Source organism: Bacillus sp. FSL M8-0077 (genome assembly GCF_038050255.1).
Lineage (GTDB): Bacteria > Bacillota > Bacilli > Bacillales > Bacillaceae > Bacillus > Bacillus altitudinis.
Map to the genome: position 1 here is coordinate 2,613,041 of NZ_JBBPAF010000001.1, position 54,002 is coordinate 2,667,042.

Annotated in this window: 78 protein-coding genes, 1 tRNA gene and 1 pseudogene (2 of these 80 running past the window's edge); 8 read left to right on the forward strand and 72 right to left on the reverse strand. The window is 39.8% G+C overall.

The window, feature by feature from the left end; genetic code table 11:
• The 3 genes from dltA to NST57_RS13460 all read right to left on the reverse strand — a co-directional run.
• Positions 1–1,162 carry the 5' portion of a D-alanine--poly(phosphoribitol) ligase subunit DltA gene (gene dltA / locus NST57_RS13450; protein WP_341298676.1) on the reverse strand. Its footprint begins 344 nt before the window's first position, so only the first 1,162 of its 1,506 coding nucleotides appear in the window; it begins with the start codon at positions 1,160–1,162; its stop codon lies beyond the left edge, outside the window.
• Between the two features lie 14 nt (positions 1,163–1,176).
• The gene (locus NST57_RS13455; RefSeq protein ID WP_024427820.1) at positions 1,177–1,326 is read right to left on the reverse strand and encodes a teichoic acid D-Ala incorporation-associated protein DltX; all 150 of its coding nucleotides are present in this window, start codon (positions 1,324–1,326) and stop codon (positions 1,177–1,179) included.
• A 254-nt stretch (positions 1,327–1,580) separates the two neighbouring features.
• Positions 1,581–2,807 (reverse strand): Kelch repeat-containing protein, encoded by a 1,227-nt coding sequence (locus NST57_RS13460; protein WP_341298677.1) that lies wholly within the window; start codon positions 2,805–2,807, stop codon positions 1,581–1,583.
• 217 nt (positions 2,808–3,024) lie between these two features.
• Between NST57_RS13460 and NST57_RS13465 the strand changes: the two genes are divergently transcribed.
• Positions 3,025–3,537 carry a hypothetical protein gene (locus NST57_RS13465; protein WP_341298678.1) on the forward strand — a complete coding sequence of 171 codons (513 nt, stop codon included), beginning with the start codon at positions 3,025–3,027 and terminating at the stop codon, positions 3,535–3,537.
• Positions 3,538–3,668: 131 nt separating this feature from the next.
• Here the strand turns inward: NST57_RS13465 and NST57_RS13470 are convergent, their stop codons facing one another.
• The 11 genes and pseudogenes from NST57_RS13470 to NST57_RS13520 form a co-directional block, all read right to left on the reverse strand.
• Positions 3,669–5,021 (reverse strand): IS1182 family transposase, encoded by a 1,353-nt coding sequence (locus NST57_RS13470; RefSeq protein ID WP_341297885.1) that lies wholly within the window; start codon positions 5,019–5,021, stop codon positions 3,669–3,671.
• A gap of 245 nt (positions 5,022–5,266) precedes the next feature.
• Positions 5,267–5,731 (reverse strand): DUF4241 domain-containing protein, encoded by a 465-nt coding sequence (locus NST57_RS13475; RefSeq protein WP_341299228.1) that lies wholly within the window; start codon positions 5,729–5,731, stop codon positions 5,267–5,269.
• 446 nt (positions 5,732–6,177) lie between these two features.
• Positions 6,178–6,251, reverse strand: a tRNA-Arg gene (locus tag NST57_RS13480).
• Between the two features lie 120 nt (positions 6,252–6,371).
• On the reverse strand, positions 6,372–6,896 hold the full coding sequence (locus NST57_RS13485) for a YfcE family phosphodiesterase (protein ID WP_142155641.1): 525 nt from the start codon (positions 6,894–6,896) through the stop codon (positions 6,372–6,374).
• Between the two features lie 14 nt (positions 6,897–6,910).
• Entirely contained in the window at positions 6,911–7,513 is a 603-nt protein-coding gene (locus NST57_RS13490; protein WP_007501598.1) for an XTP/dITP diphosphatase, read from the reverse strand.
• Between the two features lie 10 nt (positions 7,514–7,523).
• Positions 7,524–8,252 (reverse strand): ribonuclease PH, encoded by a 729-nt coding sequence (gene rph / locus NST57_RS13495; RefSeq protein WP_007501599.1) that lies wholly within the window; start codon positions 8,250–8,252, stop codon positions 7,524–7,526.
• Positions 8,253–8,403: 151 nt separating this feature from the next.
• A complete protein-coding gene (locus tag NST57_RS13500) occupies positions 8,404–9,465 on the reverse strand; it encodes a GerMN domain-containing protein (protein ID WP_341298679.1) in 1,062 nt (353 codons plus the stop codon).
• Positions 9,466–9,566: 101 nt separating this feature from the next.
• Positions 9,567–10,385 (reverse strand): glutamate racemase, encoded by an 819-nt coding sequence (gene racE, locus NST57_RS13505; protein WP_412093607.1) that lies wholly within the window; start codon positions 10,383–10,385, stop codon positions 9,567–9,569.
• Between the two features lie 7 nt (positions 10,386–10,392).
• The gene (locus NST57_RS13510; protein ID WP_007501606.1) at positions 10,393–10,833 is read right to left on the reverse strand and encodes a MarR family winged helix-turn-helix transcriptional regulator; all 441 of its coding nucleotides are present in this window, start codon (positions 10,831–10,833) and stop codon (positions 10,393–10,395) included.
• 149 nt (positions 10,834–10,982) lie between these two features.
• A pseudogene (gene gerE, locus NST57_RS13515) lies at positions 10,983–11,069 on the reverse strand (spore germination transcription factor GerE); the annotation flags it as partial.
• A gap of 34 nt (positions 11,070–11,103) precedes the next feature.
• On the reverse strand, positions 11,104–12,630 hold the full coding sequence (locus NST57_RS13520) for a recombinase family protein (RefSeq protein ID WP_341298680.1): 1,527 nt from the start codon (positions 12,628–12,630) through the stop codon (positions 11,104–11,106).
• Between the two features lie 158 nt (positions 12,631–12,788).
• On the opposite strand from NST57_RS13520, the gene NST57_RS13525 reads away from it, so the two are divergent.
• The 4 genes from NST57_RS13525 to NST57_RS13540 all read left to right on the forward strand — a co-directional run bounded on the left by NST57_RS13525 (position 12,789) and on the right by NST57_RS13540 (position 14,888).
• On the forward strand, positions 12,789–13,763 hold the full coding sequence (locus NST57_RS13525; RefSeq protein ID WP_341298681.1) for a hypothetical protein: 975 nt from the start codon (positions 12,789–12,791) through the stop codon (positions 13,761–13,763).
• 70 nt (positions 13,764–13,833) lie between these two features.
• A complete protein-coding gene (locus NST57_RS13530) occupies positions 13,834–14,025 on the forward strand; it encodes a hypothetical protein (protein ID WP_341298682.1) in 192 nt (63 codons plus the stop codon).
• Between the two features lie 142 nt (positions 14,026–14,167).
• Positions 14,168–14,659 (forward strand): hypothetical protein, encoded by a 492-nt coding sequence (locus NST57_RS13535; RefSeq protein WP_306010982.1) that lies wholly within the window; start codon positions 14,168–14,170, stop codon positions 14,657–14,659.
• A gap of 22 nt (positions 14,660–14,681) precedes the next feature.
• Positions 14,682–14,888 (forward strand): hypothetical protein, encoded by a 207-nt coding sequence (locus NST57_RS13540; protein ID WP_137055679.1) that lies wholly within the window; start codon positions 14,682–14,684, stop codon positions 14,886–14,888.
• Positions 14,889–14,930: 42 nt separating this feature from the next.
• On the opposite strand, the gene NST57_RS13545 is transcribed toward NST57_RS13540, so the two are convergent.
• From NST57_RS13545 to NST57_RS13715, 35 genes are all read right to left on the reverse strand, one after another.
• Positions 14,931–15,752: a peptidoglycan recognition protein family protein gene (locus tag NST57_RS13545; protein ID WP_137055680.1), complete on the reverse strand. Its 822-nt coding sequence runs from the start codon at positions 15,750–15,752 to the stop codon at positions 14,931–14,933.
• Between the two features lie 54 nt (positions 15,753–15,806).
• Positions 15,807–16,070: a phage holin gene (locus tag NST57_RS13550; RefSeq protein WP_137055681.1), complete on the reverse strand. Its 264-nt coding sequence runs from the start codon at positions 16,068–16,070 to the stop codon at positions 15,807–15,809.
• A gap of 26 nt (positions 16,071–16,096) precedes the next feature.
• Positions 16,097–16,309, reverse strand: a complete 213-nt coding sequence (locus NST57_RS13555; RefSeq protein WP_099682843.1) for a BhlA/UviB family holin-like peptide — start codon at positions 16,307–16,309, stop codon at positions 16,097–16,099.
• 61 nt (positions 16,310–16,370) lie between these two features.
• Positions 16,371–16,550, reverse strand: coding sequence for an XkdX family protein (locus NST57_RS13560; protein WP_034325261.1), 180 nt, complete (start codon positions 16,548–16,550; stop codon positions 16,371–16,373).
• Entirely contained in the window at positions 16,547–16,846 is a 300-nt protein-coding gene (locus NST57_RS13565) for a hypothetical protein (protein ID WP_137055682.1), read from the reverse strand. Before NST57_RS13565 ends, NST57_RS13560 begins: the two co-directional genes overlap by 4 nt.
• A 17-nt stretch (positions 16,847–16,863) precedes the next feature.
• Positions 16,864–18,222, reverse strand: a complete 1,359-nt coding sequence (locus tag NST57_RS13570; RefSeq protein WP_341298683.1) for a BppU family phage baseplate upper protein — start codon at positions 18,220–18,222, stop codon at positions 16,864–16,866.
• Positions 18,223–18,235: 13 nt separating this feature from the next.
• A complete protein-coding gene (locus NST57_RS13575; RefSeq protein WP_341298684.1) occupies positions 18,236–20,110 on the reverse strand; it encodes a right-handed parallel beta-helix repeat-containing protein in 1,875 nt (624 codons plus the stop codon).
• Between the two features lie 38 nt (positions 20,111–20,148).
• Complete coding sequence (locus tag NST57_RS13580) at positions 20,149–21,885, reverse strand: phage tail protein (protein ID WP_341298685.1); 1,737 nt, start codon at positions 21,883–21,885, stop codon at positions 20,149–20,151.
• A 12-nt stretch (positions 21,886–21,897) separates the two neighbouring features.
• Positions 21,898–22,731 (reverse strand): phage tail domain-containing protein, encoded by an 834-nt coding sequence (locus NST57_RS13585; protein WP_341298686.1) that lies wholly within the window; start codon positions 22,729–22,731, stop codon positions 21,898–21,900.
• Positions 22,731–26,747 (reverse strand): phage tail tape measure protein, encoded by a 4,017-nt coding sequence (locus tag NST57_RS13590; protein ID WP_341298687.1) that lies wholly within the window; start codon positions 26,745–26,747, stop codon positions 22,731–22,733. Before NST57_RS13590 ends, NST57_RS13585 begins: the two co-directional genes overlap by 1 nt.
• Positions 26,748–26,762: 15 nt before the next feature.
• The gene (locus NST57_RS13595) at positions 26,763–26,957 is read right to left on the reverse strand and encodes a hypothetical protein (RefSeq protein ID WP_034665790.1); all 195 of its coding nucleotides are present in this window, start codon (positions 26,955–26,957) and stop codon (positions 26,763–26,765) included.
• A 2-nt stretch (positions 26,958–26,959) separates the two neighbouring features.
• Entirely contained in the window at positions 26,960–27,295 is a 336-nt protein-coding gene (gpG, locus tag NST57_RS13600; protein WP_341298688.1) for a phage tail assembly chaperone G, read from the reverse strand.
• A 41-nt stretch (positions 27,296–27,336) separates the two neighbouring features.
• Positions 27,337–27,963, reverse strand: coding sequence for a major tail protein (locus NST57_RS13605; protein ID WP_341298689.1), 627 nt, complete (start codon positions 27,961–27,963; stop codon positions 27,337–27,339).
• An 11-nt stretch (positions 27,964–27,974) separates the two neighbouring features.
• Positions 27,975–28,343 carry a tail completion protein gp17 gene (gene gp17 / locus NST57_RS13610; RefSeq protein ID WP_341298690.1) on the reverse strand — a complete coding sequence of 123 codons (369 nt, stop codon included), beginning with the start codon at positions 28,341–28,343 and terminating at the stop codon, positions 27,975–27,977.
• Positions 28,340–28,723: an HK97-gp10 family putative phage morphogenesis protein gene (locus NST57_RS13615; RefSeq protein WP_341298691.1), complete on the reverse strand. Its 384-nt coding sequence runs from the start codon at positions 28,721–28,723 to the stop codon at positions 28,340–28,342. The genes gp17 and NST57_RS13615 overlap by 4 nt, the downstream gene beginning before the upstream one ends.
• On the reverse strand, positions 28,716–29,081 hold the full coding sequence (locus tag NST57_RS13620) for a phage head closure protein (RefSeq protein ID WP_034325256.1): 366 nt from the start codon (positions 29,079–29,081) through the stop codon (positions 28,716–28,718). The genes NST57_RS13615 and NST57_RS13620 overlap by 8 nt, the downstream gene beginning before the upstream one ends.
• Entirely contained in the window at positions 29,029–29,358 is a 330-nt protein-coding gene (locus NST57_RS13625) for a head-tail connector protein (protein WP_341298692.1), read from the reverse strand. The genes NST57_RS13620 and NST57_RS13625 overlap by 53 nt, the downstream gene beginning before the upstream one ends.
• A 14-nt stretch (positions 29,359–29,372) precedes the next feature.
• A complete protein-coding gene (locus NST57_RS13630) occupies positions 29,373–29,756 on the reverse strand; it encodes a collagen-like triple helix repeat-containing protein (RefSeq protein ID WP_341298693.1) in 384 nt (127 codons plus the stop codon).
• 23 nt (positions 29,757–29,779) lie between these two features.
• Positions 29,780–30,076, reverse strand: coding sequence for a hypothetical protein (locus NST57_RS13635; protein WP_341298694.1), 297 nt, complete (start codon positions 30,074–30,076; stop codon positions 29,780–29,782).
• 20 nt (positions 30,077–30,096) lie between these two features.
• Entirely contained in the window at positions 30,097–31,284 is a 1,188-nt protein-coding gene (locus NST57_RS13640; protein ID WP_341298695.1) for a phage major capsid protein, read from the reverse strand.
• Positions 31,285–31,320: 36 nt separating this feature from the next.
• Positions 31,321–31,953, reverse strand: coding sequence for an HK97 family phage prohead protease (locus tag NST57_RS13645; RefSeq protein ID WP_341298696.1), 633 nt, complete (start codon positions 31,951–31,953; stop codon positions 31,321–31,323).
• Positions 31,946–33,187, reverse strand: coding sequence for a phage portal protein (locus NST57_RS13650; protein ID WP_341298697.1), 1,242 nt, complete (start codon positions 33,185–33,187; stop codon positions 31,946–31,948). The genes NST57_RS13645 and NST57_RS13650 overlap by 8 nt, the downstream gene beginning before the upstream one ends.
• Before the next feature lie 6 nt (positions 33,188–33,193).
• Positions 33,194–33,376 (reverse strand): hypothetical protein, encoded by a 183-nt coding sequence (locus tag NST57_RS13655; protein WP_144532676.1) that lies wholly within the window; start codon positions 33,374–33,376, stop codon positions 33,194–33,196.
• 11 nt (positions 33,377–33,387) lie between these two features.
• The gene (locus tag NST57_RS13660; protein ID WP_341298698.1) at positions 33,388–35,100 is read right to left on the reverse strand and encodes a terminase large subunit; all 1,713 of its coding nucleotides are present in this window, start codon (positions 35,098–35,100) and stop codon (positions 33,388–33,390) included.
• Positions 35,100–35,606 carry a phage terminase small subunit P27 family gene (locus NST57_RS13665; protein ID WP_341298699.1) on the reverse strand — a complete coding sequence of 169 codons (507 nt, stop codon included), beginning with the start codon at positions 35,604–35,606 and terminating at the stop codon, positions 35,100–35,102. The genes NST57_RS13660 and NST57_RS13665 overlap by 1 nt, the downstream gene beginning before the upstream one ends.
• 397 nt (positions 35,607–36,003) lie before the next feature.
• Positions 36,004–36,363 carry an HNH endonuclease gene (locus NST57_RS13670; RefSeq protein WP_341298700.1) on the reverse strand — a complete coding sequence of 120 codons (360 nt, stop codon included), beginning with the start codon at positions 36,361–36,363 and terminating at the stop codon, positions 36,004–36,006.
• Positions 36,338–36,547, reverse strand: coding sequence for a hypothetical protein (locus tag NST57_RS13675; RefSeq protein ID WP_099682803.1), 210 nt, complete (start codon positions 36,545–36,547; stop codon positions 36,338–36,340). Before NST57_RS13675 ends, NST57_RS13670 begins: the two co-directional genes overlap by 26 nt.
• Positions 36,544–36,861 carry a hypothetical protein gene (locus NST57_RS13680; protein ID WP_341298701.1) on the reverse strand — a complete coding sequence of 106 codons (318 nt, stop codon included), beginning with the start codon at positions 36,859–36,861 and terminating at the stop codon, positions 36,544–36,546. The genes NST57_RS13675 and NST57_RS13680 overlap by 4 nt, the downstream gene beginning before the upstream one ends.
• Before the next feature lie 35 nt (positions 36,862–36,896).
• The gene (locus NST57_RS13685; RefSeq protein ID WP_341298702.1) at positions 36,897–37,592 is read right to left on the reverse strand and encodes a hypothetical protein; all 696 of its coding nucleotides are present in this window, start codon (positions 37,590–37,592) and stop codon (positions 36,897–36,899) included.
• 59 nt (positions 37,593–37,651) lie between these two features.
• Positions 37,652–37,834 carry a hypothetical protein gene (locus NST57_RS13690; protein ID WP_341298703.1) on the reverse strand — a complete coding sequence of 61 codons (183 nt, stop codon included), beginning with the start codon at positions 37,832–37,834 and terminating at the stop codon, positions 37,652–37,654.
• Positions 37,835–37,952: 118 nt separating this feature from the next.
• Positions 37,953–38,495 carry a DUF6944 family repetitive protein gene (locus NST57_RS13695; protein ID WP_341298704.1) on the reverse strand — a complete coding sequence of 181 codons (543 nt, stop codon included), beginning with the start codon at positions 38,493–38,495 and terminating at the stop codon, positions 37,953–37,955.
• 161 nt (positions 38,496–38,656) lie between these two features.
• The gene (locus NST57_RS13700; RefSeq protein WP_341298705.1) at positions 38,657–39,076 is read right to left on the reverse strand and encodes a nucleotide excision repair endonuclease; all 420 of its coding nucleotides are present in this window, start codon (positions 39,074–39,076) and stop codon (positions 38,657–38,659) included.
• Positions 39,077–39,223: 147 nt separating this feature from the next.
• The gene (locus NST57_RS13705) at positions 39,224–39,766 is read right to left on the reverse strand and encodes a site-specific integrase (RefSeq protein WP_057079030.1); all 543 of its coding nucleotides are present in this window, start codon (positions 39,764–39,766) and stop codon (positions 39,224–39,226) included.
• On the reverse strand, positions 39,763–40,245 hold the full coding sequence (locus tag NST57_RS13710; RefSeq protein WP_051691130.1) for an ArpU family phage packaging/lysis transcriptional regulator: 483 nt from the start codon (positions 40,243–40,245) through the stop codon (positions 39,763–39,765). The genes NST57_RS13705 and NST57_RS13710 overlap by 4 nt, the downstream gene beginning before the upstream one ends.
• 14 nt (positions 40,246–40,259) lie before the next feature.
• Entirely contained in the window at positions 40,260–40,382 is a 123-nt protein-coding gene (locus tag NST57_RS13715; protein WP_341298706.1) for a hypothetical protein, read from the reverse strand.
• A gap of 227 nt (positions 40,383–40,609) precedes the next feature.
• Here NST57_RS13715 and NST57_RS13720 point away from each other — a divergent pair, with 227 nt between their 5' ends.
• Entirely contained in the window at positions 40,610–40,882 is a 273-nt protein-coding gene (locus tag NST57_RS13720) for a hypothetical protein (RefSeq protein WP_341298707.1), read from the forward strand.
• 70 nt (positions 40,883–40,952) lie between these two features.
• Here NST57_RS13720 and NST57_RS13725 read toward each other — a convergent pair whose 3' ends face one another.
• The 18 genes from NST57_RS13725 to NST57_RS13810 all read right to left on the reverse strand — a co-directional run bounded on the left by NST57_RS13725 (position 40,953) and on the right by NST57_RS13810 (position 47,971).
• Positions 40,953–41,378 (reverse strand): hypothetical protein, encoded by a 426-nt coding sequence (locus NST57_RS13725; RefSeq protein ID WP_341298708.1) that lies wholly within the window; start codon positions 41,376–41,378, stop codon positions 40,953–40,955.
• 16 nt (positions 41,379–41,394) lie between these two features.
• Entirely contained in the window at positions 41,395–41,736 is a 342-nt protein-coding gene (locus tag NST57_RS13730) for a hypothetical protein (protein WP_341298709.1), read from the reverse strand.
• A 3-nt stretch (positions 41,737–41,739) separates the two neighbouring features.
• Entirely contained in the window at positions 41,740–41,952 is a 213-nt protein-coding gene (locus NST57_RS13735) for a hypothetical protein (protein WP_341298710.1), read from the reverse strand.
• Positions 41,952–42,125 carry a hypothetical protein gene (locus NST57_RS13740; protein ID WP_341298711.1) on the reverse strand — a complete coding sequence of 58 codons (174 nt, stop codon included), beginning with the start codon at positions 42,123–42,125 and terminating at the stop codon, positions 41,952–41,954. Before NST57_RS13740 ends, NST57_RS13735 begins: the two co-directional genes overlap by 1 nt.
• A complete protein-coding gene (locus tag NST57_RS13745; RefSeq protein ID WP_341298712.1) occupies positions 42,122–42,541 on the reverse strand; it encodes a hypothetical protein in 420 nt (139 codons plus the stop codon). Before NST57_RS13745 ends, NST57_RS13740 begins: the two co-directional genes overlap by 4 nt.
• A 31-nt stretch (positions 42,542–42,572) precedes the next feature.
• Positions 42,573–43,412: a phosphoadenosine phosphosulfate reductase domain-containing protein gene (locus NST57_RS13750; protein WP_341298713.1), complete on the reverse strand. Its 840-nt coding sequence runs from the start codon at positions 43,410–43,412 to the stop codon at positions 42,573–42,575.
• The gene (locus NST57_RS13755; protein WP_341298714.1) at positions 43,409–43,657 is read right to left on the reverse strand and encodes a hypothetical protein; all 249 of its coding nucleotides are present in this window, start codon (positions 43,655–43,657) and stop codon (positions 43,409–43,411) included. The genes NST57_RS13750 and NST57_RS13755 overlap by 4 nt, the downstream gene beginning before the upstream one ends.
• Positions 43,654–44,040 carry a hypothetical protein gene (locus NST57_RS13760; RefSeq protein ID WP_341298715.1) on the reverse strand — a complete coding sequence of 129 codons (387 nt, stop codon included), beginning with the start codon at positions 44,038–44,040 and terminating at the stop codon, positions 43,654–43,656. Before NST57_RS13760 ends, NST57_RS13755 begins: the two co-directional genes overlap by 4 nt.
• The gene (locus tag NST57_RS13765) at positions 44,037–44,285 is read right to left on the reverse strand and encodes a hypothetical protein (protein WP_341298716.1); all 249 of its coding nucleotides are present in this window, start codon (positions 44,283–44,285) and stop codon (positions 44,037–44,039) included. The genes NST57_RS13760 and NST57_RS13765 overlap by 4 nt, the downstream gene beginning before the upstream one ends.
• A gap of 33 nt (positions 44,286–44,318) precedes the next feature.
• Positions 44,319–44,528 (reverse strand): XtrA/YqaO family protein, encoded by a 210-nt coding sequence (locus tag NST57_RS13770; protein WP_220554121.1) that lies wholly within the window; start codon positions 44,526–44,528, stop codon positions 44,319–44,321.
• Positions 44,529–44,597: 69 nt separating this feature from the next.
• Positions 44,598–44,771, reverse strand: a complete 174-nt coding sequence (locus NST57_RS13775) for a hypothetical protein (protein WP_186306829.1) — start codon at positions 44,769–44,771, stop codon at positions 44,598–44,600.
• 15 nt (positions 44,772–44,786) lie between these two features.
• On the reverse strand, positions 44,787–44,921 hold the full coding sequence (locus NST57_RS13780; RefSeq protein ID WP_341298717.1) for a BH0509 family protein: 135 nt from the start codon (positions 44,919–44,921) through the stop codon (positions 44,787–44,789).
• Entirely contained in the window at positions 44,921–45,061 is a 141-nt protein-coding gene (locus NST57_RS13785) for a hypothetical protein (protein WP_187441848.1), read from the reverse strand. The genes NST57_RS13780 and NST57_RS13785 overlap by 1 nt, the downstream gene beginning before the upstream one ends.
• A complete protein-coding gene (locus tag NST57_RS13790; protein ID WP_341298718.1) occupies positions 45,030–45,557 on the reverse strand; it encodes a hypothetical protein in 528 nt (175 codons plus the stop codon). The genes NST57_RS13785 and NST57_RS13790 overlap by 32 nt, the downstream gene beginning before the upstream one ends.
• A complete protein-coding gene (locus tag NST57_RS13795; RefSeq protein ID WP_341298719.1) occupies positions 45,554–45,709 on the reverse strand; it encodes a DUF6906 family protein in 156 nt (51 codons plus the stop codon). Before NST57_RS13795 ends, NST57_RS13790 begins: the two co-directional genes overlap by 4 nt.
• 108 nt (positions 45,710–45,817) lie before the next feature.
• The gene (locus tag NST57_RS13800; RefSeq protein ID WP_341298720.1) at positions 45,818–46,684 is read right to left on the reverse strand and encodes an AAA family ATPase; all 867 of its coding nucleotides are present in this window, start codon (positions 46,682–46,684) and stop codon (positions 45,818–45,820) included.
• Positions 46,623–47,474: a conserved phage C-terminal domain-containing protein gene (locus NST57_RS13805; RefSeq protein ID WP_341298721.1), complete on the reverse strand. Its 852-nt coding sequence runs from the start codon at positions 47,472–47,474 to the stop codon at positions 46,623–46,625. The genes NST57_RS13800 and NST57_RS13805 overlap by 62 nt, the downstream gene beginning before the upstream one ends.
• 293 nt (positions 47,475–47,767) lie before the next feature.
• Positions 47,768–47,971, reverse strand: a complete 204-nt coding sequence (locus tag NST57_RS13810; RefSeq protein ID WP_341298722.1) for a helix-turn-helix domain-containing protein — start codon at positions 47,969–47,971, stop codon at positions 47,768–47,770.
• Between the two features lie 188 nt (positions 47,972–48,159).
• Here NST57_RS13810 and NST57_RS13815 point away from each other — a divergent pair, with 188 nt between their 5' ends.
• On the forward strand, positions 48,160–48,588 hold the full coding sequence (locus NST57_RS13815; protein ID WP_341298723.1) for a helix-turn-helix domain-containing protein: 429 nt from the start codon (positions 48,160–48,162) through the stop codon (positions 48,586–48,588).
• 225 nt (positions 48,589–48,813) lie between these two features.
• Here NST57_RS13815 and NST57_RS13820 read toward each other — a convergent pair whose 3' ends face one another.
• From NST57_RS13820 to NST57_RS13840, 5 genes are all read right to left on the reverse strand, one after another.
• Positions 48,814–48,948 (reverse strand): hypothetical protein, encoded by a 135-nt coding sequence (locus NST57_RS13820; protein ID WP_017358233.1) that lies wholly within the window; start codon positions 48,946–48,948, stop codon positions 48,814–48,816.
• A 19-nt stretch (positions 48,949–48,967) separates the two neighbouring features.
• Positions 48,968–50,071, reverse strand: a complete 1,104-nt coding sequence (locus NST57_RS13825) for an AimR family lysis-lysogeny pheromone receptor (RefSeq protein WP_341298724.1) — start codon at positions 50,069–50,071, stop codon at positions 48,968–48,970.
• A gap of 161 nt (positions 50,072–50,232) precedes the next feature.
• Positions 50,233–50,421, reverse strand: a complete 189-nt coding sequence (locus NST57_RS13830) for a helix-turn-helix domain-containing protein (protein WP_341298725.1) — start codon at positions 50,419–50,421, stop codon at positions 50,233–50,235.
• A gap of 206 nt (positions 50,422–50,627) precedes the next feature.
• Positions 50,628–51,944 (reverse strand): CitMHS family transporter, encoded by a 1,317-nt coding sequence (locus NST57_RS13835; protein WP_025207747.1) that lies wholly within the window; start codon positions 51,942–51,944, stop codon positions 50,628–50,630.
• A 155-nt stretch (positions 51,945–52,099) separates the two neighbouring features.
• Positions 52,100–52,960: a LysR family transcriptional regulator gene (locus NST57_RS13840; protein ID WP_007501609.1), complete on the reverse strand. Its 861-nt coding sequence runs from the start codon at positions 52,958–52,960 to the stop codon at positions 52,100–52,102.
• Between the two features lie 136 nt (positions 52,961–53,096).
• On the opposite strand from NST57_RS13840, the gene NST57_RS13845 reads away from it, so the two are divergent.
• A protein-coding gene (locus NST57_RS13845; RefSeq protein ID WP_142155686.1) for a PrpF domain-containing protein crosses the window boundary here: on the forward strand, positions 53,097–54,002 show its 5' portion. 225 nt of this gene lie beyond the right edge of the window; the window shows 906 of its 1,131 coding nt (coding positions 1–906); its start codon is at positions 53,097–53,099; its stop codon lies beyond the right edge, outside the window.

The window sequence follows — 54,002 nt, forward strand, 5'->3', positions numbered from 1 at the left end:
AACCATCCCGCGCCACACCTGCGTCACCTGTGCGGTAAGCAGGGCGTCCTTCGTATTCAAAGAACACTTTATCCGTTAAGGCTTGTTCACCTAAGTAGCCTCTCGTGACGCTTGGCCCCACGATGACAATTTCCCCTTTTTCCCCATCAGGGAGTGTCTTGCCTTCTTCATCTAAAATGACGATATCTGTATCCGGTTTGGCATAACCCACTGGCAAAGAATCGTGCTGATCAAGAATCTCCTGCGTGACTTCAATCGATGTAATCGCAACAGTTGCTTCAGTTGGACCATACGTATTAAAGACCTGCGCCTTAGGAAAACGCTCAAGAAGCGCACTTGCTACAGCTACAGGAAGTGCCTCACCGCAGAAAAGGAAAACGTGCAGCTCTGGTAAAAGTTCCCCTGTAAACGAAGGGTCCATTAAACACATTTGTACAAAGGAAGGTGTTGATGTCCACACTTCAACGTCAGATTGACCAAGCGCTGCAAACATATCCTTTGGCTTATTCACAAGATCTTTCACTAAACAGTAAAGCGTGCCGCCTGATTGAAGCGCTGGATAGAGATCCATCACTGATAAGTCAAAAGAAAACGGCGCTTGATTTAAGAACGTGCGCCCCTCGCCGATTGAGAAGTCGCTGCACATCCACCCTGTAAAGCTTTCTAAATTATTAGCTGTTACCTGAACGCCTTTCGGTTTTCCGGTACTGCCAGACGTATAAATGATGTAAAACACATCATCCTGTTGAACCCACTGCGTGGATGGCGGTGCTTCTTTTTCAAGTGCTAAAAGCGATGCCGCACTCTTCACTTCAATGTGTTCTTCTACATCTGGTACAGCCTGCTCATTTGCACAAATCAATAGACTCGCTTTTGAGCTTTCAATAATTGAGACGATACGCTCGACAGGTATGGAGATATCGACCGGAATATAGGGTCTGCCTGATTTCACAGTGCCTAAGAAAGAAATCAGCATCTCTGGCTCCATATGACCGTATACAATGACAGGTGCACTGTCAGTTGCGACTGTATCAATCGCACCAGCCATTTGGTCTGATAGACGCCAAAGCTCATCATATGTGATCGAAGCATGTTGAGAAACAAATGCTGGCTGTGTCGGTTTCGTTTGTTGGTATTCATGAATCGTGTGTAATAGTTTCATAGTTTAATCTCCAATTAAAAATCGTTGTAAATGAATGATCCCGTATTTGCTGTATGGAATCCGTAAATAAAGAACAATAATAGCAAAATAAGTAAGTAAAAGCTTGTATATCCTATCCATTTTACAGACTTATTTTCTGATAGCTTTTTGAATAGCATATTGATAACCTCTTTTCTTTTGACACTTATAAAGACGCATGGATCATCAAAAGAGTTTCATATCAAAACATAAAAATTTTAAGAATTGATGAAAAAAAGATGTCCAAAGTATGAACGTGTCTTCGGGCAAAGCTGTCTTATTGTAACAAAGATTTAATATAATTGAAATGAAATGGAAGCTTAAATTTGCCTTAAAATTGCCGAAAACTGTCGAACAAACGTAAAAGCCACCTAGTTTGACTAGATGGCTTTGTTGTTATTTACTTTTTATATTTATTCACTTCGAACATGAGAATGTTGTTGAATACCACATAGTCCTTTTTACTTTCAAAAGGACCTTTGTTGTTGTCATGCTCGTCAATTTCATAAAACCCTGGACCTTCGCCGGCATCACGTTTTTTGTACCAGGATAGGAAGGCGTTGACTTCTTTCATTGAAAGGTCATACTCTTTTTGCAAACCATTGACCATTGTGATGATGAGTAGAGCATCGCCGTCTTCATCTGTTGTATCGTCTTTTGGTGGTGTGGTTGGTTCTGGGTCTTTGTCACCTGGGGTTTCGGTGTTGTTTGGAAATTCTAGGTCTTTTAAGGAGATAGAGATGACAGATTTGTAGTTTTTGTCTGCAATCTCTCTGTAGTTCACATTATATTCTCTACCACCTATAACGTATAATGTATCCCCTATAACAACTGATGAAGCTCCTATACGCATATTGTGGTAAAGGACATCTATCCCAACTAAACCTTCTTGTTCAGTATCATATACATATAATTTTCTTGGTGAACTTGCAGGGAATATCATATTGTTTTTATAAATTACACCACTCAGATAACCTGAGACAAATCCTTTCTTCTTGGTAGACCAAACCTCTTTAGTTGCATTATATTCAAAAACTTCACGCTTATCATTTTTTCCAAATATATAAAATTTATCGTCTAATACTAGGCCAATTGCTCCTTCATTTTTAGCATTTAGTGAAGTTTCTTCTTTCCATGTTTGTTTAGATAGATCATAACTAAAAAACTCTTTTCCACCTAATACATAAATTTTATTTCCTATCACACCTGCTTGGACGTTATAAGAGCCTTTTGATTTGCTAACAAAGGGAATATCAGGTAATGTTTCCCACTCGTCTTTTTTTGTATCGTATACTTCAAATTTATCATAGGTTGTGCCTTGATGTTTTCCAGCAAGAACATAAATTTTAGAGCCTACTGTTACTGATGTAGCTCCTCCTCTGCCAGTAGGTATGTCTTTCTTTTTTGTCCATTTATCTGTGGATGGATCATACTCTAATGTTTCGTTAAGAGCATTAAATCCTCCAATTACATATATTTTCCCATCAACTGCATTAGCTACAGCTCCAATTCTTGATGTTGGTAAATCAGCTAATTGATTCCATTCATCCTTAGCAGCATTTGCAACTTGAAATATCTGTGTGAATGAAAGGATTACCAGTAACATCATGACGATCCATTTTTTCAAAAATAACACTCCCTTTTCATTATCTTACTTCTTCATTATCGGAGTGTTTTTTAATTTTTACACATCTAAATTTCTTTTATTCTACTAACTTTCATTTTGTTTATTTTTAAGGATAAAGACTCAACTACACAAACAGAATTAAATAAGTTTTATTCCATTTAATGAGAAAAAAGTATACAATATAAATGTGTTACAAAAATTACTAGGAGGCTTTAATATGTTAAAGAAATTAGCAGCTACAACATTCCTGGCTACAGCAGTGTTAAGCTCCGGATCAATTGCAAGTGCAGCAGGTTCAAGTATTTCTGAAAACGTTTCTCCCATAACACATAATCTTTCAACTCTTTCAGCAAAGTCCAACGGTCAAATTTCAACAAAAGCATCCTCTGTTTACTACTTACAAGAAAGAACTTTACAAGGTAATGGTTCAAATTTAGATTATTATAAAGGGACAAAATTCACTATAAGAAATAGCACTGGAACTATCTATAAAGGGTGGCAGGAGTCTCAGAGAAATGATGCAAAAGCACATGTTGAATATAAATTAGTAGATGCACAAACAGGTAATAAAGTCTCCGCATTGTCTTATTATGGTGATGTCAAGAAAGCGGACGGTCGTTTATGGTTAGAAATCAATTTCAATAACGTTTCGACTACAAAAGACTATTATTTAGAAGTAACGAATCTGGGTAAATATCCAGTTACTCTTGCAGGAAATGTATATAATTAACTTTAAAAGTAGTCCCTTTGGGACTACTCAGATTGTAGAGAAACTCATGTTTTTCTACAATCTTTTTTATTTTCACCATCATTATGATAGATGAGATTGAAGGAAAAACATGAAAAAGGCCTCCCACACACCTAGCCTAGCTTTGCTAGGTGTGTGGCAATCTTCTTCATGTTCTGACAGGCAGCTGTTAGAAGCACTTGCTCACTTACATTTTGTTTTCCCCTTAACCGGCAGTAGCGAAGCCCATGCAGTTGTTTTGAATCTGCAAAGCTTCGCTCTATTTTTTCTTTTCTTTTTTTATATAGCTCTTTTCCAGCGGCAGACAGACGATTTTGCCTGATCTTTTCTTTATGTTCCTCCCACACATGTCTTGAGATGAGCTTTTGATGATTTTTAGATCTTGTGCAGTTTTCAAGGAAAGGACACGATGTACATTTTTTAGGATCTGATTTGTAGAACCTATAACCTTTTCGATCAGTGGTGGTATATAAAAGCTTTTCACCATTCGGGCATATGTATTGATCGTGTTCAGAATCATACTGGAATTTCCACTTCTCGAATAATCCTCTTGTTGGATGAAAACGTCTATGTGCGATGACACCAAAAATATGGCGATCAGATAAACCTTTACAGATTGGGGTGGTCAAATAACCAGAATCAAGGGCAACTGCGTCTACTTGGAAACCAAATCGTGCGATTTGGTGATCCAATCGTTCAAGATACGGAACGGAATCATGGACATTACCAGGCGTGACATGGGCATCTGTGATGATATTGTACTTCATATCCGTTGTACGGTGGTCTAGGTAGAAAAAGCCTTCCGGTTTGTTTTCACGATAAAGATATCCACTTTCAGGATCAGTCGTACTTTGACGAATGTCTTTTTCCGTTTTCACCTCCTCTTTTACCTTTAAGGGCTTTTTTCCGTGTGCCACCCGATCTTCTTGGATCGCTTCTTCTAATTCATTTATATAGTTCTGGGTATCTTGTTCAATCGTTTTTCTCGTATATTTATGTTTATTGGCATTGGCTTTAAGATGAGTGGAGTCAGTAAAAAGAACGCGCCCTCCAACCATATCGTGATTGATGGCTTGAAGAACAATTTCATCGAAAATATCTTGAAAAATGGTTGTATCTTTAAATCGAGTACGACGATTCCAGCTAATGGTCGAGTGATGGGGAACGGGGTCATTGATGTTTAATCCTAAGAACCATCTATACGCCATGTTATAGTAGATTTCTTTTTCAAGTTGCCTTTCAGAACGGATACCATACAGGTATCCAATAAACATCATTTTAAACAGAATAAGTGGATCAAGTGAGGGACGACCTTTATTCTCACTATAATATGGTTTTACTTTGTCTATGATAAATGAAAAATCAATGTATTGATCAATTTTACGAAGCAGGTGATCCTCTTCGACCAGTTGATCTAGCAATACAAATTCGGCTTCGTGCTGAGAAGAATTTCTAGTGTGGAACATGAGAAAAACACCTTCCTTTAGTATGCTTTTCTCTATTATAAAATGGGATGGTGGAAAATTTAAGGGAAAAATAAAGCTGTCGAGGTTTTCTCGACAGCCTGAGTAGTCCCTTTGGGACTACTTTTATTTCTTATACTCTCGATTTATGTTAAACAATTTATCTATCCACTTCACCATCTCTTTATATACGCTTCACCTATAGCCAAAGAACAATAAAAAAGAACCCATGGTTCATTGGTTTCTCATCAGTCCATTATAAGAAAATCCGTCACAAGGCAAGCGGGTTCCCCGTTTTCATCCATCCCCCAAAAGCTTGGGTACATTCCGTCACCGAAGCCTGTTGTAAACATGGCAATGTCCACCTTGTCATGAAAACGGGTGACAAGCCAGTCCCATGTGTGCTTGTAGTTTTGCTCAAGCGCTTCTGCAAATTCCTCATAAAGATAGAAATCATTGTCCTCTTTATAGCGCTTATCCTCATAAGCTTGTAAATATAATGCAGCCTCATCATCCATGAAACAGCCCATACCCGTATTTACACCGTAACCGTAAAATTCGTCTTCTTTCAAATGTTCGAGTTCCTGCCCCGCTCTTGTAGCAAGCTCCCACTCTATTGCTTGCTCGTTTGTATACTTGATCATTGCATAGGCTACGCGTTCGTCTCCGCTTTCTAACCGCTTCACTAGAAGTAGAATAGGATATTTCCCTATAGCAACCTTACTCGTCTGTCAGCCTCAGATACCTTGTGTATTCGCGGATTATCTCCGGAGTCAAACGGTCGATATCGTCTAATACATCTGCGTACTTTTCCCCTAAAAAATCCGAGAAGTATCGGACATGACTTCGATAGTCTGCGATAGTTCTCTCACGCATCCCATCCGCTTCTTTTGCTAGGACGAAAATGTCTAGCACTTCTTCTATCGAATACTTGCGTTCGGGCGACCGTGGCTCGTGGGCTAGCCGTGAGACTGATCGTTTAGCCGTCGGACTCCTTTCGCCTATAAATTTTCAAGCCATAACGTTAATTACCTCCGTTTTGACCAACGTACATCCTAGCGAATGTCTTACGTACACGAAAAAACCCGCTACCAATACGTCTATGTCATCGTTTGATTCAACGGACACTATACGTATCAATAACGGGTCTTCTAAATTACGTCCCAGGAGAGATTCGAACTCCCGACCGACGGCTTAGAAGGCCGTTGCTCTATCCTGCTGAGCTACTGGGACATGTTGTTATGTAGTGTGCTTTGGCGTATTTCCTCAGCGACAAGATTTATTATATTACTATTGTTCTTTAAAGTCAACGGTTTTTCGAAAGTTTTTTCATAAGGGGCAAATGCTGCACCCTTATGAAATACCTTCCAATGTGACAGTGTTTTCGAGGTCTTGTATGATGTGACCTTCGTCCGTGAAAAACTGTACGTTTGCTTCGCTTCCATCTAGTGTCAGTATAGCATAGCTACGCTCTTTGCGCACTCTTGGCAGGTGCACGCTGCCCGGGTTAATGAGCAGTTTTCCTCTTAGCAGTTCACTGCCTGGGATGTGCGAGTGGCCAAAGCAGATAATGTCTGCGCCTAGCTCTTCTGCACGGTAGTAGACTTGAAGCAAGGATTGTTTGATGCCATGCAGATGTCCGTGAGTGAGAAATAGTTTTCCGCCTCCATCCAGTGGGAGCAGAAGCTCCTCTTCAAAATCGCCCATAAAGTCACAATTTCCTTTGACGACTTTGTATCCTTCGAGTGCTGGGTGGTTCGTTTCGAGTTCTGAATCTCCGCAGTGAATCATCATGTCCACTTCAGCCGCATGCCGTTTGGCAATGGTTTGAAGTTCGTCTGTGAGTCCATGACTGTCACTAATGATGAGTATCTTCATGGCTTCATTCCCCCTTATTCATTTGCGTCTAGCAGTGATGAAAGCTTTTGAAGCGCGACCGCTCGATGGCTGATCTTGTTTTTTTCCTCTGGTGATAACTCGGCCATCGTCTGGTCTTTGTCTTTGACGATGAAAATTGGGTCGTATCCGAAGCCGTTTTCGCCGATCGGTTCTTCTGCGATGAAGCCTTCTACTGATCCTTCTACCGTTTTGGTCTCTTTCCCCGGTATACTGACAGCCAGGGCACATCTAAATCTAGCAGTGCGGTCTTCTTTTTCAATGCCTTGTAGCTCATTCAGTACCTTTTCCACGTTCTCAGCATCGTCTTTATGCTCGCCCGCATACCTCGCTGAATAGACGCCAGGTTTTCCGCCAAGGTAATCAATTGACAGACCCGAGTCGTCTGCAATCACCATTTCACCTGCTTTGGCTTGAATGGCCTCGGCTTTGATGATCGCATTTTCTTCAAAGGTATGTCCTGTTTCTTCGATCTCTTCCGTAAATCCGATGTCCGCTAGTGTTTTGACCGTGAATCCTTTTGGCTCAAGAATGGCTTTGAATTCTTTCGCTTTGCCCGCATTGTGCGTTGCGATGATGGCAGTTTTCATCCTGATCAAACCCTTCTCTTTATTCGATGACTTCTCCTGTCACTGCTTTTTGCTTTTCAATTAATTCTTTGATGCCCTTTTCGGCTAAATCAAGCAGTCCGTTTAGCTGTTCTCTTGAGAATGTTGCTTCTTCGCCAGTGCCTTGAAGTTCAACAAAGCGTCCAGCGCCTGTCATAATGACATTCATATCTACTTCAGCTGAAGAATCTTCTTCATAATTTAAATCTAACAGAAGTCCTTGTTTAGAATCAATTCCGACGGATATCGCGGCTAAATAATCAGTGATCGGATTTTCTTTCAAAACGCCTTCTGATTGAAGCTTTTGAATCGCTAGTGTCATGGCCACAAATGCACCTGTAATAGATGCTGTGCGTGTTCCGCCGTCTGCTTGAATGACATCACAATCAATCCAAATGGTGCGTTCACCAAGCTTTTCTAAATCAACGACAGCGCGCAGAGCTCGTCCAATTAAACGCTGGATCTCCATTGTACGTCCTGTGACTTTTCCTTTAGATGATTCTCTTATCGTTCTTTGAGCCGTTGCTCTTGGAAGCATGCTATATTCTGCTGTAATCCAGCCTTTTCCTTCTCCTCTTAAAAAAGGAGGTACGCGGTCCTCGATAGATGCGTTACAAATCACCTTCGTATTTCCCGCTGAGATTAAGACAGAGCCTTCTGGATGCGTGATGTAGCCTGCCTGTATTTCAATTTTTCTTAATTCGTCGTATTGTCTTTCATCTAATCTCATGTTTTACCTCCGTTACAATATACATTCCGCGCGGGTGTCAGCGTGGTTCTCCTATTAACTTTGACAACCTCGATCCGTTCTAATCGCTTGGAATAAAAAAGAGGCAGCGAATGTGCATGCCTCTTTTTCTCCATTATATCAATGTGTGACGTTAAAAACTACCTGTATTCACTTGTTCTGGTCTTGAAACTGGCTTTGTGAGTTCTGTTCCTTTTTCGTTCACAAGCTCTGCCTTTCCGTTTACCTTCACTGACACGCTTTTCACATCTGGCAGCTCTGTTAATGTCAGCACAATGCTATCAAGAACTTTTTGTGAAATGACCTTTTTCTTTTCATCTGCACTGCCAAAAATGGATTCATTGAAATCAAGTGTCACATGACCGTCTTTTACTTTCGGGACATCATTCAGCTTCACATCTTGATCAAAGTCTGTCAGCAATTGGCTTGTTTTGCTTGGCCCAGAGACGAGCTCATCAATGGCTGCTGTAATTGGATCATCATCGTCTTTTGGTGCTCTTTTGGTCACCGGGACATAGTACGTCTGTTTGTCAGATTCAGCTAAATAGTAGACGGTCACAGGCTTTGTCGATGTCATATCAGCCGCAGCCTCGTGCTGAATATTAATGCCGTCCTCTCTGCTTAAATCATCTGAAATCGGTGTCCCATTCACAGGCATCTCTTTTAATTCATGGCCATTCATCTTTAATTTGACTTTCGCTACCGAATCAAACTGCGTTAATGTCCAAGTGACTGATTGTAAAATGCGCTGTTCGTCTTCTTTTTTATAGTTTTTGAATTCATTTGAGAAATCCACAACCGCTGTGCCATCTTTAATATCGACAGATACGCTCGTGTCCGCCGGCAGCACGGCTCTGAATCCATTTGGCATCAGGTTAGAAATCGGTCCCCCGTCTACGAGGTATTCAAGTGTTTGTTTCGCACTTCCTTCGTTTTTCGGCAGCGGAATGGATTGAGAGACAACATACCCATTTTTATCAATTAAATATAATTCTCTCATGACGGTATCTGCTTGCTTTTCTTCTTTTTCTTTTTTCGCTGTTTGTTTCTCTTCTTTATTTTCTTTCACAAACGTGACATTTTGTGGTGGATCAATCTCTGTTTTCGCTTCGTCTGTTTGAAACAATCCGCATCCTGATAAAAGCATGGCTGACGCAATACACGTAACAGCTGCTGTAGTTCCTTTTTTCAGCATACTTCACCCTCCTCTAGTGGTTTGTACTAGTATGTATACGAGCTCCCTAAGAGGATTAGACCCTTTTCATAAAAAAATAACCCACTTCCATGAGAAGTAGGTTATTGCTGATATACGTGTTCAAGCGAAACCGTTTCGACCTTTCCTGGCAGGTAGCCGAACCAGTCTTGAGCGATATTTTGAAAGTTTTGTTGCTGCCCTGTTGTGTAAATCGTATGAACAGGCTCTTCCTTCGAGTCATTTAACAACCCTTTATATGAAAGAATCGTGCTCGCTTCTCTCGCTGTCTCATCTCCTGAAGAAATGATGTTGACGCCACTGCCCATAAAGCGCTGAATCGGTTCTTTTAAAATTGGATAGTGCGTGCAGCCAAGAATAAGCGTATCAATGCCTATTTCTTTCATCGGTTCAAGAGAAGCTTTTACGACTTCATCTGCTGCATGATCTAAAAACGTACCACTTTCCACAAATGGCACAAGCAATGGACATGCCAGACTTTGAACAGTTAGTCCTGCTTTTAAAGAAAGCAGTGCTTCTTTATAGGCCTCACTTTTGATCGTATTGACTGTGCCGATGACGCCAATATGCTGATTGTTTGTCACCTTGATCGCTGTGCGGGCTCCGGGCTGGATTACGCCAATGACCGGGATATCAAGTGTTGCTTTAATTTCATCAAGTGCTATCGCCGTCGCAGTGTTACACGCAATGACAAGCATTTTAATATGGTGATGTCTTAATAGGTAGTGTGCCATTTCCCATGTATATTGAAGAACCTCTTCTTCTGCTCGAGGGCCGTATGGACATCGTTTTGTGTCGCCTACATAAATAATTTTTTCTTTTGGCAGTTGTCTCATGATTTCCTTCGCAACGGTTAAACCGCCTACGCCGGAATCAATCACGCCGATGGGTTGATCCAACAAAATCGCCTCATTTTCTTTTCATTTGCTGCTGTAGTTTCGTTAAAGATTGGTTGAAAACGATGGCTTCTTCTTCTGAGAAAGCCCCTAGAAGTTCACTGACGTATTCTTGGCGTTTGACAATCACTTCTTGAATGATCCGCTCACCTTCAGGCAATAAATGAATGCGAACCACGCGGCGGTCAGACGGATCTTTCACCCGTTCAACAAGTTCACTTTTTTCCATTCGATCAATTAAATCGGTCGTCGTGCTGCAAGCCAAATACATCTTTTGTGATAGCTCACCTATTGTCATATCTCCGAATTCATAAAGCCACTGAAGCCCTACAAATTGAGGAGGTGTAATCGTATATTGATTCAGAATTTCTCTACCTTTTTGCTTAATGATTGCAGCAATATGGCGCAATGATTTTTCAATTTCTGCAACATGGCCTGACTCATTCGTTTCCATTTCATTGATACCTCACTATAGCATCTCACTTTGATTAAAACGTACATTCCTATTTTCCTCGTTTTTCAATGAAATTGCAAGAAGAGACTCATGGAAACCATATAGAAATAACCGGCTCCTCCCTGGTGCGGAAGGAAAACCGGCTGACGTTAGAGCTCTAGCTCACCCATACGCAGAAGCTCGACTACGGCCTGTGAACGACCTTTGACTCCTAGCTTTTGCATGGCATTTGTTATGCATACCTTTTACAAATGAGTATAACTTACAGGATCATTTAAATCTATAATGAAAATTCATTTTCCCGTTTGGGTGGATAACAATATGATCAATGAGCTTATCAAACACATGCTTCAAATCGTTCTCTTTATCTTCAAGCTCTCGAAGAACCGCCTGCATTTCCATCATTGAACTTTTCTCATCATGGACCTGCTGTAAGGAAAATAAACTCTGTTCGAGCTTAACAATTTCAGCTTGAATGTCATTTCGCTTCATTTGAAATTCTGATTTGGTAATCATTTGATCTTCTAAATAAAGTTCAAGCAACCTTTTATTTTTCGCTTCTAGAGATTTCAACTCTGCTTTAATAGACTTTATTTGTTTTTCTTTTTGCTCAAATGCATTTTTTTTGTAGTCGTGTGATATACCCTTAGAGAATTCAATGAGATTTTCAATCACTAAATCTCGGACCTCTTCATAAGTGATGGGAACATGGTTCACACAGCCTTCGGGACCAGATCTCCTGTAATTACTGCATTTAACATATTTCCAATAAGTTTTCTCTCCGTTTTTTTTGGCTCTGCTGGTTTGGATAATGACCATATTAGATCCGCATTTCCCGCAAATAAGCAGTTGTCTAAGCTCATTCCACGGTGTGAATTTAGTTTTCTTATTAACTGTTGGTTTATTATTTGCTTTCTCCCACTCTTCTCTTGAGACAATCGGCGGGCAAAAGTCTTCATAAACGTTCCATTTTTCAGGTGGATTTCTTATAAACTTTTTCCTGCCATCAACTTTGATCGTGGTATGTCTATTAGCAATGTGCACACCACAATAAATCGGGTTTTTTAATATGGTTTGAACTGTTGTAAGCTGCCAGTTTCTTGTTGTTCTAGGAGGAGGTATTTCACCAATTTTGCACTTTTCTTGCAATGCATATGTAACTCTTTTCTGACCTAGCCCCTCGTTATTATAAAGGCGGAAAATCATCCTAATTACTTGAGCTTCACTTTCGTTAATTACCAGGTGTTTACCTTCTTTCTGGTAACCGTAAGGCACTCTTCCTGAATGCTCACCGCGTCTGGCTTTGGCTGCAAGTACACCACTTATATTGACTGACATTGACTTAGGTAACTGCTCCGCAAACAGAGCAGACATTTCAAATTTCATTGACGCTTTACTTTCATATAAGCTGTCGTAGTCCTCTTCAAGAGTCACTACTCGAACCCCATTAGACACCAAAATTTCTCTGATATATAAAGCATCTTTCAGATCGCGGGCAAGACGTGTGATGGACTTGAATATGACCATTTTTATATCTTTCTTTTCCGCCAATGAAAAAATGTATTTCATTGCTGCCCTGTCTTCAAGGACGGTTCCGCTGATACCATCGTCTAACAAAACAGAACGGTCATCCCATTCATAATTGTGTTGCTCGATCCAATATCGACAAACGTCAATTTGGTTTTCTTTAGAACTTATTTGCTCATCTCGATCTGTCGAAACCCTTGTATAAACTTTATAAGGGTAGTCGTCATATTTGATGATTTCGTCAACTGATGATTCTTTGCGGAAATGCATATAACACACCCCAATTGTTAATTGTTCTTACTAAATTATAACATCTTGATTATCAATTCTGTAATATTCTTAATTTGGAAAAAACTATATTTCATCCTCTTTTCAATTCATTAATATGATAGACTTATTTGGAAAATATTTGTTTTGGAGGGTCTATATTGAATCTTATTAAAAATTTTCTCCTTTTAATTTTATGTACCTTATTCATAACTGCTTGTGGCAAAGCAGAAAACACATCCACAAGTAACTCCAGTAAAAAAGAAGAAAGCATTGAAACTAAAGAAAAATTAAACGTAAAGATCACTTTGGATAAAGAAATCACAAACAATAAAATTATTATCCTTAGTGGAAAGAGCAACTTACCTAAAGGTACGAAACTAAGGATTCGTCTTGAACTCAAAAATTCTCATAAAAACTCAATAGTTAATACAGCTGTTCAAAAGGATGGATCTTTCGAGTATAAATTCTTTAATGAAGATGACAAAGTATTTGATGATGGGAAATATATTATATACGTCGAAACACTACCGGTTCTTGAACAAACTGAAGTTGTTCAAGAAATTTTTGGAGACAATGGTTCTAACCTAACAGGTCCACAAATTAGCGGTGACTCAGAACTAAAAGCTACTGCTGAAATAAATTTAAAAATAAACAATTCTGAAGTTATATCTGAGGAGGCAACTTTGCCTAAAGATAAAGATGTAGAGGAAGAGAAAAATGAAGTTTATAACTCAGAAGAAGTTGAAGATAACAGTGAAGAAGATGAGTTAGATATGATAAAAGATGATGCAGAAATAGAAATCAAAACAATTATCAAAGAGAATTATAAAACCACATCGATTGATAAAATTGAAATTAACGAAGATATGGGTTCGAGTGAGAAGAACAAGCTAATTGCTCTTGTTTACTTGTCTTTTGATGCCTTGAACACAAGTAAGACAGCTTATAACATGGTTGAAATGTATAGTGATGACTTAGCTGCAAACATTGGCAAAGATAATGATACAGTCAATCAGATAGCTGTATTTTGGAAAGTTCCTTATATAGATGAAGATGAAACATTAGCTAAATTCTCATACGAACGTTCAGGAGAACATATGATAATCACTGATAAAGTATCTTCTTTAAGATGACCCTTCAACTTGAAGGGTTTTTTATTTACAATTATAATCGAACATACATTCTTTTATAGGAGGGTACGGTGTGATCGATCTTGAAAGGAAGTTATACCGAATCATCTACAACATGAGCAGATTCAGAAAAAATCCATCCATCGAGGATCTGAAAAGGAAAACGGGTAAAGATGAATCATCTATAAGAAAAGCCGTCAATAATCTAATGTCTGGTAAAGAGCTTGCTTGGGATAAGGAGAAGAAGGAATGGCGGTTTAAATAAGAACATTTCACAGTCTCGTCACAAATGACGGGACTTTTAATTAGTCTATTTTTACCAATTTTATAAAAAGTATGGAAAATAAAGCCTGTTAATTGTTACCATACGGGTGTAGGACAATACTTTTAGGGGGATGATGTTTAGTATGAACGGTTTATTGCGCAAGCTCAATGTAAAACTTACACTTGTATTAACACTTATTCTGACTCTTGGCATCACATCTGCTTTTGGGCAGGCTTCCGCAAAAGAACAATGGGACCCACAAAAGCAACAAAGAATTGCACAGGCTATTTTCGAAGCTGCTGCATACAATGAAGTAGATAAAACTTTTTCCTTTGATGAATCCAAAGTTATCAATGCAGGTTTACCAAAGGATATTTCATTAGAGATCAAAAACCATTTAGAGTCATTGGCCGGAACTGATGCTGAAAAAGTGTATCAAGAACAATTAGCCGCACAGCAAAAAGGTGAAGTTACAACTATGGTTGCTCCATTAGTGATATGGGCGGCCAAAGTATTGGCTGGCGCAGGTCTAGCATGGCTAGGTAAAAAGCTTTTAGATATGGGCGGCCACGAATTTTGCAAACGTTACAAAAATGAAAATAAAACAACTAAGTATGTTTGTAAATTCCTTTAATTTTTGAAAGGAAGTGTTTCAATTGAAAAAAACAAATTGGTTTCTGTCTGTGTTTATAACTGCCTTGATTTCATTTGTGATCCAATCTGGATTAAGTAAATTTGGTGTTATTAACATGTCCAATATATGGGCGGATTTGGTCAGTTGGATTATTATATTCTTTGTCGTCTTCATTGGCGTTGAAGCATCTTTTAGAACGATCAATAGAATGAAACATCGAACTGAATAAATACAAACAAAAAAGCCCCTCCAATAAGGAAGGGCTTTTAATTTACTTCAAGAGTGCTTCGAGTTTCGCTTTTGTCTTCGGTCCGTAAATGCCGTCAGCAGCAAGCCCATGCATAAGCTGGAATCGTTTGACCGCATTCGCTGTTTTTGGTCCGTAATAGCCATCAATGCCGTTATTTTTTGCGCCTTTGTCTGGATAAAAGTAGAGTGCCGCTATAGCTTCTTGAATTTGCTTTACAGCGTCACCTTTCATCATAGGTGCTTTTACCTTAAAGATACCCGCAGGAAGCTTGTACGCCTTCTTAGATGCTTTTTTCTTAGGTGTTGTTGCTGATGATGTTTTCTTAGGCTCGGAAGATGAAGTTTTTCCACCAAGCGCCTTCAGCTCTTTTTCAATAGCCGCTTTAAATGAGTTCCATCTACCTTCACCAAGGATACGGTGTGGACAATTCTTCCCATTCCAATCTTGGTGCTTACGGATTCTATCAATTCCCCAACCACGTTCTTTAAGTAGCTGCGCCACGAATTGAATGGCCAACTTTTCCGCCGCCTTGTATCTTGCACCACCAGACTCACTATAACAAATTTCAATGGCAATTGACTTGCGGTTACCAGTACCGTTTGTGCCGTCTCCTGAGTGCCATGCGTTGCGATCTAAAGGAATTGCTTGGACCACCTCTTTGTCATCCACCGCAAAATGATAGCTCGTTGAGCTGGTGTTATTAATCATATAGTTAATTTCATTTTCTGCTGCTGCGTCATTCGCTGTATTGTGGATGGTAATGTATTCTGGATTCATTTTGTTGGGACATTTTAAACCGTATCTACCAGATGAGACCATTTTCTTTTTCACTTTAATTGTCATGTTCATCTACTCCTTGTTTTTTAGTATTTTAAAAAAAGCCGCCTGGGGCAGCTCTTATTTTGTTAATCCTTTTTGTTGCAGCGCTTCTTTTTGGGCTTTCCCTCGACTTGTCACATAGTTGTTTTTGAACCATGCGACAAGCGTCGTTACCATTGTGAAGATCATTGAGCCTGCAAGATATAACGTATCAGCCAGAGATGTGACTTGGTCCTCGTTGATCGGTAAGATTGGTTTGCCAAACAAAATTAATGCTTGATTGATCAAAGCAATAAAAAGAAGTACCGTGCGGATCACAGTACCTTTGTCTAAGTTTTTCATATTCAATTCCTCTTTTCGTTTTATTTTTATTTTTGGTTTCTTTCGATACGATCTAGTTTTTCAATGACAACGTCATATTTCTCACTAAATTTTTCTAACACATGGTTTTGAGCATCTATTTGCTCGTTAAGCTTGTTTTCTCGCTCTTTAGTTGTATTGAGCACATAAAACAGCACCCAACAAAAAAGAACCGCAAACGGTCCTTGTGTCATTAAATACTGCGCCAAATCCATTTCCATTTCACTCACCTACTCCCTCATTTTGTCCACCCCCTTAAAGAAGGCAAAATAAAAAGCACCTTTATGATGCTGTTGAACCTAAATCCACTGAGACAGCAGGCTTATCAAACTTCAATCCCGTGATCTCTTCAAATTCTGTTTTAGTGATAACTTTCAATGAAACGTATTCCCTCATGATTTCAGGCGTATACACGCCCCAATCCCAAAATACTTTTATGTCGGCCGCCGTTGGGTATATCATGATGCCCCGCCTCTCTGCATCTGCGAAACTTGCAATGTGAGTAAAGCCACTTGTTTTTTAAGCATCGTTACAGCATCTGGCGGCAGTGGATCAGGCTGCAAACTATCAATGTATTCTTTAGAAGCCGCCTCGAACCATTCTTCTTTTTTAGGATCATACTTTGCAATAAATAACCCATCTGGTGGCTGTTTATCTGTATAGCCTTTGGGTATTTTTTCTCCGTTTTCTACATCTATTAAAATATCTTTACCAGCTTGCCAAATGTAATTTTCATCATATTTATAAACCCAGATCATAATCGCACCTCCCATGCTTACTTTGCTTTAAAACGGAACCCAAAAGTAATAAATTCATTGGGGTTTACCGTATTAGAACAAGATTGAACGCAAACTCGACCGTCAGTGCCTATATAGGTTCGGTGATATTGTGGTACGCCCGGTGTCCCCAAACTTGATGCGACTCCAATAAAGTGCATGGATTGCAATGGTAAATATCCATCAAGCAGTGTAAATGCCTCGACATCATTACCTATCACCCCACCAGTAATAGACCCAATGATCTCCACGACTCCCAAAGCATCTTTTGAGTAACGTAATGTGTGCGGAAATCCATCTGTTGATACGTATTGCTTCCATCCTTTAGACAATGAAGGTGTTTTCCAAGTGACTGCAGCATCTCTACTAGTTATAATCCTCTCCCACCCTTTGAAACCCTGAGCATGGAATGTGCCAATCCAAGTTATGTTATCAAATGATCTTGTAGCGATAATGCGTTTATATATGACTCCGTTTTGTTCATACCCTGTTTCAAAAACATCAACGTAATAAAAACTTGTATCATTTTCTACTGGAGCATTAAGAAGTTGAGCTCCCATATATGGACCTGTCGGTAATTTGAATATATCGGTACCATTTGGAACCCTCACAACTCTTCCATCATTAGGTGTGAGCCTATAAAGCTGGCCGTTATTCCAGTTGCTTTTTTCTGATTCTGTTACGTGAATCTTTTTGTTTTCAAGGTGCGGCTTGACGTATTCTTTTGCCGCTTCTAATGCCGCCGTTGCTTTATCTTTTGCACCTGCAGGTGTTTCCGTGTGAGCATCCGTGTATTTTTTAGCTGCCTCAAGTGCTGCATCTACTTTAGACTGCGCGCCTTGTTTTGTTTCGATATTCTCCAAGTCATCAAACTTGGCTCTCAGATCATCAATCGTTTGTATAGACTCTTCGTAAAGCTCATTTATCTTTGCTCTTAATGCCTCGAACTCGTCTACATAATACTCAGTGATCGGCACAATGTCTTGATCTATAAGAGACTTTGAAATGTTAAAAGAGAACTGATGAACTGACATAGATTGATCATTTGTATAATACAAATTCAGCTCAGCTTGTACTATGCCGTAGTGCTTAATCTCTTTGTCTGACAAGATATACTCGGCGTGACCATTCACTCTATCAATTATCGTTACGTCTCTAATGAATCGGCTGCCGTCTGACATAACTAATACAAGTTTGCCCGTGACAGCCGCAAGTGGCAAAGGTACGCCATCTTTCGTGAGTTTAAATATCAACCGCGCTGTCTGACGATCCTGCGCCCAAAAATTTATGCTGGTTGATACACTTGAACTAGTATATGCGTTTACATCAAAATCAAGTGGACCATTCTTCCGAATCATGTTATCACCTCTCTCATGTTACATTCTCGATAGTTTTAATAGGATCAACGCTATTATCTTTCAAACTGCCTTCTGCGCCAGCTCCTTTTAGTCGATTGCCAAAATGCTGAATTCTTGAGCATTTGCTAGTCAAATACATCGCGTATCTGCATTTTTTTCCGCGCACTTTGTTGAAGCGTACTGCTGAATCTATGACCCCGTCCATAAAGATAATTCCGTAATAGGGATTAGATGTGGATGTTCTTTTTCCCGCATTGTCAATGTCACTGAAATCTACGCTAATATTTTCTGAATCACCTGATACAGAAATTCCAGAGTAGCCAACTTCACGTAAATTTGTGTTTGTGACATCAATGTTCTTACACCCTAATTCCACACGCACGCCGTTCCCTTCGATGTCTCGACCCACACTTGAATCTACTTTGCCATTACTGCAGCGAGTTAAGAGCACCCCATGATGCTTGATATCCCTATATTGGTTATTCAAAACCAAAAAGCCATCCACATCGGATAAGTGAATAGCATGCTTGACCTTTACGCCATTGATTTTATTGCCGGAAACATCCACGTCGTCAATTTTTTGAATCCCTTTACGACCATATACTTGGATGGCATGACGCACTTTGATATTGGTGAAAGTGTTATCTTTGACTGAAAGACGTTTTACTTTGTTAACCCTGTTTGTAGGATTGCCGTTTGCGTCTTGCGTGTAGACCGACTCTAGGCTAGGAATCATAAGTCTCACACCAGATGCACAATTCTTAAAACGGTTTCGGCTTATTAAAACGTCTTCCCATTTATTGCCGGACACCGCGTACTCGGTCGTATCTTCAAAATCGTTGTTTTCTATGCGAATGTCAGAATACCAGTAGCCATCCGTGCTAGTGTGCGAATCCACTCCGCGAGCATATCCCCCTAGATTCTCTGATCTGCTAAAATAGCAGTCTCGAATAGTGACATGCTTGCTTACAGTTTGATCATAAGCACCAAAGGCACCGAAGTTGCCCGCCGATCGCATTAAGTCTAGCTGAATCGCAGCAGAATACCATCTGTCACCTTTATAATCAGCGAACCCTTTAAACCATACATTCTCGATTAATACGTGTTTATTACCGGCACAATCAAACGCATGGCCGCCGCACACATCTTTGATTGCGATGTCACGGATGATGATACGCTCAGCATGTGCAAAACCTATGACTGAACATTGTTCTTTGATTTCATCACCTGCGCTATCAAACATCCCCTGACCATCAATCAATATGTTTCCGTGGCCGCTATAACCTTTTGTCTGATCGTCTTTATCTCCATTTACAAGCATTGATCCTACAAAGCCACGTTTAATAATGGCACCAGCTTGTAAGGTTAAGTGAGTGTTTTTATAGATGCGTGCTGTCTCCATTAGTTTGTATTGTCCTTTAGGAACAACAATGTGCACAGGATATAATTTTGCAAGACTAAGAGCTGCCCTGAATCCTGCCGTAAAACTTCCGTACTTCTTAATAAATCTTTTTAGATTCAAGGAGACTGCAGCTGCTTCTATTTCTTCTTCAAGTAATTGAAAGTCATAGTCTAATCTGTCTTTTGCTGTGGGATGAATAGATGCATCCCTAGAAACTCGAATGTCTACAACTTCCTTGACATCATTCCCGTCATGATTGAGAACAAGGTTTGTCAATCTAGCCCACATGTTGTCAATCCTGTTGGCAACAGTAAATAGGCCATGCATAATCTGACTAGACAAATGAGCTTTTTTACTATCCTTGTGAGACTGTAATTCAGTTGCATTTTTATTAAGCTCATTCTCAACCGTTTGCATGTCGCCGCGCAACTGTGATTCATAGACTGAATTTCTTGTCGTATCATAATCTTTTTTAAGCCGGACCACTATATTCACTCCTTTCGATTCCAAAAGAAAAAACGCTTCTAATTGAGCGTTCTCATCAATTGATCAATGTATCTTTTTTGCTGCTTAATCTGCCGCGCCTGGCTCACTTGATAGTCCTGGATGTCTTTCCTAAAGTTAGCGAAAGTCATTTTAGGGCTGTCATACGGGTTGAGGGGATTATAAGTGACAGACACTAGCCTTACATCATCCTCAAACGTGATGCCGTTTGCCGTATCAGCAATGACATGTATGGTGTCTCCCTTCCAAAAATCCTCTTCTATACCTTGAAGTGCTGGCTCATAGATATACTGGTAGTCTGCCTCAACAACCACATCAGGATATGGGTTCACATGCTTTTTCAAAGCAGAAACCATGTTGCTTGCTTTTTTTACTGTGTCATCTCTTATCGGCTCGCCCCAGCGCGGCTTTCCCTCGATCAAAAATTTGTCTTCGTCAGGATGAATGTATAGGATAGGCTCGAATTCATATTCAGGCTCTTTTTCCTTTTCATCCTCATTCGTTTTTGTATCAGTTGCTTTAGTATCATTTTTCTTAGCTTTCTTTTCTGCACCGTAACCCCATGCACGCGTTGATGTATTTTGATCATTAATTTTCATCTTAAAGCCCGGCATATTGAATCGGCTGTCAAGTGTGAAGTCTACTACCTTGCCCATTTTTAAATGTACATAGATGACATAGTTATTTACATCAAGTTCTATTTCATAATCCTCAACAATCTGGTCCATTAATTCGACTCTGTTTTTTTCTCCGAAGCCGTCTTGATCTACTTCGTCAAACTCTGATAATTTTGTTTTTAGCACATATTGAAAAGGCGTACCAGCTAGTACAAAGTCTAAAGCTTCATTGATTTTCATTTTCTTTGAAATTTTTTCCTCGACTCTGTCATTTACAAGAAGAACAGTATACACATGATTGGCCGTAACTTTTTTCTGCAGCACGTTTTTCCTGCTCTGATCAAGCTCAATGTCTGTAATATAATACTTTTGATGGTTGTATACTTTCTCGTCTAAATACAGTATGTTCCCTGGAACAAGTAGATCAAATTCAGTTCCGTTATCCTCATTCCGTAGAAAGGTGAATGTGAAACTCTTCTTACCTGTTGTATCGTCTTGCATCTCCAATACAGCGCCAACGATTTCCACAAGCTCTTTGCCGTCTTTGGTTGAGACATGCAGCTGCCTAAAATCAATATCAGAAGGTAGTCCGTCGTTTAACTCTACGTCCTTTCCCTGATATTCTTTGCTTGGATATGTCGGTTTAGTTGGTGTTTCTGGTTCACTCGGTTCTTCTGGTAGATCATCCACATTATCATATTGTGTGAGTTTGTAAGTAAAGATGATACTGTTTAATTTTGTTGCATAGTTGATATCCGTGGCGTACCCAGCTTTTGAAACTGCTGCAGTAGCCTTCTTATAATCTTTTTCACCTACCACCTCTTTATATCGACTCAAACGGGTGTATAGGCTTCCAAGATCAGCTAAGCTCTCCGCATATGATGGATACTTTCTAAACTTAGCTTGTATCCTGGTGACGTTTCCCTTTTTGTCTTGTTCGCTTGTCCACATGAGAACATATTTACCGTTATATGTCCCTTTAATTCCAAACAAATTATTTGCTTGTTTAGAAAGTCCGCTGGATCCGAAACCACTTTCTAAGCACCCTTGGGCAATTACAAGGCTAGCAAGCACATTATATTTCTTATAGACTTTCTGCGCCCCTGGTGCTAGTTTTTTTATAAAATCCGCTGCAGCCATGACAACCCCCTTTTACGGAAAATAAAATCTTGTATCGAATACAATTTCAAAATCATTTGTATTCTGAATCTCAAACTCATTCATGCCTTTATCTAAGGACGGTAGCCTTCCCGACGTTTTCAATCTTTTATTACCGACAACGGTATACTGTTTCAGGTTCCTGACCTGCTGTGACTTTTTCAGATCGGCTTCTATTTTCAATCTTTCGTTATTCGTGTGATTGATAATCGTTATGTTTTTTCCCTTTGCATTAAGAAGCACATTATAATCATGCTGCATGGGATTAATAGGTAAGCCCGGATTGAATACACTGAAACGTTTTTTGTTTTTAAAACGGTACTGCAGATCGTCGCGTCTTTGGATGCCCATTCCTGAAAACCATCTTTCACTAGAAAAGTTTTGCGCACTTAAAGACGTGCCCTTTGACTCTGCTAACCCTGTGATATTAGTGAAATCTACTTGGAAAGACACCTGATTTTTTTGTTTGTCTTTAGGGATCTGAAAGCCCCCATCGCATGTAACCGCAAAACGCCTCCCAGGAAGTAGATCACATGAGATGTAATACCAGAAGGGCTGAACAACGAGATCATAAAACTCATGTCTGTACTGATAAAAGTTTGCCGCGATTTTAGCATCAAGCAATATCTCAACCTTGATAGACCTTTCTTTATACACTATGTCGCGCGGATGCTGCGTCGGTACAAGTCCGTTAAACCTGGTTAACTGTACAAGCTCCCTGTCAGCGCTCGGCGCGTCAGGCGCAAAGCTAAGCAACTTAAAATTGGGCAGTAACCCCGTCAAAGGTTGCTCCCCCATTCCGTCTCTGAAATCAAAATACAGATCCATTATCTTTTCAGCCCTCCTTTATAAGCATTCTGTTCATACTTTTGAGCGCTCTTTTTATCCAGTATAGATGTGTCTCCTTGATTAAAAACGATGTCTGCTAAATGCTCACCGCCAATAATGACAGGTGCAGGATGGATTTTGATTGTTTGCCCTGCAGCACTTACGCTTTCATTGTTCGTTTGTAGATTATTTGATAAAAGACTAATAAGGGCATCTAGCTTTTGGTTTAAGACAGGCGTATCAATCTCATTTCTCACAGTCAGTTCAGCGCGCATTGTGTTTATTTCATCTGCTGCCCCCTGGATGTTGAAAGCCATTCTATTAATTTCAGACTTAAAGGACGTCATAGCACCTTGCGCCATTGCTGCTGTGCTCTTTTTCACGTCCTGCGCCTTTTCTCCAAGCCCAATGATAAATCCATCGCCAAAGTTCACACCTTCTGCAATGGTCTTTTTTGCAGGTGATTTTGATTGTATGGAATCTTTCAGTGAACGTATTGCAACTTTACCGATAGCCCAAGCAGCTTTCCATATCGTACCTCCGGTGCCGCCCATACTACGAATACCGTTAGCAAAACCTTTAGAAAAATCAGCACCTGTGCCAGTTGTTTTCACGCTTGATAAGCCTTGTTTTCCTGATTGTGCTACGGTGCTACCCGAATTACTAGCGTTTCCGGCTTGGCTACGAATCCCCGATGCGAATTGATTCCCTGCTTTTTGCCCGCCTCCGCCGTCGGTGGTTTTGGCAAGCTGGGCTGTTGCTGTCGCGCTCACCGAAGATGCTGCAGACGTATTGGCGCCCTTTGTGCTTGTTATTCCCGCACTGTGGCTCTTTCCTTTTGTTGCACCTGCTTGAGTAGATTGCGTGGTATTTTTGTTTAGGTTTGATAACGCTGTTTGGTTTACGCTGCTTGCTGCCGTGCTTGTGCTGCCTTTTGTTGAGCTTATACCTGCGCTAAATGATTGGCCCTTTTGAGAGCCGGATGTATTAGCCTCTGCATTGCCTTCACTTAGCTTTTGCCTAAGTGCTTGCTGCAGCACTGATCCGCTGTTAGATACGTTAACTTTTGACGAATTAATACCTTCACTAAACGATTGACCTTTTTCTTGTCCTGCAATTCTAGGGATGCCGTTTTCTTCTCGCAATTTTTGATCCAGTGTTTGTTTAAGGATCGACCCACTTGCTAACGTGTTAGGTGTGGCAACTGTTAGGCCGTCCGCAAATTCATCGCCCATTTTCTTTCCTGATTCACGGGCAGATGTTGCGCGGTTAAATTCGTTTTCTATCTTTTCAATCGCTTCATTTGCTTTGCTCGCTGATTCTTCTGTAGAACGTCCCAATCCCTCGTTAAATTCAATGAGCGCTTGCTTCGTTTTTTCTAACGCTTCTTCTTTGCTGTCTCCAAGTTTTTGTAAGAACGCTACTTGTCTTTCAGCCCATCGCGCTTGATATTTTTCTTCTTGTTCCTCTTGGTTGGTGAAGATACCCATTGAATTACTTGAGTATTCTATTTGTTTTTCCAGTGCTTTTCCTGTTTCTAAATCCAGTAGTTTCCCGTCTTGAGCCATTTGATCAAATAACGCTTTTGAATTGTTTTTATACGCTTCTAGGTTCTTAGCAAGAGCCTCTTGGTAATCGGCATTAGATTTTTCTTTGAAGGCTTTATAACTTTCAGCGTTTTTCGCATCTTTCACCATTGCTTCATCTAAGATCTTATTTCTATAGTCTCGATCTTCTTTCGCTGCCTTCTGTCCTTCTTTGTATATTTCTGTGATTTGATCATTGTAACTTTTAGCATTTTTAAAAGAGAGTTTATTTTGACTCTCGGAAACTCTCTGCTGGATAGCTAAAGCATCCTTTTGATTGGCCGCAAATTTACTCGTTGCCTCTTGATAGAATGAAATAATGCTTTCAAATCGTTTCTTTTGAGAAGCATTCATGTTTGATGATAATAAACCTGTTTCATCCTTCAATTTTTTGAGTTGGCGCATCTTCTCTCGAACATTTTGAACATCTTTATCAATGTTCCCGACTAGTTGATCTGTCACATCTTCTCCGATTTTCTTTGTCTCTTTATCCTGATCTTCAAATAATCCTTTGAGAACTGCGATTGCGTCTGTTTTAAATCCTTCTAGCTCTTTAATCAAAGAAGAAGACATTTCTTGATACGTAGACAATAGATTACTAGCCATCTTATTTGCTTCTTTTCCTGAAACCTGCGTCAACTGGAAAAGCTGTGATGTGGCTTTTTCACGTAGATTCACGTATGATCCGGCCGCTTTTTGTGTCGCTTTAGAAACACCCTCACCGTATAGAAGAGCCGATTCTTTTGCTTCTTCCTGGCGTTTCTTTTGATTTTTCAGCTGCTCGTTATACGCATAGGTTGCTACGGCAATACCGCCTAGTAAAGCCGTTCCCCCAACTATTGCAAGGCCCACTGGACCCGTAAATGCTAAGAGCGCACCAATACCCATTGTGAGCGTTGCGACTGCTGTTGTGGCACCCAAGACACCCGTAGCAAACAACGCAGTTTTAGCAACCGTTTGAGCTGTGGCAGAATCCATTTTGTTAAACATGTTTACGATGTCTGCACCTTTTTCAGCCAGATCACCAAGCGCAGGAAGTAAACTTTTTGACAGTTTGATTTTTGCACCTTCAACCGCAGAATTAAAAGCGATAATACTTCCTCTTGCATTATCAAGCATGGTGTCTGCCATATCTTGAGCAGCACCATCTGATTCTTTTAACGCCTTCGTGTTCTCTTTTAATGCCTTGCTACCTTTTTGTAAGAGTACAGCCCAATGCTTATATGACTCAGCTCCTACAAGGGTTTTCAATGCTGCGGCTTGCTGCTCTTTCGTCATGCCCTTCAAGCCTTTTTCCATTTCAGCCACAACTTCCGGCATACTCTTCATGTCTCCTGCTGCATCAAAAAACGAGAATCCTAATTTATCAATGACCTTTTGCGCCTTTTTAGCAGGTGTCGCTAATCTAATCAAAGACGTACCAAAGGCTTGTCCTGCGATAGACCCTTGCAAACCTGCGTCACCAAATGCCATGACTGCGGCTGCTGATTCTTCTAGGCCCCATCCTAATGAATTGGCGTTAGGCGCAAGGAACTTCATGGCCTCTCCCATTTGCTCTACGTTTGTGTTTGCGTTAGCCGCACCGTATGCAATTACGTCCGATGCGTGCCCAGCTTCCGACGCTTTCATAGCAAAGGCTTGCATCATGTTCGAAGAAATGTCGGCGGCGGCTGCTAAATCTAGTTGACCTGCGGCTGCTAAATTCAGCATTCCTGGCATCGCTGCGTAGATGTCATTTGCTTTAAATCCTGCCATCGCTAGGAAGCCTTGTGCATCAGCTGCTTGACTAGCAGTAAAAACAGATGTTGCCCCGAGATCCATTGCTTGCTTTTCTAGCTTTTTTATTTCTTGAGCCGTTCCCCCTGAAATAGCTTGGACTTTACTCATTTGCTTTTCAAAGTCCATACCCACTTGTACTGCATCTTTTAGTGGGAGGGCCAAGCCAGCAAAAGCAACACCTGTAGTCATTGCTACCGAAGCACCCGTACTTCTCATTTTATTGCCAACTGTACTCATTCTTTGGCCCATTTTATAAAGCGATGAGGATGTTCTTTTTATCTCAGCTTCCATCCTCTGAATTTTGTTGGTCGTTTGTGTTAACGCGTTTTGCGTTTTATTCATTTCAGCTGTTGCATAGTTCAGCCGACGGGCTAGGGTTTGCGTTGATTCCGCATCCTTTCCCTTCTTGATGGCTGAATCTGCATACGCTCTTTCGAGTGCTTTGACCTTCATTTTATGCTGGTCCAATTGCTGTGAAAGGGTTCTGACTTTCGTTTGTGACGTTTTCAGTTCATTACCCCACACACCAACGGCAGTCCGATTTTTTTCAAACTCAGACTTTATGTTCTTCATTTGCACGGAAATTGCTTTCATTTCCCCATTAAATTGGGACGAATTAGAATACAGCTTTACTTTAATGTCTTTGCTCAATCCCTCACCACCTTTTTACAGTCCAGGTATCTGATCAATGTATAAAGGTTTATCCGATGCTGTAGCGTTCTTACTTGGCTTTTCCTTGCTCGCTTCTTTCCTGCGTGCAAGGCGTTTTAGATGATAAACAATGTCCATTTCGTCTATCTGATTTTGAGTAAAGCCAATGTCCTCTAATGCGTTATACATATCAAGGACAGCATCGGACAAACTTACTCCCCCGGCTCTGCTTCCTCTGCGGTTTCAGGATTCAGGATTTTGCTCGCTTCAACGATATTTCCAATGACATAGTTTGCGGTTGCGTAGATTGTTCTGCTTAAAAGACGTGAATCAATGCCTTGTTCAAATTCTTCTGTAGTGAATTTGTTTCCGAACACTTCACAAATAAACTCTGATTGTCTACTTGTATAAAGTCTTTCAGGATCATTTGATTCAAAGTCTTCTGTTACTTCTACCGCAGTTCTAAACAAAGCACCTGTGATAAAGCTAGGTGTGGAAAATTTCTTTTTCTTACCGTTTAAATGCAAGGTGATTGTCATTGCTTCCATGTGTTATTTCCTCCCGATTACAAAATAAAAAAAGAGCGTTATTAAACGCCCTTTCCAAGGTCTGCTGAACTTGTGGAATCCTCTGTTTCTTTTCCTTTGGCGAATGATGCGCCGTCATATACAACTTGTTTAAACCATTCTTCCGGATCAAAGCCTTCGTCGAATTCAGCTTGAGCCTTCCAACGGTTTTTCCCTTTCTTATTTTGAAGCGTCATGAAACCTGCTTTAAACTTTGGTGTTTCAGGATCGGCTTTCCCTTCGGTAGTTTTGTGTTCATTGCCCAGTAATTCAGGAAGCCCCTTCAAGAACCAATAATATCTGTGCCCGCCTGTGGATGTTTTCGCTCTAAACCCGAAAGCCAAGAAAACCGCCTTATCATCAGAACTGGCAAAAGAAATCCCATTTTCGACCTTGTGACCGAAAATCTTATTTTGTACCTCAATAGGTAAATCCGCTAGTTCAGCCTCAAGGTCAATGTCACCCATGTTGTTAAATGAATCATAGACACCATTATCAGCCCAAAATTTAGATTGCTCTGATTTAGGATCGACTTTGACATTTACAGCTCCTGGCAGTCTTTCAGGCTTTGCATATTCAAGTCCTTTATCGTCGTCTTGAATTAGCTCAGCATAATGAAACATGTCTAATCCGTAGATTGTTTTCCCCATCTGTTTTCCTCCTAGAAAAATGTTTTGACGTACCTCATGCCTCTGTGAAAGATTTTTGTATCTGTTTCGTAAAGATCCACTGAATCATATCTTCCGTAACCTAAACCTTTCATAAGACGGTCTATTTGTTTCGCTATCTCTGTTTCGTTTTTCCGTGTGTCTGCTGTTGAAAATATGCTTAACTGGAATCGAACCTCACTTGCTGCCGAATGGTTGTCTCTGTACTCCTGGTCCCTATTTGTAATCTCTGAAAATACAACCCTGGGGAATGCGGCCACATCATCGGCCACAAGATTATGAAAACCACCCGTGACAAGCTGCTTTAACTCTTTGTTTTTTATTAACGCTGCACTCAATTCCTTCTTCGCATCAAGACTCATTTAATAGGCGCCGTGATAATTCTTTCCATGATCTTCACAGCTTGTCCCTCCCCTTCGATTCCGGCTTTCTCGATGAACGGATGCGGCGGCATTTTGGATGTGCCCCATTCTAAAAAGCGCCCTCTGTAAGCGACTTTTCGATTTGGTCCCACAGTTACAAACAGTTCACCATCTCTGGATTCTCTTGCAGCTGAAACGGTGATGTTATCGACCATGTGAGGCTGATTTTTTGAACTCTTATTCACGTTTCGTTTTTGATGCTCTGCTATTACTTCTCCGCCCGCTTTAAGGGCAATCTTTTCAGCTTTTTCAACGTCATCACCTATCTTGTTGAAAAATCTCGTCAGATCATCGAATCCATCAATATCCATATCAGCCATTTACGCCAACCTCATTACAAGTAATTTCAAGCTGCTTCTTTTTATTTTCAATGTCGTTGTAATCCATGACATCAAAAGTGCGGTAGATCGGCTCTCCTGCCTCGTCTGATCCAGTTTGATGAAGAATACGCATATCTTGAGCAACGTCTTCTCTGTATCTAATTGTGATTTTCTTCGGTGACTTAACCCCTAGCGCGCCAGCAACAAGCGTGTCTGACTTTGAGCCGGAAAATCCTTCGATTGAACCCCATGTCTCAAAAACATTTTCATAGGCTTCATTCCAGTTCAGTTCTTCGTCCTGCACCTTATTTTTTTTCTGGAAGATTAACCGCCGATTCAGCTTGCTTATCTTCTTCATCCTCTTCTACCTCCACATAGCGAAGTTGAGCTAGTTGATCTCGAATAGTAAAAGGGATGGATGAGCCAGAAACGCCTGACTCATACACCCCTCGATTTTCGTACCAATGAGCAACAAGCATTCCTGTTACAAGTGCATACTGCTCGTTACCTTCAATATAACGTCCTATACCATTTTTGATATATCCCTTTGCTGCAGTAATTAAGGTTTTAAGTAAGGCATCATCTTGGTCGGTATCAACTTTTAAATATTCTTCTTTCAGCATTTTTAAATCCATAGAAGACCGCCTACTTATTCAGTATTTTCTTTACCCTCAAGCCCATCAACTCGCGTCTGTAAATCTGTAATCATTTTTTGTACTTCTGAATTGATGTTGTCCCATTTAACGCTACCTTTACCGATTGTCCGTGAGTTCACAGATCCATCGCCTAAATGATCGTTCTTAATGGCTCCCGTTTCAATTACTGCAGGATCTCCTTTGTCACCTTTTGGGCCTTGCTCTCCTGGGTCGCCTTTTTCGCCTTTCGGACCTTGTTCACCCTGCATCCCTTGAATGAAAAGAGGATTTTCTTTGCTATTTCCTTTTACGTAAACAGCAGTGATGGGTTTTCCATCAGCGTCCGCTTCTGCAGATGTTAATACTCCATTACTTTCATTCAAAAAATCTTTTGCCATGTTAGATCAATTCCTTTCAATTTTTATTCTTTGCTCAGCTTACTTTTTAGCTCTATTATTTCGTCTTCCATTCCCTTGAGTCTAGTTTCAATAGACGAATTAAGATGCTCCGGCATGACGCTTCCCGTCCCGATGTTTACCGAACGAACCGCTTTTTCGGCCAGCATTTCATGTGTCACGGTTCCTGGCGCAGCTGATCCGCCACCACCTAGACTAACTTCCTCGCCGTCTTTGACGATTTTTCCTCCTGCAAACTCTAATACACCACTAATGACAGTTCGATCCCCGCCATCAGTGGTGTAATTTTTTGTCACTCGCATGACTTATTCACCTCTTTTTTTTACTCACTTATTGACAACTGACCGTATACTACCGCTTCTTTGTCCCAAGCCACAACGTCTTCACGTTCAATAGCTCGTACTTTCGTTGTGTTTGTCTCAAATGATCCTGCTGCAAGATTCGTATAGTCGATAGACTGTTGCTGACGATCAAATAAAACGATAGCCTCTTTTAAATCTCCAATGATTACAGGTGCTTTCCCCTCTTTGGTTTTGAGAACCCTGTTTGAAATCACTACTACAGGACGACCGAATAGCATTTTGTTTGTCGGGTCCGTAGGTACATCTTTCATTAGATATTTGCCGTCCGCATCTTTCAATTGATCAAAGTAATTAAACCCATCTTGGTTTGTCATGATGATTGCTCCAGCAGAAATGGCAGGGTCAAGTGTAACGTTTAAAGTCTTTTTAATATCGTCAAAACCTTTAAATTTCACCTTTTTCAAGCCTTCAAGAATAGCCAGAATAAGAGCGTTTCTTGTTGCGACTGATTTTTTAACAAACCATTTTGCAACATATGACATAATCGCTTGATCAGTATCTTGCAGCAATGTATTTGAAAGAGGTAATAGTCCTGCGTAATCAGTGATACTGTATGACAGCTTCGTAAACTTAGGTTGATCTGTTTCAGGAATTTCCCCCATTTCCTCGATGTCTAGGAATGGTGTCATGTCTGCATTTTTTTCAAGCATACGACTACCTGATCGTGTTGCAACCGGCTCGACCGTGACATATTGCTCAAGTTGATGTAATTGCTCCCGCTTTAATTCTTTAATGGTTCTTGAAATATCTTCAGGGATTAGGATTCCGCCATCTTCTTCATTTTTTCCTGACATCGCTCGGAATTCAGGATTTTCTAGGAATTCACTTTCTTCATGTGTTAAAGATTTACCTCGAAGAGACTTCATGAACAACTTGGTGAATTTCTTTTGACGTTCTTCTTTATCTCCTTCGCTGCCCTTCCGTCCTTCCGGGTTTCGTTCTAGCTCCGGCACAAAATTTTCACCGCCAGGTAAATCAGGAACGTCAAGTGATCGTCCTTCTACCATCAATTCAATTTGATTCTTAAGCTCTTTCACTTCATCGAGAAGCTGACGTGCTTCTTCTGATTTTCCTTCCGCTAGTGCTTTATTAGCGTCTTCTTTCTTTTGCGTAAACTGCTGACGCAGTTCAATTTCTTTTTTTGTCATTTTTATTTTTCCTCCTCATAGAACGCAAAAAAAGCCTTATTCGGGAAGATCAAGGCTTAATAGCTCTAATTCAATTTTTAAAGTTTCATCGGTTGGTGTGCTTCGTTGTTCTTTCATTTCTTCTACTTTCTCTAAGCTGCGGGCACCTACCACAGCTTCGGTATCACTATACGCAGGTGTCGTTACAAGAGATATGTCGTAAATGCGGTGAATGCTGTTTATTCTTCGTTCGTATATTTCTTCGTTTTCGTTTATTCTCCATTCGTCGGGTTCGTCTCCGTTGTAATCCAACGAAAAGGCAAAAGAACATTGATTAATAACTCCGCTGCGTATATTCTCCATGAGATCGCGCGCATATGACGTGTCTGACGGCTTAAATCTGAATTTAAGACCAATACCATCTATTTCTAGTTCAAGCCGTCCTGATTCCCCAGAAACGGTGTTTCTAGCTAGAGGAAAATCTTCTCGATGATTGAAAAGCGCAACAACGTTTGATAGATCGGTAGATTCTAAAGCATTCCTGCTTATGATCTCCTTGAACCATCCCAAACGCTCGGACCATTTTTCAAATTTCAAAGCATAGCCTTCCACATATTCGGCTTGTCCCTCACCGTCGGAACGGATCTCAATTGGCGATGTGAGCAGCCGCACTTCTTTTTCTTTACTCATTCTTGCTGTCACCTCCCTTCATGGCTGAACCAGCTTTAAGCCGCTGGTATTCTTCCATAAAGTCAAGGAACACATAGTTCAAGCTAGATAGATGTTTTTCGCCATGTTCAATAGGGTTTCTCTCAATCAAGTCGCGAATCTCATTTTTATTTAAAAGACCCGCTTCACTCATAGTCTTAAAATACTCTGCTTGAGTTTTACTGTCGCCGCGCAGCTCACTATCAACATTGAATTTTACATAATGGCCCGCTTTTTGATCATTGTCAGTAAACAGCTTAATATTTAATTCTTGTTCAAAATTCACGATCCACGGTTGTAATGTATTTTTTACGTATTCTAGGCTTTGATGCTCAATGTTTGAAAATGTGGCTTTATCCAGCTCATTGAGTTTATGAAGAGGCACTTTATAAATCATTGAAATTTGCGCTTTGTTAAATTTCATAGATTCTACAAATTGCGCTTCTTCCAACGGCATGGCAATAGATTGATATTCTAATCCATTATCAATAATGGCTATGTTTTCACCTTGGTTGACCCTCTTCCATTCTTTTCTTACGTTTTCCTTTGGTTTTTCATCCAAGAAAGAAGGTACTTTTAGAATACCTCGTGGCGTGGCTTCGTTTTTATATAGTTTTGCGTTATATTTTGTGGCAGCTGCTTGAGCGCCTATATGCTCTCTCACTACCCCAATAGGCGACTTACCGTGAATACCATCCGTTGATAAACCTTTAAAATGCAGCACTTGGTGTTCATATAGTTCCATCGTTCTTCCGTTAACGTTGGTTTGGTACCATAGCCTGCCTGAGTCGGGATGGATGTATGCGTTTGTTGCATCCGGCCGCAACGGATAAAGATTTTCAGGGAAACCATGTGCCCCAAATTCAATCATCGAATAGGCATTACCCCATGTAAGAACATGCGTCATCATCAGCTTCTTCCACACATAAGCAGTCATGTATGGATTCGGCCTTGCGTAGATTGCATAGGCAGATGGATGATTAGGGTTTCTGTTGACTCCTTGACTCTCTTTTTTAAAAGTGTGTATCGGCAGCTTTGCGATGTCATCAGACAATACATTTACACAGGCAAAAATGTCCGGCTGCACAAGTGAATTACTTTCACTTACCCTTTCACCGCTTGCCGTTTCTCTACCTCCGAACAGATTGATCAACTGGCTGAAACCGTCTATTGTTGTTGAGCCTGAACGCTTTTCAAAGAATCGGTCTATAAACATTTATTTTCACCTCTCTTTCTGCCGCGCATGATTTGACAGCAAGTAGGCATAAAACATAAAAAATACACCCGTCAAAAATAGACCGATGTTTGTATTTACCCGATACGCTGCCAGCAAAATAAAGGTGCACCCTCCAATAAACAGCAAGTCATTTAATATTGATTTCAGAAGTACAATGAATTTTTTCACTCTCTCACATCCTAAAAACTGAATTTTCCTGAAAAGTGTTCGTTTAAGTCAACGTTTGTACCCATATCGTGATACATGGCCCTAGCAAAAGCATTCATGACGGCTGCAGCTGGATCTATTCTTTGCGGTGATTTCGCTTTGTCTAGCATGATATTTTCTTGAGCGTCTTGTTTAATAATTGCGTTATTATATGCAAAAGTTAGAAGTGGATCGTTCCCATGAACGACCTTTCCCTCGTATACCTTTTGTCTGTAATCCTTTGTGGGTAAAGAAAGATGCTGAATCCTTTGCGGTAACTCCACCATGTTAAATCCCTTACTCTCAAGCCGTTGTGCAAGGTGCAGTGCATTCCATTTGTCATAAGCAGCTTCAATGACCCTAAATTTGTTGACGTGTATAAATTCAATGATCCATCTTTCGACAAATTGATAGTCAACTGCCTCTCCTGAGGTGAATGTCATCCAACCTTGATCACGCCATAAATCATAAGGCACTTTATCAGTAGCCATTTTCTCCTTGGCCCGTTCTTCGGGGATGAAGGAATGCTGACCAACATAATAAAAACCATCAAGAACGCCAACCCACCCGACAGAAGTCAAATCCGTTGTCATAGATAAATCTAAACCAAGATAGATCGCCATTTCTTTTAGATCAGGTATTTCACCGTGACAGGCCCGCCATTTAGACATTTTCATATAGCCGTTGTCTTTTTGGTCGACCCATCGATCCATATTTTTCGTAAGAAAACTTCGCATTTTTTCAGGGACTTCGAGAGCCGTTTCTAAATCTGATCTTAGAGACGTCATGCCTTCTTCATAAGTAGCAACGATTGGGTTTGCTTTAATCCAGTTAGATTCATCTTTAACATCATCGCTAGGATCAAGCTCACAAATCAATACAAAATAATCTTCTTTTTTTGTATCTACATCCGGGTCAAGTATTTTACTTGTATATTGATACTCTTTAAAACAGGGACCGTTTAAGTTATAACCAGCAGTTGTAATAATTACCATAAGGGGGCTTCGTCTCGCTACCATTCCACTATTGAGCACGTCATAAATCTCACTTGTTTCATGTGCATGGTATTCATCCACAATACCTAAAGATGGGTTTTTTCCGTCTCCAACCTTTCGGGCTTCCCTTGAAAGTGGTTTGATGATTGAATTTGTTGCGTATTTTGTGACCTGCCCGTTAGCGTCTGTGTATTTCCCTTCTAAAATAGGTGCGTGCTTTAGTTGTTCAAGGATTGCTTGATAGACTTCATCTGACTGCTCCCTTGACCAACCAGCAATAAACACGCGGTGTTTTTCTTTGGTAGGAAAGATTTCATATGAAGCCATGATAGCTAGCAATTGTGATTTCGCGTTTTTTCTCGCTAACTGGATGTATGCCTTTCTAAAACGCCTGGCACCATTTACCTTTTTGTAAAAGCCGTATATATTAGCAGCTATGAATAATTGGAAGTCTGTCAGTTCAATCGGCTTACCGGCTAATATCCCTTCGACGTGATTAAACTGCTTGGCCCATTCATAAAAATCAAGGACTGCTTCTGCATCAAAATAATACGGGTAATCTTCATCTGCTAGCCGCTCTACGTCTTTAATGAACCTCTCAACAGCCCACTTGTGCTTCTGACCTGCTTTTATTTCCCCCGTTTGGATCTTTTCACAATATGACCATACACGCTCAATTAAAAGCTCTGCGGTCATTTCCTGCGTCACCATTACATGCGTCCTCCAAAGCGTTCTTCTTCTTTTGACTTCGGTTTCCCATCATCTTTTTTCGGAATGACAAGTTTGCAGCGAGAGGAAATGGTTAACCCTAAATCACTTGATGCTTGTCTGCATTGTTTAAATAGCTTGTCCTGATTTATAAGAAGATCACTATAAGCAGGATTCGCAATTTCAAATTTTTCACCATCTGAATTTTCGGTGAGTGCTGTAATCGGCGTATCCAATATGATTTCTGTTATTTGTAAATATTGTTTTCGAGCAAACAAAAAACGGGCAAGCGCATCTACATCTAAATTTGTCATAATTCCGATGTTTTTTAGCTCGTCCGCTATCTTTTTGAATTCTCTTTTTAAGTCTTTTGGTAAGTAAGAAGGAGCTTTCACTTTGTCATCTGGTGCCTTAATTTCCTGCTCTCTTCTTTCTGCAATCTCTTTCTTGGTAAGGTTTTTCTTCCCTTTCACTAGCAACAAGTCAACTGGTTGTCTCGGCCTTGCCATCCCCTCACCTCCTTCCGAATTTTCATTTAGGGAATTTCTCGCGATGTTGAGGGAGACGCGGTCTACGACAAAACGTTTCTAGGGATTTAAGCTAGGGGGGCCTTCAACTTCGATGCGAAGCTGATTCATGTCTCTTTCTAAATCTGCTCGTATTGAATCTATTTTCTTTTGGTGTTGATCAAGTAGGCTTTTGTTCCTCGTCATCCGAATAGCATTATATAGTTTGCTAATTTTGTTTTGCTGCTTTCTGATTTCAGCGTTTGTATAGTAGGATGTGTACTCAGCTTTACACCCTGGACATACAAGTAGATGACGTTTAATACCACGTCCAATCTTCTTAATCCTAGAACAATATTTAACTATGAAGATTGTTCCGCACTGATCACATGTACATTTTTTATAATCCATTTCCAAACCCTCCATCTTCTTTAGCGGTCTTTCTACTGTGACAGGATGCACACAGCGGCTGCCAGTTAGTTGAATCCCAGAATAGTTTTTTATCTCCCTTATGTGGCTTAATGTGGTCCACCACTGTAGCAGCAATACGCTTGCCTTGTAACATGCAAGACTGACACAAAGGATGCTTTGCTAAATAGCCTTCACGCGCTTTACGCCATCGGCTGTTATACCCACGGCGAGACGATGATTCACGGAACAGATCATATAAAGGCTTCGATGTCTTGTGCTGCTCACAATATCCTTTTCGGGTTAGTTGAGGACATCCAGGTTCATTACAAGGTTTCAACGGTTTCATCATAAATCGGTACTCCTGGATTTAATCCATCCATTGGGGATAACTTGTCTATTTCAATAACTTCCAAACTCATTCCCCCATCAAGAATAATAACGCCGGTTTGAGCTGCTTTCCTGACTTCTTCTCTCAAAATTTCCTTTGCTTCCTTTTCTAATCGACTTTCTGTATTAAGAACTAAAATTTTCATTTGATTTCCTCCTCATTGATATGAATTACTTCAATAGCATTTTCCTTTAACCATTGGAACTCAAAGTGTTTGACAACTGGATTTTGAGAGTAGCCCGGTAACAAAATTAAAATTGTTTCGCTAGGATTCACCCCGTCTAACATTGCTGCATCCCTAGAAACATAGCGCGCGTATTTATATTGTGGAAATTTCTTTTTTAAATCTTGCCATAGCGCTCTTGCATGCCTTGTGTTTTTCCCTACGATGAAAGTCCTTATACGTTGTTTTGAACAGCCTTTTAAGATTAAGAGTTCTACCACAGCTAACACCTCCATATAAAAAGCACCACCCTATTGGACAGTGCTCTCAGTCATGCTTTCCAAGGACGAAGGTAAATGCCTCGTTCTTTATCCCAAACTAGATCATCTTTTGTCGCCAGCTCATCGATTGCTTCTCCCGATTTGTACTCAATCCGTTTTTCACTTGGTTTCTTACCCTTTACCCTACCTGTCCGTAAATTGATATAAGTAGAACCAACTTTATCAAGTCCTCTAGTTTTCCAATTGAAATCTATATCAATTCGCCCTTCCAATGACTCTCCGTTATGGATTACCTCTGGAACTGAATCCAATTCCTTAAGTGTGATTTGAAGCAATGGTGGCTCTTCGATTGTCGTGTCTTTTAGTTCTTCGTACGGACTATGAAATGAATTCATATCAACAAGGAACCCAGATACTGTTACGCCCTTATCTCTTAATATAGTAATGGTTTTTTCCTGTACACCTTCTTCAATCAGTACAGTATTTAAAAGAGTACTTCTTACAGCGCCAGTCTCTCCGATAATCCGTACATTTGGATACTCCTTTGTATAACTATCAACTATTAAATCCTTGACAACAATCGGTAATTCTTTAATTTTAGCAAGATGTACAAGTGCTTCCGTCTTTCCAATTCGCCTTGTTTTTCTATTCGTAACAATCAAAGTCTTTTTAGATAACGCCTCATCCAGTTGATCATAGATGCTTCTATAAGATAAGTTTAAATACATTTTCCACACTCTCCTCATAATAAAAGCACCTATCCAATGGAAAGGCGCTTCACATTTATTCATTCAATAGAACTCTTTTAAATAGCAACATATTTTAGATTAGCTTCTGGATTCGCTAACGGTGGCAAACCTAGAACAGATCTTGCTTCATTAATTGAGATAGTTCCAGAATTAATATCATTCAAAAGCTGTTCAGCTTGTATTCGTTCATCATCAACCCCTGTTGCCGCAGGGGTTGTTTTCTTTTGTTTATCGCTCATACCATTACCTCCTGTAATTTATTTCACATCATTTAGAAAGCATTCAAAAGCATAATAAAAAAGCGACCTCCGCAATGGAAGACGCTCATAAAAGTCATTAATATTTAAAAGATTCGTTTCATTCATCACTTATTTCCACAAGAAAAGATATAACACTGCCAGTCGCTTGTATCCAACTTCCAAGAGTACCAACACCCTTATAAGGGATGAGGTTAGGACGTAATGTCTCAATTCCTCCTATTGCTTGCAATGAGTTTCCGATACCTTGTAGGATTCCTCCTATATTACTTTCTAAGACACTAATATTCTCGTTGTCAGTATAGTCAAGCCCAACAAAACTCCCCAACGCTTGTAGCCAATTCCCTGAAATCACCACCCTTTCCGCAAGGTCAGGATTGTCTTTCTTGTAAATTAATAGGCCGACTAAAACAGTTGAGTTACCAGTCGCTTGTATTTGTTCTCCTACAGTTCCCATAAAATTCGATCCTTGCCCATCTGCAGATAAACCACTCCCCACAGCCTGCAAGGTATTACCTATAATTTCAAATTGATACCTTTGTTCTTTATCTAGTGGATACTGAGGCGTGCTTCCGACAGCGGCTTGTATTGTACCTAACATAGAAATAAATGAACCTAATATTTTTTTGGATTTATTGTCCATAAAAACATTCCATTTTTTTATATTCAGTATATGTCCGATCTTCAACGATGTTCTTAATTTGGATAACTCTGCTCTCTATTAATTTATCACCTAATACCATCATAACCGCTCACAGACAAAATGCTTTGCCAAGATCGTGCCAAAAGTGTGCCATTTTCAAATTAAAGTCCAAATTGATCCATTGACTCATCAATTCTCTTTTGCTTCTCCAAACTACGCTGCTTAGCTTCTTCACTTAGAAATAAATCATCAAATCTTGAAGTTTTATAAGTATATGCCTTCTCGACATTTAATTTAGGTTTCAATATATTAATTATGTAAGTTTCATAGATGTCTCTTTCTGTTTCGTCATCGCAGAAGAAACCACTCACTTCGTAAAAGTTATGAGCCACATCTTTTAGCGATGTTGTCCCTGCGAAATGGCCCTTCACTCTGCCTCTCAATTCTTTTGCCTTACCAACATACAAAACGTCATCTTTACATCCAAAGATGATATATATCCCGCTCCGATTTGGGATGTTGTGTAGTTCATCCTTTTTAAAACTGAATATCATTTGAGGAATTTCGATCTTGATAGACATTAATATTTCTCTCCTTCTCACTACACCATAACATATAGTGTGTTGTACTCCCGTAATCGCTGAAATCCTTGTCACATAAAGGTTTCTCTAAATCCATTTAATGACTGCACTCTTTGATATTTTTTGGTGCAGATATATCTAAAAAAATTATATCTTAAACTTCATCATTGCGGAATCCATGTTGTCTTGGTTGATCCCAATGTATCTCAATGTGATATCCGGGCTGGCATGATTGAATATTTCTTGCAGCATGGCCACATCTTTTGTCTGTTTATAAAAATGGTATCCAAAGGTCTTCCTTAATGTGTGCGTGCCTATTTCAGTAATGTTCACTTGTTCAGCAGCTTCTCTAAGAATGCGATACGCTACCGACCTATCTATAGCTTTGTTTTCCCCTTGCCTGCTTTTGATCACATATGAACCGTCTTTTAGGTCCTTAGCATAGGCAATCAATTCATTTCTAACTGATGGCGGTATACGAATTCTCTTTTGCTTCTTAGTTTTTGTTTCTCTGAGGACCAGATGTGTTTTCAGCAAATCTTCTTTTTTTATCTTGAGGATGTCGGATATTCTTAAGCCGGTACTGATCCCCAAGATGAACAATATATAATTCCTTCTATTTTTCCTTTTTAAATAAGCCTTCATTTGCTCCACCTTTTCAAAGTCTCTTATCGGCTGAACGAAATTCATGACTTGCCCCCCTTGTACACTTCTTCTCTAAGTGCGAAGGCTAAACGGTAAAAAGCTTTATTCTTGAATCGGTAATAGTTCCGCTGGCTTAGACCCATTTCTGCATAGATTTCATAATCAAACATCTCTTCATCCTGCATATAGAGCATTACTAAGATACGGCGCTCTTTTTGCGTAAGACGATTAATGCCCCTTTCGATTCGCTTCATGTATTTTTCCCGTTCAATCTCCCAATCCATCTTCTTTAGAGCTGCATCCTCCGTAGAAGAATGAAACTGATTGGAAAAACTCGGCGGTGTAATGGTATATGTTGTTGTGATTTTTGGGAGGAAGTCTTCTGGCGTTTGCAGCCTAAGCAATTTATATTTATCCATCATTCTTTCCATTTTGAATCTTGTTTTTTCCTCGTCGATTTGAGGGATATCTAAATTCATTTGATCTGTTTGTTCGTTTGGATTCTTATCATTTTTATTAGTCATCCCAATCACTCCTTTTATTTTCTTCGCATTGCCCCGCCTTTGGCTCTTTTCAAACGCTGCATGTTTTGCCCCATAAGCTCACGTATCTCTCTTTCTGTAAGCTCCTGCGGTCGTTTTTTCGACTTTTCCTTTTTCATGGCCGCTCCTTTCCGACAAAAAGAAAACGGACACCAACCAGCACCCTTAAAAGGTGTTGATCAGTGTCCGCAGGCTCTCCGTCTTGGACTTATGCTTAAAATATGTCTATCTGGTGAATTTTTCCCATTTCGACAAAATACTACATTCAACCCATTTGTTTAATGGTATTATTTAACCACCTAATATTTATATTTATTAGGAAATATTTCAATTAGGGGGAATACCAATGTTCAAAATCAATTTCAAAAAAGCTATTGGAGCTGTGGCACTTGCTAGTGTAATACTTTTATCTGCTGCGCCAGCACCAGCAAAAGCTGAGACTTTTCCCGGTCTTATATGGGTGATGGACAAATACCAAGATGCCTCGAGATGGGAGTTAGTTGTTAAAGACAATGGTGAAAAATGGGTTGCAGTCTACACAAAGGTAAATGGAAAAATGGATGTTCAAGAATATAAATGTGAAGTTATATATCAAAATCGCTGCTACGTAATAGATTAAACTTATTGCCGTCTCATTGTACAAGCATATAGCTCGGAATGAGACGGCATTCCTATTCAGATAGTACAGCCTACTTGATACTGAATTTAACGGACTCGAACGTTCCGATGTAGTTTCGTTTCTTGGAATCGGTGTAGCAGTCCAGCTGGATCACGTATGTTCCTTTGCCGGTTCGCTTGCTGATTTCTTTAACACTAAACGACTTTAGAGGCGTTGACGCTTTGAAGCTGCCTCTTTGAACTAAATTAGTGTCAGTCAAACCGCCATTGGATCGCTTTTTGTAAACGCCAGCGGTGTAATAAAGCGTGCTCGATCCCTTCTTTTCCGCTCTCCAATCGACCGTTTTCGCTCCTGCATAGTAATTGGTGTCATCGGTAAAGACTCGTGCTTGGTGCCCGAACCCCTCGGTTTGCCAGTTTGACCATACCGCTTGAGCAGACGGCGCATAAAGCACCGCAGCCGCAAAAATAGTTAGTGTGATTAGTAGTTTTTTCATCTTCATTGTCCCCCTCTTATATAAATTCCAATGGTTCATTTTGTTGATGCGCTAGTTCCATTCCCTCTGCAAGATAAAGGGCATTCGTTTTATCTCTATCATCATAAGGCCAATTGCGGACAAGTTGACGCAATCTAGCAGCAACGGTTTTACAAACGTCAGGCGGTAAGTCATCTTCACAATCTGAATGATCCAGCAATGGAATAATGTCATCATCATAGTTCTCAAATGGTATATCCCCCCCAAAGCCCTGCATATCATCTAAATTCATACCGATACATGCTGCTAATTTTCTACGGAAGTTATTGAAGCTACTGTATGACCAACGTGCCTCACAATGAGTAAAATCTAATCCCATGATTCATTCCCCTTTCAAAACATCAATCATTTTAATTACTCTTTCATATGCAAAGGCTTCTGAATGAAAACGTTCAATAGCCTTTTCCTCGTCATGAAAACAAGGGCCTTCCCTGTCTTTGATACGTTTATTTAGAACCTGAATTTTATTTTCAAGCTTTTGTTTCAGGACTTTTAAATCATCCTTAGTTTCTTGTTCTTCTAAGTTTTCGTTCATCATGCTTCCTCCTTTAGTGATTGCATATCAACGTTTAAGACTTGAAGCATCCAAAGAAGAGTAGCCATGCCGGCAACAGCTTCTTTATCCGCTCCATTCGATTTCACGCCTCTTTCTCCAAAGGCGTTCATTCGTTCTACGATTTGCTGCTGTTGCTTTTTATTGAGTTTCAATGCGCTTCCTCCCATTCTCTGAAACTGTATGGATAATCAACCGTTTCAATAAATCCGATTTCCTTTGCCTTCTGCCGAATCTTTTCACAGCCTTCACGACTATACGCCCAGATCTCCTTGTAATCTCTGAGAGCACCACATTTACCAGTGATGATAAATTCACGAAAACTGTTGACCAGCTCCCACATGTTCCCTCCATGTGAAAATCCGTTTGCTCGACCGTGCCCTAATTCATATGGATAGACCCATTCCCCTGTGTAATCGTCTACGAAGAATAATTTTCCTCGTTTTCCAAATACAAAGCAGGCAACCGAATTTTTTGATTCGCAATAAAATGTTCTACGATCAATGCTTGCTATGAGCTTGATCAGCTCGTTTATATCATTTATGCGTTTAAGCTGTTCAGGTTTTGGCATATTCCGTTTCCTCCTAAGCCGCTAGGCTGTTTTATACTCCGCACATTCCTTCGCATTCGTTTAAAAAGTGGTCAATATCAAGTTGATCCTCATTGAAATTAACTTCTTCCAACGGTTTACCTGACTTATGCAAGAAGGCATTATTTTTAAATCTTGGCAGCTTACGAATAAGCCGATCTATTTCCACCGCATCTTGCCATGACTCTTGATCTTTCATTTTCATATCACGCCAAGCATTGAAGTCATGAAAAGGACAGCCAATACAGCTAGATTTTGCAGGTGTACCAAGTCCTTCTCGCTCAACGTAAGTTATGCAGCGTGACCGATCTATTAAAGCCACATCGACCAAAGGATGCTCTGCTACTTGCCAGCTTTCCCGACTCGGCTTAACTCGTTGTATTTCATCGGTGCTAATGCCTTTCCATAGGTGGACAACTTCTTTAATCCTTTGTCTCGGCTTGTACCCAAGCAAAGAACGGATCTTACGATTAACAGGTAATATCTTGTATTCGTTTGTACACTGGCGGCGGGCGATGCCGATTTCTCCCTTCTTATCTTTTGTGAAAAAAGGAATGCTTGCGAATCTATTTCCTGTCTCAGATCCTTCTACAATGTCATCACGAATATTTCCGTTATCACAGAAGAGGATTTCCCTGCCGTAAGTAGCCTTGATATGCTTGTTTATTTTCTCGATCCAGTTGTAAACGTGCTTCGGCTCCCATCCTGTATCAGAGAAGATGATGTAGTCCGGTATTACTCCATTAATCTCACCCTTTAGAGCCATCAAGAGTAATGCCGTTGATTGAGTGCCGCCGCCGTATGATAAGACGTGTATATGTTTTTTGCCGTCATCGTATTGCTGCTTGATCATTGCATCAACCCAGCAATAACAATGACCGCCATGAACCCAAGCACCGTGAGTATTACAGGCCCGTTTGACTCACGCTTTGTCATGATGACATTGCCCTCAATGACCAAGTCAGGGCAATAATCAGCAAGCACTGGTACGAAAAACTTCGGTACGCCTATATATGCAGCTGCATCATCAATCGTCATTGCTTGGTTTTTGCAAGCTTTGACGGCCTGTGACAGTTCAACATGTTTTGGTAGACTCATTTCCCCGCCTCCATTAGTAAAGATCGTTGTAAGTTTTTCAACTCTATGGTGACATCCCCCAGTTTTTCTGTTGCTCTGTTTGCCTGTGTTTCAGCTTTTTTCCAATCGTTCAAAAACTGTTCGTTCTTTTTGTTAGACTTTCTTAATTCGTCTTTCAACCTCTGAATCTCGTTGTATAGGTCCATTTCTGACTCAATGACAGGCACGTCTACTTTTTGAAGAAATTCAGTGGAGAAGTGTCCTGAAAAACCTTCTAGGAAAACAGCAGGTGCGCTTGGATTAAATTCATCACCTTTACATCTCCAAATTCTCCCCTCGTTCAGTTCCGCTTCCATGCATGAGTGCATGACGACTAGATCGCCTTTTTTGAGTTTCTGACTCATGATTTTTCACCGTCCAATCGCTTTCGAAAAACAAACTCATAATGCTTTTCGAGGTTTTTCAGGACTTCTAATCCGCCTCTGTGAAACTCAGATTTAGTTCTTGTAAAATGTCGCTGTCCCCACTCCAGTTCGTTTAAGAAAAACTGTGAGAATCCGTTGATCTGCTGATTCTTCTTCTCTATTTCTCTTTTCAAACGTGTTACCTCATCAAAGAGGTCAACGTTTATTTGATCTTTTGATAACATTGCAATTCCTCCCCCGCAGGGGATGAACCCCTGCTATTTTTTAATTTTATGGCTGAAATCAAATCTAACTCGGTCAAAACTTCCTTTAATTGTTTCGATGATTGTGTGACCGTGTTCGGGAGCCTCTATGTAATGCGCTGTGTTGTTGATCCCGTCCAGCACGATCACTTGTACTTTTCCTTGTTCAACTAATGTTGTGAAAGGCTCGTTTTTTGTTAATGAGATAGTCTGTGGTCTATTCACAATCTTCACTCCAATGTGATATAATTAAGGTTCATAAGTTTAATCACTCACATTGAACTGATGTGAATTCTACCGCTGAGACTCGACAGATTGATCTGTGCGCTGCCAACGCCAGTCTTTACGTTTGAGTCTCTTTTTATATGGTTTTGGTGGATGTTGCTGCCTATAAGCTGCTAGTTCATCCTCTGACATAACCCACGCTTTCACTGGACCTGCTTTGTATGGATTCACTACAGTTTCCAATATGCTCACCTCCTTTTATTCGTCACGTTGCGGAACATTGAGATTATAGATTCTTTCGATTTCTTCGTCTGATAGTTTCTCGCAATATTCGTGACCAATATTTTTCAGACTCAACCACTCGATCATTAAAGCTCTATCATCACTGCTCATCACTTGATGCCTCCCCTCTTTTTGAGGTGGCGCACGGCTGCTGTCTTGATACGTTTTGGACAATCTTCATACCGCGCAATCACTTCCAACTGCCGTGCTGTCGCTTTTTCAAATGGCAACAGGATGCTTTTTCTTTTCATGCTTGTACTCCTTTCCTAGTGCGCCGCCTTTACGTGGTTCGATCTTACCTAACTCGGCTTGATCTATAATCAGCAACAGGATGTCATCGACATTGCGGGCTAAACGATTGGCCATATGTCTGATCGGCTCATGATCCTGCCACATTTGTCTAAATAAAATGATGTCTTTCTCATCCCATATGAAATCACTGTGCGGACAAGCGTAGTAAACCGGTTGTTGTTCAAACAGCTTGCGTAGATCTCTTTTTTTGTAGCTCATAGCGCTCTTTTTGATGTACATAGGATCGTTTGCGCCGACGCCGTTCGGACGCTCCTTGATCTTTCCACGCTTGCTGAAATCAATCATCAGCAGCAATACTTCTTCTGACGGTCGGTTAAATAACTCCGCCATCTCTTCAATTGATCTGCCTTCGTACCAGTAATCAAGAAAACGTTTTAGGCCAACAATCGTCCATTCAAAATTCACATGCTCTAAAATGATTCTAGTGACACTCATTTCGCAATTTCCTTTCTGCGACCGACCTCTTTGTGTACAACGTGCACAGATGTCGTCAGATTCTTTTCTACGAGCCAATAAAGTGGGTTTAACCCATTTACTACTAGGATTTTTCTTTCTGTGCGTGTTGGTTTTCTGCCGCCTTTTTTCATATTCAGCGCGCCTCCTTATGTTTTTTATATTCGTTCAGACTTATTTCCAGCTGATCTATTAAACTATCAACCTTCTCAGATGTGATTTTGTTCATGTTTTACACTCCCTTAGAACGGCAATACTTCTTTACGCTTGTCCGTTGTGTCTTTAAAAATGATGTACTGCTGCTTTTGAGTGATGCGTGATACTAACTTGCTGTCATACATTTGATACAGCTTTTCGCTAGTGAGGTTTGTTGTATAAATCGTCACTTTATCCTGCCGAGCAGATGTTACTTTGTAGATGAGACGATGAATGAAATCACTGGCTTTACTATCCGAATGTTCTGACCCTGTTTCTGCACCGATGTCATCTATCACGAGATAATCGGCTTCACCCATCAACTGAGTCACATACGCTTCTGTGTACTTACTCTCTTTGTTGCTGAATGAATCTTTAATTGCCGTAGCAGCATCTTCCATATTGATAAACAAACAGGATCTACCTTTGTCTTTAGGGTTGTCGGGATCAGGAGGCACATTAAGCTCTCTAAGTGCTGCATATGCAAGGTGACTCTTTCCCACTCCCGGATGGCCCTGCAAAAATATGTTGAACACTTCACCTTGTTGCAAGTGTTTAACAAGATCCAGCATGCGGTTTTTATTCTTTGTCTCTTCTGGCTCAGCAACGTTGTAATTATCAAATGTTGCTTGTGAGACAGTTCGATCCCTAAACATGCTGCGTTTTTCCAACGTGTTAAATTTTTTCTGTCGCTGGCTATATTCAATTTGACTTTCTAAGTCTTTTTGCAATTTCTTTGACTCTTCTTCCAGTTCACATCGAGGGCAAATAACTTTCCCATTCATCACCATCATTCGGACAGGTTTTACAACATCTTCGCTGCCACGGGTGTATGTGTGCTTTTCACAGTAATCAGAATGGAAGGTCATTTTGTCGGTTATGACTTCGGCTGCCGCCACCTTTATGCTGCGCACGCTTTATCACCTCATCACTGTTGTTTAAGTATCCTTCGAATTTTGTTCCGAAAAGTGTTTCGGGACGAAGAAATTTACTCATGTCAGGGTTATCACGCCATTCATAGCATTTTGCTAAGATAACCTTTTTAAAATCATCGAATCTGAATCCCTCGTTCCATCTTGCTTTTATTAGTTGCTGTGTCTTTGGTGTGGTGTGACGGTAATTTTTCTCTGACATTTGATTGAGAAGATCTGTTATGAGTTTGAATGGGATTTCTGATTCATCCGCAGTCGGGTTTCCCGACAATATATCTTTATTATTCTTCTTATTCTTCTTCTTATTATTCTTCTTATTGTCCACTTGTCGTCGGCGTATCGTTGACGAGTCGTCGGCGTATCGTTCGAACAATACCTTGATACTGTCATTTTTCACGTATTCATAAACCAGTCGGATTAGCGATTTATCTTTGATTTCTCTTAACTCCTTTGCAACACAATCCAATACTGGTTTTCCACCTTTATTCAGGTTGTATTTAGCCCAATTTTTTATAGCTAATTCTCTTGTTTCGTTGTTATAAACAATTAATTTATGATGGTTTTCAAATCGATCCATAAGGCTGTTTATTGATTCGATGGAATACCCTAAATCAAAAGCCATTTGTTTTTTTGTAATTGAGTACACACCAATTTGAGTAGTATTTGGATTAGTGATGAGATACAAATAAAAGTACCTGTCCTCTGGTGTCATTTCTTCAGTAACCTTCGGATCATTCCAAAATGTTGTATAGACTTGGCGAAATTTTGCCACGAGTTACTCACCTCTTTTTATGATTAAGCTTGTCCTTCAAAAAAAGGTGAAACAGAAGTTTCAAGCCTCTTTAATTTTTTTGTCCTTCTCTTTTTTTACTGGTGTGTAATAAGGTGCCACAGCCTCAGTAAAAAGCTTTTCTCTGTCTTCTGTTCCAAAGAAAATTTCCCCCACGAACAAGTTGCTTTTTTTCTTTTTCTTTCTTTGAGTCATAAGATCACCTCGAAACATAATATGCAATTTGGACAATGGGACTACCCTGCGAATTATGATTACTATAGGAAGCACTTGGGTTAAAAAAAATAAGCCGGTGGCAAATTTAATTTTTCACTTAGTTGAACTAAAGAAGAGTGCGAAGGGTTTGCTTTTCCTTTTTCCAACTTACAAATATAAGAGCTAGAAAACCCTGTAACCAAGCCGAATTGACGTTGAGTTTCATTTCTCTCTGACCTTAGTTTTTTAATCTTTTCTGCAAAAGTAGAAGTTTCGTGGTACATTGTTTCACCCCCTAAACGCTTCTTATAGGAAGCGCAAATAAAATATACCATCCTTCTGCTTATAGTGCAACCATAAATTTCATAAATGTTTCTTGTAGGAAACTTAAACGTGTTATAATTGATATTGAAAACAGTATTAATTTTAATATTGAAGTCAGTGTTAATGGTGTAAATTGAGGTGACCTTTTTTGAATAATAAAAAAATTGAATTAATTGGAATAAACTTAAAAAGACTGAGAAACGACCAAAAACCAAAACTCTCTATCAGGAAGCTTGCTCAAGAAGTTGGTTTAAGTAACGGCTATTTATCAAAACTCGAAACGGGTAAAATTAAAAGTCCTTCTTTGGAAGCTTTGACAAAACTCGCAGATTTTTTCAATGTTGATCCCACTTACTTTGTGACTGATCCGAGGGACCTTGAAAAAATGGGTAAAGAAGCTGAGAAAGTAGTTTTCGCGAAAGAACTAACTCTTGAGAATATCCAAAATGCAAACATTATAGATGCAGATGGTAAACAAATAACAGATGATGAGCGTAATTTCATGCTAGATGCCCTTAAGAATTACAGAGCTTCTAAGGCTAAATTTTTAGAAGACGATTCACCTGAAGAGGATTGATTTTGATCTTCTTTTTTTGTTGCTTCTATGATTTCCATTAATTCTTCATATTTTATAGCCATTTCTCTTCCCTCCAAAGAACACTCGTTCTATATATGTTTCAATCCACATTGGATATATTTGTTATAATTTCCTGTTTTCGTATTTTTTGAAAACAGGAAACTTCCCCAGAAAACACGAAAGACGGTACCTGATTACAGGTAACGTCTTTTTCATATCTTATATTTACATTCCCGGTCTTACATCTTTTGTTTCATATATTGTTTCTGGGTTGTTAGTGATAAGTGAGTGAATTTCCGAAACAACTATTGTTGCTCCTAGTGTAACTGTTAAAACAATTACATTGAAACGTTTAGTCATGTATAGCACCCCCTAACTCTTAGAGTGTATACCTAAATCCAATTCTATTCAATTCATTTTTTGGGAAACTTGCCCTGAAATAATCTTTGCTTTTTGAAAAATAATGATGTGATAATAGCAACTTTTCAGATGACGATTCTGTTATTCCATCAAAAAGAAGTGCATATTTATTATATCTATCATCCTGATAAAATTTACTTAAATCCCCATCATGTTTTAATAACCTGCTGAATTCACTCACTGCAAATTCATCATTAATTCTTTTATTCCAGTATTTTTGAAGAAAAGTTATTTCTTCCTTATTCTCAATTATTTCGGCCTGTCTATCAGGGAACTTTGAATAGAGTTCAATACATTTAAGATAATAAGAAATTGATTGTTCATAGGATTCTAGAAAATATGAAAGACCTAAAACATGATAAGCAGTAATGTTGTGTGCTGTGCTGAAATTTCTGTCCAAAATTCTGTTAGCAATTCTTCTCGATTGGATTAATTCTGTCTTTTGCTTCAAGTAAATATTAACCTGAATTTCATCTAACCTAGCTCCGTATGCCATTTTTAGAAACGGATCACTAACCTGAAGCAACAAATCATTTATTTGATCAATCGTATAAATAGTTAAATCATAAAGTCCATTCAAATAATAGTAATAAATTTGTAAGACCTTCACCATAATTTCAGTTTCCAAAAATGTGGTTTTAAACTTTCTCAGGTTATCTAAAAAAACGTTACTTTCGAATGTAAATCTGGACTCTATCATTAGTGAATATAAAGAGCATAACTCTTGAGTCTTGGGATTCCTTTTGTTTTTATATTCCTGTGCAATAACTCTTGTATTATCGTACAATTGTTTGGAATAACAATACTCCAAAGCAGCTGGAATATTTTTAGAACTAATACCTTCTTTAAAATAATTTAAAATAAGTTCAATTTCGTTCTCCTTGTCAATGTAATTAATGATCTTATGAACAATCCAGAACGAGACATCCTTACCATTTAAAAATTTGCTTAAATAACTACTGCTTATCCCCAGTTTTGTTGCAACTTGTTTTTGACTTTCTCTAGACATTTCTATTGAGTTTCTTAAATGTGTCCGTAAGTCTTTCGCGATTGTACTTGTCATATATGATCACCTTACCATTGTTAAATTTATCATGAAGTACAAAAAAATGTTGTCGGAAATTGTCGCAGAAGTATGAATTTTTGCTCTAATACACAAGTAATTATTCCTTACGATTCAATTATAACCCTTTTGTGTAACTTATTAACATATGTCTTTTGAAGTTATTTTGTTTGAGAGATTAATTTGTAAAAGGTATGCTTAGCATTCGAAATATGATTTCGAACAGTCTTTTCGCTAATAAAAAGCTCGCTTGCAATTTCTTTTGTTGTTTTATCTTGGACGAGCAATTCGAATACTTCTCTTTCTCTTTTGGTTAATAGCGGCTTGGATTGAAACTCTTTCTCCTTCAAGTATTGTAACCCTCCTTGCTAAGGTGAGAGCTCTAGTCTCTATAGAATGGGATTCTGTATAGTCGAGATATCATATGCCGGGTACTTGAGGTAGGTGACGTTAAAATCGAGAATTCCCGCAGATGAGCGTCCAATTTCCTCCCCTTCAAACCGCACAAAAAAGGACGAGTCCCCTATAGAGACATCGTCCTTTATCAAACAAGCTTTTAAAATATCGAAATGGCTCCTGTTAAAAGAGCAATAAGTGTTGTAAACAGGGCTGTGAGTACGGTCCATAGCAGTGCGTACTTTTGCAAATCACCAATATCTTTATTCAACATACTCACAAGCAGTAATGTGGAAGCCACAAGCGGACTCAGCAAATGGACAGGCTGTCCGATAATAGAAGCGCGCGCAATTTCTACTGGATCAATTCCGTAAGCTGCGCCGGCTTCAGCTAAGATCGGAAGCACCCCGAAATAATACGCATCATTTGAAAGAACAAATGTAAATGGCATACTCGTCAAAGCGACAATGAGTGGAAAAAATGAGCTGTATGAATCTGGAATCATGTAAATGACCAAGTGAGCAATGGACTCCACCATTTTTGTTCCCGAAAAAATGCCTGTGAAAATCCCTGCTGCAAACACAAGGGTAATGACCGTTAAGGCATTTCCTGCATGCGATAAAATCCGCTCACGCTGATCTTCCACTTTTGGATAGTTGATCATAAGCGCAATGACAAAGCCAATGAGAAAGAGTACAGGAATCGGTACGATATCCAATACAAGTGTGACCATGACAGCAATCGTCAGGAAGAAGTTGACCCAAATCAGGTTTGGTCTCTTCATATCAGCTACGCCATCTTCAATTGATGCCGCCAATTCAGGAGAGATCGAGACCTCTTCTTTATACTGAATCTCGGCAACCCCAATGCGCTTCCGTTCTTTTTTTCCAAGAACATACGCTGTAAAAAGGATAAAAAGACCGCCCCCTATCATCGTCGGGAGTAATGGAATGAAGAATTCCGCTGCATCTAAACCAAGTGCAGCAATCGCACGAGTAGCTGGACCGCCCCAAGGCGTCATTCCACTCATAATGCCTAGTGATAATAATGAAATTGTCCCTAAAATCAGCGGGTTCATCCCAATTCTTAAGAAAAGTGGCAGCATAGCTGATACGGTAATCATGTACGTTGTCGTCCCATCACCATCTAATGCAACAAGCATAGACAAAATCGCTACCCCAAAAGCAATTTTGACCGGATCGCCTTTCACAAGACGTAAAATCAGTTTGATCAATGGGTCAAACAATCCAGCATCCAGCATGACACCGAAAAATAAGATGGCAAATAACAATAAAGCAGCAGATGGTGCAACGGTCTTGAGTCCATCAAGCATCATGTCCCCTAATCCGCTGTAAAATCCACCGATTAATGCAAAGATGATTGGCACAACGGTTAGAGCCACCACCGGATGCATACGTTTTGTCATAATAAGAAATGTAAAAGTCACGACCATCAAAATCCCTAAAATAGCTAGCACTTCATATCCCTCCATCCTCTTCTTTACACGATCCACAAGCACCCCTTTTGCACTTGTGGCCCGAAATGTTAGCGCTTTCTATTTCAAGGATATAATAGCTTTTTTTATAATGAAAATATCGATTTTTTCGTCTATTCAATAAATTTTTTTTATAATTAGCCTTGCTGACTTCTTAAAAACTCAATGAATGCTTTCACAACAGACAAATGAAGGGAATCCGGCTGGTACATGAGCCATGTATCTCTTAAAACAGGCTGTCCATCTTTATACGAAAGACCTTTTACAAATAGCTCATCACTTGGTCTGAGGCAAATTTCCGGGACAATGGCATAACCTAAACCATGCTTCACCATCTCTTTTGATGTATCTTGCCTGTCTGTCTCCATTGTCACAAGCGGAGGCATCGTGAACGTCTCCTGCCACCATCTGTTAATCAATCGTTTTAATGAACTATCCGTGTGATAGTCAATGAGCGGCAACTTAGGAAGATCCTTTAGCTGTATTTCTGATTTTGAAATGATACAAAGGCGTTCTTTATCAAGCAAAAATCGCTCTCCATTCCAGTCGTAATCTCCTCTTAAAATCCCTAAATGTACACTTGATGTACCTAATAAATCCATGACTTTTGTGCTCCATCCTGTGTTCACCATAAATTGAACATGTGGATACTGCTTAGAAAACTCTCTTAAAATTTCCGGCAATTTATATTGAGCAAAGTTACTCGACACCCCTAACCTGATCGTTCCTTTGACCTTTTTTTGCATATTGAGCATGCCATCTTTCGTTTGCTGGAGCTGCTTGAGCATGTCATTTGCGTATTTAGCCAAGTATTCGCCCTCTGATGTAAATTCAATGCCTCTTTTTCTTTTAAAGAAAAGCTTCATGTCAAATTCCTCTTCAAGCTGTTTCAATCGATAACTTAAGGCAGGCTGCGATACAAATAATTTTTCTGCCGCTTTTGTGATGTTCTTCTCTTCATATAGCACCTTTAAAAACCGCCAATCTTTCTCATCCATTGTGTGTCCTCCTTTTGACCTTGTTATAAAAATATTTTATCGGTTTCTCTTAAAATAATGTATTTAACTTATTTCTTATTATACTTTACCATTTTGATTAGATAAATAGTAACTAATACAATTGAGGGTGAGAGCAATGAGAAAAGTTCCAATCACAATCATGCGAGGCGGCACAAGCAAAGGGGTCTTCATTCAAGCCAATGATGCACCGTACGAACACGATGAGCTCGAAGCATTTCTATTAGACATTATGGGCAGCCCCGACCGGCTCCAAGTTGATGGAATCGGGGGCGGTAATTCTTTAACTAGTAAGGTGGCCATTATCGATAAAGCCACTCGTCCAGATGTGGATGTGAACTATACGTTTGCACAAGTCAGCATCAATGAAAGATTTGTCGACTTTAAGGGAAACTGTGGGAATATCTCATCAGCGGTTGGGCCGTATGCCATCATTAAAGGACTTGTCCAAGCAGTTGAGCCTGTCACAACGGTACGTATTCTGAATACCAACACGAATAAAATCATTGTGGCAGAGGTAGAAGTCGAGAACGGAGAAGTAAAATTTGAAGGACAGGCAGAAATTCCAGGAGTGAAAGGAACAGGTTCTCCCATTTATTTATCCTTTGAGAAACCTGAAGGCGCTGTCACAGGTAAAACCTTTCCAACTGGAAACAAAATGGATACGATCCAGACAAAGTTTGGAGAGATTCCAATCTCAATCGTTGACATTGCAAATCCAATCGCCTTTGTCCGTGCCAATGATATTCAATTAAAAGGAATTGAATTGCCTGAGAAGTTTACAGACGAATTGCTGGATGATTTAGAAGGGATTCGTTCCATCGCTGCTGAAATGTGCCATTTTGCACCAAAAGAACTGGCCACATTACAGTCTCCAGCTGTTCCAAAGCTTGCAATTATTAGCGAGCCTGCTGATTATGTAGATACAAATGGAATATTGAGAAGAGCAGCAGATATGGACATCATCGTTCGGATGCTATCGATGCAAAGACCGCACCAAGCACTTGCCATTACCGGCTCTGTC

What these genes read in the sequence shown, in the direction of transcription:
- NST57_RS13465 (WP_341298678.1), top strand. Translation starts at nt 3,025, where the DNA reads ATGTTAAAGAAATTAGCAGCTACAACATTCCTGGCTACAGCAGTGTTA.
- NST57_RS13470 (WP_341297885.1), bottom strand. Translation starts at nt 5,021, where the DNA reads ATGTTCCACACTAGAAATTCTTCTCAGCACGAAGCCGAATTTGTATTG.
- NST57_RS13485 (WP_142155641.1), bottom strand. Translation starts at nt 6,896, where the DNA reads ATGAAGATACTCATCATTAGTGACAGTCATGGACTCACAGACGAACTT.
- rph (WP_007501599.1), bottom strand. Translation starts at nt 8,252, where the DNA reads ATGAGATTAGATGAAAGACAATACGACGAATTAAGAAAAATTGAAATA.
- NST57_RS13500 (WP_341298679.1), bottom strand. Translation starts at nt 9,465, where the DNA reads ATGCTGAAAAAAGGAACTACAGCAGCTGTTACGTGTATTGCGTCAGCC.
- NST57_RS13510 (WP_007501606.1), bottom strand. Translation starts at nt 10,833, where the DNA reads ATGGAAACGAATGAGTCAGGCCATGTTGCAGAAATTGAAAAATCATTG.
- NST57_RS13520 (WP_341298680.1), bottom strand. Translation starts at nt 12,630, where the DNA reads ATGCATTTCCGCAAAGAATCATCAGTTGACGAAATCATCAAATATGAC.
- NST57_RS13535 (WP_306010982.1), top strand. Translation starts at nt 14,168, where the DNA reads ATGAACGGTTTATTGCGCAAGCTCAATGTAAAACTTACACTTGTATTA.
- NST57_RS13545 (WP_137055680.1), bottom strand. Translation starts at nt 15,752, where the DNA reads ATGACAATTAAAGTGAAAAAGAAAATGGTCTCATCTGGTAGATACGGT.
- NST57_RS13550 (WP_137055681.1), bottom strand. Translation starts at nt 16,070, where the DNA reads ATGAAAAACTTAGACAAAGGTACTGTGATCCGCACGGTACTTCTTTTT.
- NST57_RS13555 (WP_099682843.1), bottom strand. Translation starts at nt 16,309, where the DNA reads ATGGAAATGGATTTGGCGCAGTATTTAATGACACAAGGACCGTTTGCG.
- NST57_RS13560 (WP_034325261.1), bottom strand. Translation starts at nt 16,550, where the DNA reads ATGATATACCCAACGGCGGCCGACATAAAAGTATTTTGGGATTGGGGC.
- NST57_RS13565 (WP_137055682.1), bottom strand. Translation starts at nt 16,846, where the DNA reads ATGATCTGGGTTTATAAATATGATGAAAATTACATTTGGCAAGCTGGT.
- NST57_RS13570 (WP_341298683.1), bottom strand. Translation starts at nt 18,222, where the DNA reads ATGATTCGGAAGAATGGTCCACTTGATTTTGATGTAAACGCATATACT.
- NST57_RS13580 (WP_341298685.1), bottom strand. Translation starts at nt 21,885, where the DNA reads ATGGCTGCAGCGGATTTTATAAAAAAACTAGCACCAGGGGCGCAGAAA.
- NST57_RS13585 (WP_341298686.1), bottom strand. Translation starts at nt 22,731, where the DNA reads ATGGATCTGTATTTTGATTTCAGAGACGGAATGGGGGAGCAACCTTTG.
- gpG (WP_341298688.1), bottom strand. Translation starts at nt 27,295, where the DNA reads ATGGAAGCAATGACAATCACCTTGCATTTAAACGGTAAGAAAAAGAAA.
- NST57_RS13605 (WP_341298689.1), bottom strand. Translation starts at nt 27,963, where the DNA reads ATGGGGAAAACAATCTACGGATTAGACATGTTTCATTATGCTGAGCTA.
- gp17 (WP_341298690.1), bottom strand. Translation starts at nt 28,343, where the DNA reads ATGAGTCTTGATGCGAAGAAGGAATTGAGTGCAGCGTTAATAAAAAAC.
- NST57_RS13615 (WP_341298691.1), bottom strand. Translation starts at nt 28,723, where the DNA reads ATGGCTGATATGGATATTGATGGATTCGATGATCTGACGAGATTTTTC.
- NST57_RS13620 (WP_034325256.1), bottom strand. Translation starts at nt 29,081, where the DNA reads ATGAAGAAGATAAGCAAGCTGAATCGGCGGTTAATCTTCCAGAAAAAA.
- NST57_RS13625 (WP_341298692.1), bottom strand. Translation starts at nt 29,358, where the DNA reads ATGGATTTAAAAATGCTGAAAGAAGAATATTTAAAAGTTGATACCGAC.
- NST57_RS13630 (WP_341298693.1), bottom strand. Translation starts at nt 29,756, where the DNA reads ATGGCAAAAGATTTTTTGAATGAAAGTAATGGAGTATTAACATCTGCA.
- NST57_RS13635 (WP_341298694.1), bottom strand. Translation starts at nt 30,076, where the DNA reads ATGCGAGTGACAAAAAATTACACCACTGATGGCGGGGATCGAACTGTC.
- NST57_RS13640 (WP_341298695.1), bottom strand. Translation starts at nt 31,284, where the DNA reads ATGACAAAAAAAGAAATTGAACTGCGTCAGCAGTTTACGCAAAAGAAA.
- NST57_RS13645 (WP_341298696.1), bottom strand. Translation starts at nt 31,953, where the DNA reads ATGAGTAAAGAAAAAGAAGTGCGGCTGCTCACATCGCCAATTGAGATC.
- NST57_RS13650 (WP_341298697.1), bottom strand. Translation starts at nt 33,187, where the DNA reads ATGTTTATAGACCGATTCTTTGAAAAGCGTTCAGGCTCAACAACAATA.
- NST57_RS13660 (WP_341298698.1), bottom strand. Translation starts at nt 35,100, where the DNA reads ATGGTGACGCAGGAAATGACCGCAGAGCTTTTAATTGAGCGTGTATGG.
- NST57_RS13665 (WP_341298699.1), bottom strand. Translation starts at nt 35,606, where the DNA reads ATGGCAAGGCCGAGACAACCAGTTGACTTGTTGCTAGTGAAAGGGAAG.
- NST57_RS13670 (WP_341298700.1), bottom strand. Translation starts at nt 36,363, where the DNA reads ATGATGAAACCGTTGAAACCTTGTAATGAACCTGGATGTCCTCAACTA.
- NST57_RS13675 (WP_099682803.1), bottom strand. Translation starts at nt 36,547, where the DNA reads ATGAAAATTTTAGTTCTTAATACAGAAAGTCGATTAGAAAAGGAAGCA.
- NST57_RS13680 (WP_341298701.1), bottom strand. Translation starts at nt 36,861, where the DNA reads ATGGAGGTGTTAGCTGTGGTAGAACTCTTAATCTTAAAAGGCTGTTCA.
- NST57_RS13685 (WP_341298702.1), bottom strand. Translation starts at nt 37,592, where the DNA reads ATGAGGAGAGTGTGGAAAATGTATTTAAACTTATCTTATAGAAGCATC.
- NST57_RS13690 (WP_341298703.1), bottom strand. Translation starts at nt 37,834, where the DNA reads ATGAGCGATAAACAAAAGAAAACAACCCCTGCGGCAACAGGGGTTGAT.
- NST57_RS13695 (WP_341298704.1), bottom strand. Translation starts at nt 38,495, where the DNA reads ATGGACAATAAATCCAAAAAAATATTAGGTTCATTTATTTCTATGTTA.
- NST57_RS13700 (WP_341298705.1), bottom strand. Translation starts at nt 39,076, where the DNA reads ATGTCTATCAAGATCGAAATTCCTCAAATGATATTCAGTTTTAAAAAG.
- NST57_RS13705 (WP_057079030.1), bottom strand. Translation starts at nt 39,766, where the DNA reads ATGAATTTCGTTCAGCCGATAAGAGACTTTGAAAAGGTGGAGCAAATG.
- NST57_RS13710 (WP_051691130.1), bottom strand. Translation starts at nt 40,245, where the DNA reads ATGACTAATAAAAATGATAAGAATCCAAACGAACAAACAGATCAAATG.
- NST57_RS13715 (WP_341298706.1), bottom strand. Translation starts at nt 40,382, where the DNA reads ATGAAAAAGGAAAAGTCGAAAAAACGACCGCAGGAGCTTACAGAAAGA.
- NST57_RS13720 (WP_341298707.1), top strand. Translation starts at nt 40,610, where the DNA reads ATGTTCAAAATCAATTTCAAAAAAGCTATTGGAGCTGTGGCACTTGCT.
- NST57_RS13725 (WP_341298708.1), bottom strand. Translation starts at nt 41,378, where the DNA reads ATGAAAAAACTACTAATCACACTAACTATTTTTGCGGCTGCGGTGCTT.
- NST57_RS13730 (WP_341298709.1), bottom strand. Translation starts at nt 41,736, where the DNA reads ATGGGATTAGATTTTACTCATTGTGAGGCACGTTGGTCATACAGTAGC.
- NST57_RS13735 (WP_341298710.1), bottom strand. Translation starts at nt 41,952, where the DNA reads ATGAACGAAAACTTAGAAGAACAAGAAACTAAGGATGATTTAAAAGTC.
- NST57_RS13745 (WP_341298712.1), bottom strand. Translation starts at nt 42,541, where the DNA reads ATGCCAAAACCTGAACAGCTTAAACGCATAAATGATATAAACGAGCTG.
- NST57_RS13750 (WP_341298713.1), bottom strand. Translation starts at nt 43,412, where the DNA reads ATGATCAAGCAGCAATACGATGACGGCAAAAAACATATACACGTCTTA.
- NST57_RS13755 (WP_341298714.1), bottom strand. Translation starts at nt 43,657, where the DNA reads ATGAGTCTACCAAAACATGTTGAACTGTCACAGGCCGTCAAAGCTTGC.
- NST57_RS13760 (WP_341298715.1), bottom strand. Translation starts at nt 44,040, where the DNA reads ATGAGTCAGAAACTCAAAAAAGGCGATCTAGTCGTCATGCACTCATGC.
- NST57_RS13765 (WP_341298716.1), bottom strand. Translation starts at nt 44,285, where the DNA reads ATGTTATCAAAAGATCAAATAAACGTTGACCTCTTTGATGAGGTAACA.
- NST57_RS13780 (WP_341298717.1), bottom strand. Translation starts at nt 44,921, where the DNA reads ATGAGCAGTGATGATAGAGCTTTAATGATCGAGTGGTTGAGTCTGAAA.
- NST57_RS13785 (WP_187441848.1), bottom strand. Translation starts at nt 45,061, where the DNA reads ATGAAAAGAAAAAGCATCCTGTTGCCATTTGAAAAAGCGACAGCACGG.
- NST57_RS13790 (WP_341298718.1), bottom strand. Translation starts at nt 45,557, where the DNA reads ATGAGTGTCACTAGAATCATTTTAGAGCATGTGAATTTTGAATGGACG.
- NST57_RS13795 (WP_341298719.1), bottom strand. Translation starts at nt 45,709, where the DNA reads ATGAAAAAAGGCGGCAGAAAACCAACACGCACAGAAAGAAAAATCCTA.
- NST57_RS13810 (WP_341298722.1), bottom strand. Translation starts at nt 47,971, where the DNA reads ATGTACCACGAAACTTCTACTTTTGCAGAAAAGATTAAAAAACTAAGG.
- NST57_RS13820 (WP_017358233.1), bottom strand. Translation starts at nt 48,948, where the DNA reads ATGACTAAACGTTTCAATGTAATTGTTTTAACAGTTACACTAGGAGCA.
- NST57_RS13825 (WP_341298724.1), bottom strand. Translation starts at nt 50,071, where the DNA reads ATGACAAGTACAATCGCGAAAGACTTACGGACACATTTAAGAAACTCA.
- NST57_RS13840 (WP_007501609.1), bottom strand. Translation starts at nt 52,960, where the DNA reads ATGGATGAGAAAGATTGGCGGTTTTTAAAGGTGCTATATGAAGAGAAG.